The 54249-nt window shown below is 70.2% G+C and carries 58 protein-coding genes, 1 tRNA gene and 4 pseudogenes (2 of these 63 only partly in view); 28 read left to right on the top strand and 35 right to left on the bottom strand.

From position 1 onward, the window contains the following. From ACO0M4_RS31255 to ACO0M4_RS31225, 7 genes are all read left to right on the top strand, one after another. Positions 1 to 307, top strand: partial view of a serine hydrolase domain-containing protein gene (locus tag ACO0M4_RS31255; RefSeq protein ID WP_430374428.1) — the final stretch only. Its footprint begins 1118 nt before the window's first position; 307 of the gene's 1425 nt are visible here — the last part of the coding sequence; the start codon falls outside the window, past its left edge; it ends in the stop codon at positions 305 to 307. Between the two features lie 672 nt (positions 308 to 979). Further along, entirely contained in the window at positions 980 to 1714 is a 735-nt protein-coding gene (locus tag ACO0M4_RS31250) for a helix-turn-helix transcriptional regulator (protein ID WP_430374427.1), read from the top strand. 32 nt (positions 1715 to 1746) lie between these two features. Further along, complete coding sequence (locus tag ACO0M4_RS31245) at positions 1747 to 2301, top strand: DUF3291 domain-containing protein (RefSeq protein ID WP_430374426.1); 555 nt, start codon at positions 1747 to 1749, stop codon at positions 2299 to 2301. Between the two features lie 194 nt (positions 2302 to 2495). Further along, positions 2496 to 3074 (top strand): carboxymuconolactone decarboxylase family protein, encoded by a 579-nt coding sequence (locus ACO0M4_RS31240; RefSeq protein ID WP_430374425.1) that lies wholly within the window; start codon positions 2496 to 2498, stop codon positions 3072 to 3074. 59 nt (positions 3075 to 3133) lie between these two features. After that, positions 3134 to 4000, top strand: coding sequence for an RNA polymerase sigma-70 factor (locus ACO0M4_RS31235; RefSeq protein WP_430375331.1), 867 nt, complete (start codon positions 3134 to 3136; stop codon positions 3998 to 4000). 260 nt (positions 4001 to 4260) lie between these two features. Further along, complete coding sequence (locus ACO0M4_RS31230; protein ID WP_430374424.1) at positions 4261 to 6885, top strand: MDR family MFS transporter; 2625 nt, start codon at positions 4261 to 4263, stop codon at positions 6883 to 6885. A gap of 138 nt (positions 6886 to 7023) precedes the next feature. Next, on the top strand, positions 7024 to 8133 hold the full coding sequence (locus ACO0M4_RS31225) for a polyprenyl synthetase family protein (protein ID WP_430374423.1): 1110 nt from the start codon (positions 7024 to 7026) through the stop codon (positions 8131 to 8133). 214 nt (positions 8134 to 8347) lie between these two features. On the opposite strand, the gene ACO0M4_RS31220 is transcribed toward ACO0M4_RS31225, so the two are convergent. The 3 genes from ACO0M4_RS31220 to ACO0M4_RS31210 form a co-directional block, all read right to left on the bottom strand. Next, positions 8348 to 9550, bottom strand: a complete 1203-nt coding sequence (locus ACO0M4_RS31220; RefSeq protein WP_430374422.1) for an NAD(P)/FAD-dependent oxidoreductase — start codon at positions 9548 to 9550, stop codon at positions 8348 to 8350. Between the two features lie 403 nt (positions 9551 to 9953). Beyond that, a complete protein-coding gene (locus ACO0M4_RS31215; RefSeq protein ID WP_430375379.1) occupies positions 9954 to 10421 on the bottom strand; it encodes a hypothetical protein in 468 nt (155 codons plus the stop codon). Between the two features lie 2 nt (positions 10422 to 10423). Next, on the bottom strand, positions 10424 to 11017 hold the full coding sequence (locus ACO0M4_RS31210; protein WP_430374421.1) for a TetR/AcrR family transcriptional regulator: 594 nt from the start codon (positions 11015 to 11017) through the stop codon (positions 10424 to 10426). 96 nt (positions 11018 to 11113) lie between these two features. On the opposite strand from ACO0M4_RS31210, the gene ACO0M4_RS31205 reads away from it, so the two are divergent. Further along, positions 11114 to 12058 carry an alpha/beta fold hydrolase gene (locus tag ACO0M4_RS31205; RefSeq protein WP_430374420.1) on the top strand — a complete coding sequence of 315 codons (945 nt, stop codon included), beginning with the start codon at positions 11114 to 11116 and terminating at the stop codon, positions 12056 to 12058. Positions 12059 to 12305: 247 nt separating this feature from the next. On the opposite strand, the gene ACO0M4_RS31200 is transcribed toward ACO0M4_RS31205, so the two are convergent. The 4 genes from ACO0M4_RS31200 to ACO0M4_RS31185 form a co-directional block, all read right to left on the bottom strand. After that, complete coding sequence (locus ACO0M4_RS31200; protein ID WP_430374419.1) at positions 12306 to 13079, bottom strand: methyltransferase domain-containing protein; 774 nt, start codon at positions 13077 to 13079, stop codon at positions 12306 to 12308. 11 nt (positions 13080 to 13090) lie between these two features. Then, complete coding sequence (locus ACO0M4_RS31195) at positions 13091 to 13222, bottom strand: hypothetical protein (protein WP_430374418.1); 132 nt, start codon at positions 13220 to 13222, stop codon at positions 13091 to 13093. A gap of 286 nt (positions 13223 to 13508) precedes the next feature. Continuing rightward, positions 13509 to 13778, bottom strand: a complete 270-nt coding sequence (locus ACO0M4_RS31190; RefSeq protein ID WP_430374417.1) for a hypothetical protein — start codon at positions 13776 to 13778, stop codon at positions 13509 to 13511. Between the two features lie 205 nt (positions 13779 to 13983). Next, positions 13984 to 14057: transfer RNA gene (locus ACO0M4_RS31185), tRNA-Met, on the bottom strand. Between the two features lie 272 nt (positions 14058 to 14329). On the opposite strand from ACO0M4_RS31185, the gene ACO0M4_RS31180 reads away from it, so the two are divergent. Beyond that, positions 14330 to 14743, top strand: a complete 414-nt coding sequence (locus ACO0M4_RS31180) for a nuclear transport factor 2 family protein (RefSeq protein ID WP_430374416.1) — start codon at positions 14330 to 14332, stop codon at positions 14741 to 14743. Positions 14744 to 14920: 177 nt separating this feature from the next. Here ACO0M4_RS31180 and ACO0M4_RS31175 read toward each other — a convergent pair whose 3' ends face one another. After that, positions 14921 to 15283, bottom strand: a complete 363-nt coding sequence (locus tag ACO0M4_RS31175) for an ArsR/SmtB family transcription factor (RefSeq protein ID WP_430375330.1) — start codon at positions 15281 to 15283, stop codon at positions 14921 to 14923. 201 nt (positions 15284 to 15484) lie between these two features. On the opposite strand from ACO0M4_RS31175, the gene ACO0M4_RS31170 reads away from it, so the two are divergent. After that, positions 15485 to 16810, top strand: a complete 1326-nt coding sequence (locus ACO0M4_RS31170) for an MFS transporter (protein WP_430374415.1) — start codon at positions 15485 to 15487, stop codon at positions 16808 to 16810. Positions 16811 to 17054: 244 nt separating this feature from the next. Next, entirely contained in the window at positions 17055 to 17741 is a 687-nt protein-coding gene (locus tag ACO0M4_RS31165; RefSeq protein ID WP_430374414.1) for a class I SAM-dependent methyltransferase, read from the top strand. Positions 17742 to 17786: 45 nt separating this feature from the next. Here ACO0M4_RS31165 and ACO0M4_RS31160 read toward each other — a convergent pair whose 3' ends face one another. Continuing rightward, positions 17787 to 18668, bottom strand: coding sequence for an alpha/beta fold hydrolase (locus ACO0M4_RS31160; protein ID WP_430374413.1), 882 nt, complete (start codon positions 18666 to 18668; stop codon positions 17787 to 17789). A gap of 299 nt (positions 18669 to 18967) precedes the next feature. Here ACO0M4_RS31160 and ACO0M4_RS31155 point away from each other — a divergent pair, with 299 nt between their 5' ends. After that, positions 18968 to 20293, top strand: coding sequence for an acyltransferase family protein (locus tag ACO0M4_RS31155; protein ID WP_430374411.1), 1326 nt, complete (start codon positions 18968 to 18970; stop codon positions 20291 to 20293). A gap of 216 nt (positions 20294 to 20509) precedes the next feature. On the opposite strand, the gene ACO0M4_RS31150 is transcribed toward ACO0M4_RS31155, so the two are convergent. Beyond that, positions 20510 to 20743, bottom strand: coding sequence for an alpha/beta hydrolase (locus tag ACO0M4_RS31150; RefSeq protein ID WP_430374410.1), 234 nt, complete (start codon positions 20741 to 20743; stop codon positions 20510 to 20512). A 70-nt stretch (positions 20744 to 20813) separates the two neighbouring features. Then, positions 20814 to 21176: pseudogene (locus tag ACO0M4_RS31145) on the bottom strand (alpha/beta hydrolase fold domain-containing protein); the annotation flags it as partial. A 299-nt stretch (positions 21177 to 21475) separates the two neighbouring features. Between ACO0M4_RS31145 and ACO0M4_RS31140 the strand changes: the two are divergent. From ACO0M4_RS31140 to ACO0M4_RS31130, 3 genes are all read left to right on the top strand, one after another. Beyond that, positions 21476 to 21952 (top strand): MarR family winged helix-turn-helix transcriptional regulator, encoded by a 477-nt coding sequence (locus ACO0M4_RS31140; RefSeq protein ID WP_430374409.1) that lies wholly within the window; start codon positions 21476 to 21478, stop codon positions 21950 to 21952. Positions 21953 to 22202: 250 nt separating this feature from the next. After that, positions 22203 to 22742, top strand: coding sequence for a GNAT family N-acetyltransferase (locus ACO0M4_RS31135; protein ID WP_430374408.1), 540 nt, complete (start codon positions 22203 to 22205; stop codon positions 22740 to 22742). Between the two features lie 223 nt (positions 22743 to 22965). Continuing rightward, positions 22966 to 23847, top strand: a complete 882-nt coding sequence (locus tag ACO0M4_RS31130) for a GNAT family N-acetyltransferase (protein WP_430374407.1) — start codon at positions 22966 to 22968, stop codon at positions 23845 to 23847. A gap of 97 nt (positions 23848 to 23944) precedes the next feature. Here the strand turns inward: ACO0M4_RS31130 and ACO0M4_RS31125 are convergent, their stop codons facing one another. Next, positions 23945 to 24367: an RDD family protein gene (locus ACO0M4_RS31125; RefSeq protein WP_430374406.1), complete on the bottom strand. Its 423-nt coding sequence runs from the start codon at positions 24365 to 24367 to the stop codon at positions 23945 to 23947. 616 nt (positions 24368 to 24983) lie between these two features. Between ACO0M4_RS31125 and ACO0M4_RS31120 the strand changes: the two genes are divergently transcribed. Then, the gene (locus ACO0M4_RS31120; protein WP_430374405.1) at positions 24984 to 25514 is read left to right on the top strand and encodes a DUF4232 domain-containing protein; all 531 of its coding nucleotides are present in this window, start codon (positions 24984 to 24986) and stop codon (positions 25512 to 25514) included. 253 nt (positions 25515 to 25767) lie between these two features. On the opposite strand, the gene ACO0M4_RS31115 is transcribed toward ACO0M4_RS31120, so the two are convergent. Then, positions 25768 to 26091, bottom strand: coding sequence for an ArsR/SmtB family transcription factor (locus tag ACO0M4_RS31115; RefSeq protein ID WP_430374404.1), 324 nt, complete (start codon positions 26089 to 26091; stop codon positions 25768 to 25770). 88 nt (positions 26092 to 26179) lie between these two features. Between ACO0M4_RS31115 and ACO0M4_RS31110 the strand changes: the two genes are divergently transcribed. Then, positions 26180 to 26521 (top strand): putative quinol monooxygenase, encoded by a 342-nt coding sequence (locus ACO0M4_RS31110; protein WP_430374403.1) that lies wholly within the window; start codon positions 26180 to 26182, stop codon positions 26519 to 26521. Between the two features lie 159 nt (positions 26522 to 26680). Here the strand turns inward: ACO0M4_RS31110 and ACO0M4_RS31105 are convergent, their stop codons facing one another. The 4 genes from ACO0M4_RS31105 to ACO0M4_RS31090 form a co-directional block, all read right to left on the bottom strand. Continuing rightward, the gene (locus ACO0M4_RS31105; RefSeq protein WP_430374402.1) at positions 26681 to 27031 is read right to left on the bottom strand and encodes an ArsR/SmtB family transcription factor; all 351 of its coding nucleotides are present in this window, start codon (positions 27029 to 27031) and stop codon (positions 26681 to 26683) included. Between the two features lie 351 nt (positions 27032 to 27382). Further along, a complete protein-coding gene (locus ACO0M4_RS31100) occupies positions 27383 to 27799 on the bottom strand; it encodes an STAS domain-containing protein (protein ID WP_430374401.1) in 417 nt (138 codons plus the stop codon). 33 nt (positions 27800 to 27832) lie between these two features. Beyond that, positions 27833 to 28258 carry an ATP-binding protein gene (locus ACO0M4_RS31095; protein ID WP_430374400.1) on the bottom strand — a complete coding sequence of 142 codons (426 nt, stop codon included), beginning with the start codon at positions 28256 to 28258 and terminating at the stop codon, positions 27833 to 27835. A 187-nt stretch (positions 28259 to 28445) separates the two neighbouring features. Beyond that, a complete protein-coding gene (locus ACO0M4_RS31090; RefSeq protein WP_430374399.1) occupies positions 28446 to 28787 on the bottom strand; it encodes an ArsR/SmtB family transcription factor in 342 nt (113 codons plus the stop codon). Between the two features lie 532 nt (positions 28788 to 29319). Between ACO0M4_RS31090 and ACO0M4_RS31085 the strand changes: the two genes are divergently transcribed. After that, the gene (locus ACO0M4_RS31085) at positions 29320 to 29499 is read left to right on the top strand and encodes a DUF6126 family protein (protein WP_390015938.1); all 180 of its coding nucleotides are present in this window, start codon (positions 29320 to 29322) and stop codon (positions 29497 to 29499) included. Between the two features lie 129 nt (positions 29500 to 29628). Here ACO0M4_RS31085 and ACO0M4_RS31080 read toward each other — a convergent pair whose 3' ends face one another. Then, entirely contained in the window at positions 29629 to 30564 is a 936-nt protein-coding gene (locus tag ACO0M4_RS31080) for a LysR family transcriptional regulator (protein WP_430374398.1), read from the bottom strand. A 124-nt stretch (positions 30565 to 30688) separates the two neighbouring features. On the opposite strand from ACO0M4_RS31080, the gene ACO0M4_RS31075 reads away from it, so the two are divergent. Next, complete coding sequence (locus ACO0M4_RS31075) at positions 30689 to 31933, top strand: MFS transporter (protein WP_430374397.1); 1245 nt, start codon at positions 30689 to 30691, stop codon at positions 31931 to 31933. Positions 31934 to 32106: 173 nt separating this feature from the next. On the opposite strand, the gene ppk2 is transcribed toward ACO0M4_RS31075, so the two are convergent. After that, positions 32107 to 32934: a polyphosphate kinase 2 gene (gene ppk2, locus ACO0M4_RS31070; RefSeq protein WP_430374396.1), complete on the bottom strand. Its 828-nt coding sequence runs from the start codon at positions 32932 to 32934 to the stop codon at positions 32107 to 32109. A gap of 215 nt (positions 32935 to 33149) precedes the next feature. On the opposite strand from ppk2, the gene ACO0M4_RS31065 reads away from it, so the two are divergent. The 4 genes and pseudogenes from ACO0M4_RS31065 (at position 33150) to ACO0M4_RS31050 (ending at position 36039) form a co-directional block, all read left to right on the top strand. Then, positions 33150 to 33833 carry a CBS domain-containing protein gene (locus ACO0M4_RS31065; protein WP_430374395.1) on the top strand — a complete coding sequence of 228 codons (684 nt, stop codon included), beginning with the start codon at positions 33150 to 33152 and terminating at the stop codon, positions 33831 to 33833. Between the two features lie 328 nt (positions 33834 to 34161). Beyond that, complete coding sequence (locus ACO0M4_RS31060) at positions 34162 to 34833, top strand: CBS domain-containing protein (protein WP_430374394.1); 672 nt, start codon at positions 34162 to 34164, stop codon at positions 34831 to 34833. A 74-nt stretch (positions 34834 to 34907) separates the two neighbouring features. Further along, positions 34908 to 35273, top strand: a pseudogene (locus ACO0M4_RS31055) (GNAT family N-acetyltransferase); the annotation flags it as partial. 109 nt (positions 35274 to 35382) lie between these two features. Further along, positions 35383 to 36039 carry a CBS domain-containing protein gene (locus ACO0M4_RS31050; RefSeq protein WP_430374393.1) on the top strand — a complete coding sequence of 219 codons (657 nt, stop codon included), beginning with the start codon at positions 35383 to 35385 and terminating at the stop codon, positions 36037 to 36039. 43 nt (positions 36040 to 36082) lie between these two features. On the opposite strand, the gene ACO0M4_RS31045 is transcribed toward ACO0M4_RS31050, so the two are convergent. Then, positions 36083 to 36412 (bottom strand): hypothetical protein, encoded by a 330-nt coding sequence (locus ACO0M4_RS31045; protein WP_430374392.1) that lies wholly within the window; start codon positions 36410 to 36412, stop codon positions 36083 to 36085. A gap of 185 nt (positions 36413 to 36597) precedes the next feature. Between ACO0M4_RS31045 and ACO0M4_RS31040 the strand changes: the two genes are divergently transcribed. Beyond that, a complete protein-coding gene (locus ACO0M4_RS31040) occupies positions 36598 to 37296 on the top strand; it encodes a response regulator (protein ID WP_430374391.1) in 699 nt (232 codons plus the stop codon). Positions 37297 to 37429: 133 nt separating this feature from the next. Here the strand turns inward: ACO0M4_RS31040 and ACO0M4_RS31035 are convergent, their stop codons facing one another. The 8 genes and pseudogenes from ACO0M4_RS31035 to ACO0M4_RS31000 form a co-directional block, all read right to left on the bottom strand. Further along, on the bottom strand, positions 37430 to 37981 hold the full coding sequence (locus tag ACO0M4_RS31035) for a YciI family protein (RefSeq protein WP_430375329.1): 552 nt from the start codon (positions 37979 to 37981) through the stop codon (positions 37430 to 37432). A 226-nt stretch (positions 37982 to 38207) separates the two neighbouring features. Then, positions 38208 to 38702 (bottom strand): DUF3995 domain-containing protein, encoded by a 495-nt coding sequence (locus ACO0M4_RS31030; RefSeq protein WP_430374390.1) that lies wholly within the window; start codon positions 38700 to 38702, stop codon positions 38208 to 38210. Between the two features lie 247 nt (positions 38703 to 38949). Continuing rightward, positions 38950 to 39993, bottom strand: a complete 1044-nt coding sequence (locus tag ACO0M4_RS31025) for an aldo/keto reductase (protein WP_430374389.1) — start codon at positions 39991 to 39993, stop codon at positions 38950 to 38952. An 8-nt stretch (positions 39994 to 40001) separates the two neighbouring features. After that, on the bottom strand, positions 40002 to 40466 hold the full coding sequence (locus tag ACO0M4_RS31020; RefSeq protein WP_430374388.1) for a MerR family transcriptional regulator: 465 nt from the start codon (positions 40464 to 40466) through the stop codon (positions 40002 to 40004). Between the two features lie 68 nt (positions 40467 to 40534). After that, complete coding sequence (locus ACO0M4_RS31015; RefSeq protein WP_430374387.1) at positions 40535 to 42247, bottom strand: GAF domain-containing protein; 1713 nt, start codon at positions 42245 to 42247, stop codon at positions 40535 to 40537. 376 nt (positions 42248 to 42623) lie between these two features. Next, on the bottom strand, positions 42624 to 42824 hold the full coding sequence (locus ACO0M4_RS31010) for a hypothetical protein (RefSeq protein WP_430375328.1): 201 nt from the start codon (positions 42822 to 42824) through the stop codon (positions 42624 to 42626). 271 nt (positions 42825 to 43095) lie between these two features. Continuing rightward, complete coding sequence (locus ACO0M4_RS31005; protein ID WP_430374386.1) at positions 43096 to 43947, bottom strand: universal stress protein; 852 nt, start codon at positions 43945 to 43947, stop codon at positions 43096 to 43098. A gap of 22 nt (positions 43948 to 43969) precedes the next feature. Further along, a pseudogene (locus ACO0M4_RS31000) lies at positions 43970 to 44185 on the bottom strand (DUF1918 domain-containing protein); the annotation flags it as partial. 175 nt (positions 44186 to 44360) lie between these two features. Here ACO0M4_RS31000 and ACO0M4_RS30995 point away from each other — a divergent pair. Next, complete coding sequence (locus tag ACO0M4_RS30995; protein WP_430374385.1) at positions 44361 to 44822, top strand: cyclic nucleotide-binding domain-containing protein; 462 nt, start codon at positions 44361 to 44363, stop codon at positions 44820 to 44822. A 198-nt stretch (positions 44823 to 45020) separates the two neighbouring features. Here the strand turns inward: ACO0M4_RS30995 and ACO0M4_RS30990 are convergent, their stop codons facing one another. The 3 genes and pseudogenes from ACO0M4_RS30990 to ACO0M4_RS30980 all read right to left on the bottom strand — a co-directional run. Beyond that, positions 45021 to 45749 carry a helix-turn-helix domain-containing protein gene (locus ACO0M4_RS30990; RefSeq protein WP_430374384.1) on the bottom strand — a complete coding sequence of 243 codons (729 nt, stop codon included), beginning with the start codon at positions 45747 to 45749 and terminating at the stop codon, positions 45021 to 45023. Positions 45750 to 45799: 50 nt separating this feature from the next. Next, positions 45800 to 46663, bottom strand: coding sequence for a universal stress protein (locus ACO0M4_RS30985; protein WP_430374383.1), 864 nt, complete (start codon positions 46661 to 46663; stop codon positions 45800 to 45802). Positions 46664 to 46809: 146 nt separating this feature from the next. Continuing rightward, positions 46810 to 47466: pseudogene (locus tag ACO0M4_RS30980) on the bottom strand (CBS domain-containing protein); the annotation flags it as partial. A gap of 251 nt (positions 47467 to 47717) precedes the next feature. Between ACO0M4_RS30980 and ACO0M4_RS30975 the strand changes: the two are divergent. Further along, positions 47718 to 48710 carry an Acg family FMN-binding oxidoreductase gene (locus ACO0M4_RS30975; RefSeq protein ID WP_430374382.1) on the top strand — a complete coding sequence of 331 codons (993 nt, stop codon included), beginning with the start codon at positions 47718 to 47720 and terminating at the stop codon, positions 48708 to 48710. Between the two features lie 601 nt (positions 48711 to 49311). Here ACO0M4_RS30975 and ACO0M4_RS30970 read toward each other — a convergent pair. Further along, positions 49312 to 49842, bottom strand: coding sequence for a universal stress protein (locus ACO0M4_RS30970; RefSeq protein WP_430374381.1), 531 nt, complete (start codon positions 49840 to 49842; stop codon positions 49312 to 49314). A gap of 264 nt (positions 49843 to 50106) precedes the next feature. Here ACO0M4_RS30970 and ACO0M4_RS30965 point away from each other — a divergent pair, with 264 nt between their 5' ends. Next, positions 50107 to 50655, top strand: a complete 549-nt coding sequence (locus ACO0M4_RS30965; protein WP_430374380.1) for a GNAT family N-acetyltransferase — start codon at positions 50107 to 50109, stop codon at positions 50653 to 50655. Between the two features lie 262 nt (positions 50656 to 50917). On the opposite strand, the gene ACO0M4_RS30960 is transcribed toward ACO0M4_RS30965, so the two are convergent. The 3 genes from ACO0M4_RS30960 to ACO0M4_RS30950 form a co-directional block, all read right to left on the bottom strand. After that, positions 50918 to 52486 carry a Na+/H+ antiporter gene (locus ACO0M4_RS30960; protein ID WP_430374379.1) on the bottom strand — a complete coding sequence of 523 codons (1569 nt, stop codon included), beginning with the start codon at positions 52484 to 52486 and terminating at the stop codon, positions 50918 to 50920. Positions 52487 to 52774: 288 nt separating this feature from the next. Further along, the gene (locus tag ACO0M4_RS30955) at positions 52775 to 52927 is read right to left on the bottom strand and encodes a hypothetical protein (protein ID WP_430374378.1); all 153 of its coding nucleotides are present in this window, start codon (positions 52925 to 52927) and stop codon (positions 52775 to 52777) included. Between the two features lie 296 nt (positions 52928 to 53223). Continuing rightward, positions 53224 to 53808: a helix-turn-helix domain-containing protein gene (locus ACO0M4_RS30950; RefSeq protein WP_430374377.1), complete on the bottom strand. Its 585-nt coding sequence runs from the start codon at positions 53806 to 53808 to the stop codon at positions 53224 to 53226. Positions 53809 to 53972: 164 nt separating this feature from the next. On the opposite strand from ACO0M4_RS30950, the gene ACO0M4_RS30945 reads away from it, so the two are divergent. Beyond that, positions 53973 to 54249: the 5' end (the start) of an EamA family transporter gene (locus ACO0M4_RS30945; RefSeq protein WP_430374376.1), read on the top strand. 560 nt of this gene lie beyond the right edge of the window; only the first 277 of its 837 coding nucleotides appear in the window; it begins with the start codon at positions 53973 to 53975; its stop codon lies beyond the right edge, outside the window.

Here is a 54249-nt window from a genome sequence, read left to right as displayed (position 1 = left end):
CGACCAGCTGACGCCGGAACAGAAGATCGAGAAGGACCAGTTCCCCGAGCTTTTCGGGAACCACGGCGGTTTCGGCTTCGGAATGGGCGTACGCACCCGCCGACTGGGCTTCGCTGGTGTCGGCCAGTTCGGCTGGGACGGCGGATTGGGCGTGTCGGTGCAGATGGACCCGGCCGAGGACCTCACCTTGATCCTGCTGACCCAGACGGCGATGGACACCCCGGATTCACCGCACCTGGTGAACGACTTCCAGACATTGGCTTACCAGGCGATCAACGACTGCTCGGGCCAGAGCATTGGCGAATGAGCTCGTTCCATCCTGAATGCGCAGGTCATGGGGCTGGCGTGGGTCGCGACCGGGATGCTCGTACCAGCCGGAAGTGTGACCCTTTGCTGGTGATCGTCCGTCAACGTTGAACCTCGGTGTCGGTCAGCGCGAGCAGGGCGCGAAGGAGCCCGGCGGGACCAGGTCCCGCCGCGCCCCTCCGATTGGCGATTACGTAGGAGGACACTCAGAACGACGGCCCCACGCCGGGTTGAACAAATCAGCCCAGCACGGTTCCGTGCGGCTGTGGTGGCGGCTCACTGATGGCGCGGGGCCCGAGTTCGCGGAGCACGGACAGGCCAGCGGTAAGCCGCAGGGGCGCCCCCTCGGCATCGGCCTCGGCGGCGCGCACGTGGCGCTGGACCTGCCGTGTCACAGGTACGGGAGAGACGGCGTCGTGCTGCTGAGGCCGTGGCCAAGAGGCCGGCGGCGGGTGGTGCTCATGGCCTGATGCTACGGATCACGGCTGGCCCGCGGACAACCTGCCGCCCGCGGCGGCCGAGCGGTGCCCGAGCAGACGCGGTGACGGTGGTCGATGCGAGTCACCGGCGCGGCCTGGTGGTCGGTCTGCGCGGGGGCATTCCTCCGGCCGCACCGGTCGGGGGCGCGTCCCGCCCTTCTATCTCCAACCTGTGTTGTTCGTAGAATGACTGGGTGGAGAACATCGACGCGATCGCGGCGTTGCAGGATCCGGTGCGGCGCCGCTTGTACGAGTACGTGGCGGCACAGGGCCGCGAGGTCGGCCGCAACGAGGCCGCCGAGGCGGCCGGGGTGGCGCGCACGCTCGCTGCGCACCATCTGGACAGACTGGCCGAGGTCGGGCTGCTGGAAAGCGGTAGTCGCCGCCTGACGGGCCGTTCGGGACCGGGGGCGGGTCGTCCCGCCAAGGTGTACACGCGGGCGCGTGGCGAGCGGGCGGTGTCACTGCCTGCCCGTGACTACCGCACCGCCGCCGAGCTGCTCGCCGAGGCGGCCGAGCAGGCCGGGTTGGATGCCGGGCTCTGCGCGGCCGCGCGCCGCCGGGGTGAAGCCCTGCGCGGCTCGGCGGCGCCCTGCGGCGGTCTCGACGAGGCCATGGAGATGCTCGCCGCCCGCGGCTACGAACCGCACCTGGAAGGCGCCGCCGAGGCCGCAGGCGCAGCAGACGCCGAAAGTGCCGCAGATGCCGAAGGCGTCAAGGAGGCGTCCGGGGCGGCCGCGCGCGTCGTCCGTATGCGCAACTGCCCCTTCCATGCCGTCGCCGAACGCTTCCCGCCGCTGGTCTGCGGCATGAATCTCGCGCTGCTGGAGGGGTTGCTCGGCACGGAAGGTCCCGTTCGTGCCCGCATGGACGCCAGACCGGGAGAGTGCTGCGTGGTGGTCGAGGCTTCTAAAAACAGTCATCATTGACATAGAAAAGCGGGCCGTGCTGGGATGAGGCCATGACCGCATCCGCGCATGCCGCCCACCTCGCCCAGCTCAACGTCGCCACGCTCCATCACCCCCTCGATGACCCGCGCATGGCGCCGTTCGTCGAGCTGCTCAACCCGGTCAACGCCGCCGCCGACGGTGCGCCCGGCTTCGTGTGGCGGTTCGCGGAGGAGGGGGAGGCCGACGCCACCGGCCTGCGCCCGGCGGGCGAGAACGTCATCGTTACCCTGTCGGTGTGGGAGACCTCGGAGGCCCTGTGGGAATTCACCTACCGCAGCGGGCACTTGGAGGCGATGCAGCGGCGCCGTGAATGGTTTGCGCGGCACGTCGAGGCGCACCTGGTGCTCTGGTGGGTCCCCGCCGGTCACCTCCCGACCGTCGACGAGGGCCTGGAGCGGCTGGCGGACCTGCGGGCGCACGGGCCGTCCCCCCGCGCGTTCACCTTCGCCTCCTCCTACACCGTCGACGAGGCCGCCCAGCACCTTCAGGTCGCGCCGCCAGCGCAGGCTGAGCAGGCCGCCCGGAGCGGCCGGCCGTTGCCGGCCGGGGACGCGGCGGCGGTGTAGGCAGGGACGCCCGGTCCAGCAGGGCGGCGGCCTGGCCGTACCCGGCCCCCCTGCGTGCAGGGCGCCCGCGGATGTCCGACCGCACGCCGCACGTACGAGGCGCTGTTGCGGTAGCGGGTGTTGTCACATCCGCGGGCCCGGCGGTGTCTTCATGGCGGACAGGCAAACAGGCCGACGTGCAGGGAGAGAACATCATGGCGCTACGCGTTCCGAAGGCGGAGCTTCCCACCGGGCTCACGGAGAGCATGATCGAGCAGCTCGGTGCCGTGCCCGAACCCGTCGAGGTGACGTGGCACAACCCCGAAGTCGCGCAGAGCAACCTGGAGTTCGGGGCCAAGGTGAGCGAGTGGGCCGCGGTCGACGAGAGCCTCAAGTCGTTCGCGCACATGGCCGTCGCGGCGCAGGTCGGATGCAGTTGGTGCCTCGACACCGGCTACTTCCAGGCACAGAACCAGAAGCTGGACCTCGCCAAGGCGAGCCAGGTGCCGCGGTGGCGGGAGTCGGAGGTGTTCACGGTGCTGGAGCGGGAGGTGCTGGAGTACGCCGAGGCGATGACGAGCACGCCGCCGACGGTCACCGATGAGCTGTCGGCGCGCTTGCTCGACCGGCTCGGCCCGGCGGCGATGGTCGAACTCACCGCCTTCATCGCCTTCGTCAACCTGGCGACCAGGAACAACGTGGCGCTCGGGATCGAGTCGCAGGGCTTCTCCGCTGCCTGCGAGATTCCGCTGGCCGCGCGCCCTGAGAACTCCGGCGCGGCGTCGACGGCATGACCGAGGACCCGATTGGCAGGACCGAGGACCCGTGCGACGTCGTCAACGACCCGTTCGACATGGCCAAGGACCCGTTCATCGCCCATCGCAGTCTGCTGTTCACGGTCGCCTACGAGATGCTCGGGTCGGCGGCCGACGCGGAGGACGTGGTGCAGGAGTCGTGGCTGCGGTGGGCCGACGCCGACCGCTCGCAGGTGCGTGACCCGCGGGCGTATCTCGTCCGGGTCGTCACCCGGCAAGCGCTCAACCGGCTGCGAACGTTGTCGCGCAGCCGCGAGGAGTACGTGGGGGAGTGGCTGCCGGAACCGCTGCTGACCAGCCCTGATGTCGCCGACGACGTTGAACTCGCGGAGAGCGTCTCGATCGCGATGCTGACCGTGTTGGAAACGCTCGGGCCGGCGGAGCGGGCGGTGTTCGTGCTCCGCGAGGTGTTCGCGATGCCGTACGGCGAGATCGCCGAGGCCGTGGGAAAGTCCGCGGCGGTGGTGCGGCAGATCGCGCGGCGCTCGCGCGAGCATGTGGCGGCTCGACGGCCGCGTGCGCGGGTGAGCCGGTCGGAGCAGCAGGCCGTGGTGGGGCGGTTCCTGGTCGCGTTGCGCACCGGGCAGTTGCAGGAGCTGATGGAGGTCATGGCGCCGGACGTGGTCCTGATCACCGATGGTGGCGGGCTGGTGGCCGCCGCGTTGGCTCCGATCCACGGGGCCGAACAGGTGGCGCCGTTGCTGGCGCGGGCGAACCGGGTGGTGGCCGGGTTCGAGACGACGGCCGTCTGGCTCAACGGCGCGCCTGCGGGCCGGATCGAGATCGACGGCGAGCCGTCCGCGGTGAGCCTCGTGGTGGAGAACGGGCGGGTCACCCGGATCTATGTGGTGCGCAACCCGCGGAAGCTGACGCGGCTGGACGAATTGGCCGAACTCGCCAGGTAAGCCCGCTGTCGGCGTGGCGTCGTGGGTGTTCCGGACGGTGAGAACCGCCCGGAACACCCACGAGCGCCCGGCGGCAGCCCGTCCGTCGGACCGAAGCGACATCTGGAGCCGCAGAGCCGCGGGTTCGAAGAGTCGCGGGTTCGCGGGTTCGCGAAAGCGTGGGTTCGCAACATCGTGGGATCGCGGTATGTCTCGTGCTTTTCCAGCAAGGAAGTGTGGAAGCCGGTGCCGGGGCCCGGGCCGTGGATTATCTTTCCCCCGTGGACCAGTTGATCTCCTCAGACCCGACGCACATAGGACCGTACCGTCTGATCGCCCGTCTGGGGGCCGGCGGTATGGGCCTGGTCTACCTGGGTCGTTCCGAGGCCGGGCGGACCGTTGCGGTCAAGGTCGTCCAGGCCGAGCACGCACAGCATCCGGAGTTCCGTCGGCGCTTCGCCCGTGAGGTGGCGGCGGCCCGGAAGGTGGGCGGCTCCTGGACGGCGGCCGTGCTCGACGCCGACACCGAGGCCGCGGTGCCCTGGGTGGCGACCCAGTACATCCCGGGGCCCGACCTGACCACCGTGGTCGCACACGACTTCGGGCCGCTACCGGAGACCTCCGTGCGGGTGCTGGCCAACCGCCTGGCCCTCGCCCTCCAGGCGGTGCACGAGGCGGGCCTGATCCACCGGGACCTCAAGCCGTCCAACGTCCTGGTGACCGTCGACGGACCGCGCGTGATCGACTTCGGGATCGCCCGGGCCATGGACAGCCTCGCCGAGGACAGCCTGCACACCCGCACCGGCATGCTGATCGGCTCCCCCGGTTTCATGTCGCCCGAGCAGGTACGCGGCCTCGAACTCACCCCCGCCAGCGACGTGTTCTGCCTGGGCGCCGTCCTCGTCTACGCCGCCACCGGTCGCCTCCTCTTCGGCGCCACCGAAACCGGCCTGAACGCCCACCTCTTCCGGATCGCCGAGGAGGATCCGGACCTGACCGGCGTACCCGAATCGCTCCTCGCTCTCGTACGCCAGTGCCTCGACAAGGACCCGGCCGGGCGGCCCACCCTCCAACAGGTCGCGGCCCGCACGGCGGCGGACCCGGAAGCCGACACCGAGGGGGAGTGGTTGCCGGGCGCGGTACTGGCCCAACTCGGCCGTCACGCAGCCAAGTTGCTGGACTACGCCCCCGAAACCATCACCGGCACGCCCAGTGCCGCACCCGCCCCCGGCACGCCGGTACCCCCGCCGCCCGCGTACGCGCCCACGGCCCCGGCGGACCTCGTCCCCCCGCAGGGATTCGGACCACCCCCGGGCATGGCCCCCCACGCCTGGCCGACACCCCCTTCCCCGCCCCACCCGCAGGACTCTCCGCGCCCGCACCCCAAGCGTTGGTGGGGCCTGGCGGTGGTCGCCCTCGTGCAGCTGCTCGTCCTGCTCGATGCGACGTCCCTGCGCATGGCGCTGCCGTCCATCATGGTCAACCTGCACGTACCCGACGACGATCTGAGCTCGATATTCACCGGGTACGAACTGGCCTCCGTCGGGCTGCTGCTGCTCGGTGGGCACCTCGCGGACCTGGCGGGCCGCAAACGGATGTTGATCATCGGCCTGGCCGGCTTCGCGGTGGCCGCCGCGATCGGCGGGTTGGCCCCCACGTCCGGCGTCCTGGTCTGGGCCCGCGCCCTGCAAGGCGTCTTCGCCGCACTGCTGACGCCGGCCGCACTGGGCCTGGTTGCGGCCAACTTCACCGACCCGAAGGCACGCGGCAGGGCTTTCGGGGTTTACACCGCGATTGCCACCGGCGGCTCGACGGTGGGTCTGCTCACCGGCAGTTGGCTGCTCGACAACACGAGCTGGCGCATGTGCCTGTACGCCACCATCCCCCTCGCCCTGATCGCGCTGCTCGGTGCGGCCATCCTGGTGCACGACCGCCCGGTCCGCACCGGCCCCCGCCTGGACGCGCCGGGCCTACTGCTCGGCACCGGCGGGCTCCTCGCCCTCGTCTACGGTTTGCAGGAGACGAGCCCGCGCGGCTGGACCGACCTCCTGGTGCTGGCCCTGTTCGCGTTCGGCATCGTCCTGCTCCTGGCCTGCGCGTGGTGGCAGATCACCTCCACCACCGCACTCCTCCCGCCGTACGCCAGCAAGGACCGCAACCGCATCGGCTCCTTCCTCACCTTGTTCCTGGCCGGCGTGGGCACGCTCGCCCTCTTCCCGACCCTGATGGCGTACCTGGAGAACTTCCGCGGCTACTCCCCGCTCGGCACCGCCACGGCCGTCCTGCCCACGTTCGCCGCGATCGTCATCGGCGCCACCCAGGTTTCCGCCCGCCTGCTGCACCGCACATCGCCGCGCAACCTGATCGTGCCGGGCCTGCTGCTCACCGCGCTCGGCCTGCTGCTCCTGACCTTCCTCACACCCGACAGCGGGTACGCCACCCTGCTCCTGCCCGGCATGCTCCTCGCCGGCCTCGGCCTCGGCATGGCCCTGATGCCGCTCTACTCCCTCGCGACGGCCGGCCTCGCCGCGCCGGACTCCGGCGGGGGAGCGGCAGTGACGAGCGCGGCCAACCAGGTGGGTGGGGTCCTCGGCACGGTGCTGTTCAGCAGCGTCCTCTCCTCGGCCATCGCCGCCCAACTACAGGCGGTGCCCGGGCTCCCACCGAGCTTCGCCAGTGCGGCCCGGAGCGGCCGCATCCTCGGCGGGAGTGGCCTTCCGCCGCAGCTCGCGGAGGTGATCAACAAGGCAGCGCTCAGCGGCTACACCGTCGCCCTGTGGTGCTCGATCGGCATCACGCTGCTCGCGGGCCTGGTCGCGGCGCTGCTCGTCAGGTCCACCGCCCCGGCCACCCCCCAGCTCACCGGACCGCCCCTCCCGAGCTACGACCAGCAGACCACCCGCTGACCTCGCACCTCCCACCGGACAGGCCCCAGGCGTGCGGCCAGCTGCGGGGTCGTAGGACACAACCCGCTCGCCCTCCCGACGCGACCCAGCCGCCCCACACGTACATTTGGGCACGCACCCACCAGGAGGATGGCCTTCATGAACCCCTTGGCAGCCGCCGCCGAACAGCGCCTTGCCGCAAACCGGCACCGCTTCGACGCCGCCTTCGAGACCTACTTCACGCGCCTGGGGGAGACCTTCGACGCCCCACCGCAGGGCCGCTTCACCCCCCAATGCCTGGAACTGCTACGGGACTTGTCCCTGCGTGGCGGCAAGCGGCTACGTGTGGTCCTGCTGTACGAGGCGGCCCGCCTGGTGACGACCGAGGACGTACCCGGCCTTACGGAGGCCGCGCTCAGCATCGAACTGCTCCAGACACACGGGCTCATCCATGACGACGTCATCGACGACTCGCCCGTGCGCCGTGGCGGCCCCTCGACCTACTATGCCTACCGCAGCGCCTTCCCCGACCACGAGCGCACCGCCCTGGGCCTGACCGTGCTGGCCGGGGACCTCGCCGCGTTCCTGTCGCTGCGGGTGCTGCTGGAGGCGGACGTCCCCGCCCCGCTGCGACAGGCCATGCTCGACGTACAGGCCCGTGCGGCCACGGACGCGATCGCCGGCCAGATCCTCGACCTGGAGCGGGACTTCGAGGACCTCCCGGACGAAGAGCTCCTGCACGCCGTCACCGAGTACAAGTCCACCCGGTACTCCGTCCTGGCCCCGCTGCGCCTGGGACTCCTCGCCGCAGGCGAGGACCTCGAACCCCACGACGCACGCCTGCGCCGCTACGCCACCCTGGTCGGAATCTGCGGGCAACTGCGCGACGACTACCTCGACCTCTTCGGCGACGACGCGGCCCTGAGCAAGCCCCCGGGCGGCGACCTGCGCGCGGGCCGCCGCACCTACGCCCTCCGCGCGATTCTGGACCGGGCCGATGCGGCTGACCGGGCCGTCGTGGAAGCCGCTCTGGGCGACCCCAACTGCACCCCCGACAGCGTCGAACGCGTCCGGAACATCGCCCGCCGTCAGGGCACCGACGTCCGACTCCGCGCCGACCTGAGCCGCTATGCCGAGCGGGCCGCCGCCGAGGCGTCCGGCTGGGGCGAGTGGTGGCGAGAGGAGGCCGTCGGGCTGTTCACGCACCTGCCGCTGCGCATGGCCCGGGTGGCCACGGCCGGTGACGAGGACGCGAACTCCCGACGCTGAGCCGGGCGGGCCCGCCGTCACAACGTCAACCGCCGCGCGCCATCCCGGTGGCGCGCCTCATTCCCGGGCGGCTGCAGGGCCGCCCGGGGCTGGCTGGCAGAGACCACCTCGCGAGGGCGGCAGGCATCGACGTGCTGACGGGCGCGCCCGCCTTCGAGTCCCACCATCGACGGCCCAACATTCGACAGTCGACTGGATCGGCCACGATGCCTGGCTACGCTGCCCGTTCGGCGACGGCCGGCGCCTCGGCGCGCTTGGCCTGTAGCAGTTGCTGGCGCTTGGCATCCTTGGCCCACCAGGTGCGCGCACCGGGCTTGCGCGCCTCATACGCCAGCTGCCAGACGATGCTCTTGCAAATGACCTCCTTGAGCTTCGCGCCCGGGCGGCCGCCGAGGTGGAGCCGTTTCACGGTGTCGTCCTTGTGGGCGAACTGGAAGATGCCGAAGCGACGCCCCAGGCTGATGCACTGGCCGGCGAACCCCACGTCGATGGGCGCGGGCTGCTCACCCGCAATCCGGCTGAGCACCGTCTCGGCGGCCTGCGGCCCCAACTGAACCGCTGACTGGCAGCCCATCCGGAACGGCAGATCCGACGGTGCCGCCGAATCCCCGGCCGCGACGACACGCAGGTCGTCCACGCTCGTCAACGTCTCGTCCGTGCGCAGCCGACCCACGGCGTCGGTGCTCAACCCGCTGCGCGCGGCCAGGTCCGGCACCCCGAAGCCGACGGTCCAGATGGTCACCTCGCTCGGCAGCGTACGGCCGTCACCGAGCCGCACGGCATCGCGCGTCACAGCCGTCACCTTCGTGTCAGGGCCCTCGACCACGGTCACCCCGAGCTCCGCCAGCCGCCTGGCAACCGAACGGCGACCCCGGGGGTGCAGATACGGGCCAAGTACCCCGCCGCAGACCAGGGTTACGGTGCGGCCCTCCTCCGCCAGCTCGGCGGCGGTCTCGATACCGGTCGGACCGGCTCCGACGACCGTCACCGCGGCCGTTGCGGGCGCGGCCTCGACGGCTGCCCGCAGCCGCTCCGCCTCCTCCAGGTTGGCGGTCGGGTAGGCGAACTCGGCCGCTCCGGGCACGCTCGGGTCGGTGCTGCCACTGCCCACCGCGTAGATCACGTAGTCGTAGCCGACCGTGCCGCCGCTCGCCAAGGTCACGCTGCGCTCGGCCGTGTCGATCCGTGCCACGCTGTCGACCACCAGCCGGATGCCCTTGGCCAGGACCTTTCGGTAGTCGACGACCGCGTCGTCGGACCCGCCCACCAGTTGGTGCAGGCGGATCCGCTCGACGAAGTTCGGGCGCGGGTTGATCAACGTCACGGTCACATCGTCGCGCTGTGTCAGGCGATTGGCCGCCATCACGCCGGCGTATCCGCCGCCGATCACGACGACATCGGTGGTGTTCGCGGTCACGGTGTCTCCTTCGATTCCAGGGGTTCGCCCTCAAGACACCGCGTGACCGCTCATTGTGACAAGGTGTGGGCCACATCACTCCACGGGTGTGGGCCCGGCACCGGGAGTACTCAGGAGCACCAGACGTGCTCGCGACGGTCAGCATCCCTACCCTTTCGGCCGCGAGCACCTCGCCACCGTGATGGGTGAGGCAGAGGCGCGTCCGGCCGCGGGTCTTGGGCCCACAGTGCGGCCGTCAGCGCGGCCGTCAGCGCAAGGCCCTCAGCGTGGTCCGCATGCGCGGGAAGGAGGCCAGCGGGCGCGGGGTGAACCGGTCCCGCCCAGAGCTCTCGACGTAGGTCTCACGGAAGGCGGACAACTCCTCGGGCTCCGCCCGCCGTCGGCTCTTGCTCGTCTGCGCCGGTCAAAGGGGCCAGGACTGTTGGGGATCGTCCAGCCAGGCCCGTTGGCCGTCGGGGGCGACGGTGAGGCCCAACCGCTCGAACCCGGGAGATCCGTGCCTGGTCCACCAGTCGTAGGCCGCTTCCACCTCTTCCCAGAGCCGGCGCGGCCCGGACTGCCAGACGCGGGAACCGGCCTGGTCGTCGCCGAGCATCACCGCCGCCCACGACCGGTCGATGAGGCTGTAGAACCAGATGGGTCGGGCGTCACCGTGTTCGTCGGCAACCGCCTGGACGCAGCCGCGCACCCGGAGACCGAGCACGAACGGCAGGACGCCGCGGCGGCCGCCGGCGAACCGTTCGATTTCGGCGATGTTGAGCCATGACCCGTGTTTGGGCGTGTGATGGATCTTGAGGCGTTGAGCCAGGGCGAAGGCCCTTTCTGGTTCGCCAACCTCCCGGCCGGGCACACCGTAACTAAGCAGCGACACCCCTAGACCCGGGGAGCGCGCAATGCCTGCGAGAGCGCGCTCATGGTGATGTCGATGACCGTGTGGAGCTGCTTCCGACTCGCCCCAGCCCTGCTCATCACGGCCAGTGACTGGTTGACCGCCGCGATGTAAACGGCGAAGTTGTCGGCGTCGCTGTCAGACAACTTCGCGGCGATCAGGGCGGTCCGCAGCCGCGCACGCTGAAAGCCCAGAACTTCGATCGCGCGCGTGGCGATGTTGGGGCTCAGTGCCGGTATCGCCATCGCGGTTTGGGTGACCAGGCATCCGTCCGGCAGGTCGGGGTCGGCGATGCGCTTCAGTGTGACTTCGAAGAAGGCCCGCACTGCCCGCAGCGGCTCTTCGGACGCACCTGAAAGGGCCTGGTCGTACCTGTCTCCATACCGCTTGGCGTAGCGGTCCAGGCAACGCGAATAAAGCGATTCTTTGTCGCCGAGTGAGGAGTAGATGGAACTGCGGTTCAGTCCGGTCGCCCTGGAGAGGTCGTCGAGAGATGTGTCGGCGTATCCGGCTCGCCAGAACTGGACCATCGCCGCATCGAGCGCAATGTCCACATCGAACTGCTTCTTCCCGGCCATCGCGCACGCACCTCGTTCTTGAGCTTGAGCCAAGCCGTAGTGGCCCTGCTCATCATATCTTGAACTGGATAGTTCAAGATGCGTTAGGCTTGACGCATGACTGACGCTGCAACCGCTGTGAATCGCTCTTCGGGCCGGAACCCAATCTCCGCGTTGCCGCTGCACGACCTTGCGGGCTTCACTCACCGCTGGGTCGACGCGGAAGGCATCCGACTTCATGCCGTGGAAGGCGGTCAGCGGACCGGCCCTACCGTCGTCCTGCTCGCCGGATTCCCGCAGACCTGGTGGGCTTGGCGGAGAGTGGCGCCGGGCCTTGCCGAGCGATTCCATGTGATCGCAATCGACCTGCCAGGACAAGGCCACTCCGACCGCCCCCAAGGCGGCTACGACACGCACACAGTCGCTTCGCGTATCCAGGCTGCGGTGACTGCGTTCAACGTGCCGAAGTACTGGCTCGTCGCCCACGACATTGGGGCCTGGGTTGCCTTCTCGCTGGCCCTGAAGTACGAAGAGCGCCTGCACGGTGTCGCTCTGCTTGACGCTGGCATTCCCGGCATCAGCCTCCCGGACGCCATCCCAACGGATCCCGACCGGGCCTGGAAGACCTGGCACTTCGCGTTCCACCTAGTGCCAGATCTTCCCGAGACACTGCTCGCCGGTCGCGAGCGTGACTACGTTGACTGGTTCTTGAAGGCCAAAACACTGTCCCCGAACACATTCGACAGTGCCGAGATCGACCATTACGCCGCCGCTGTCGCTGCAGAGGGCGGTCTCCGAGCGTCTCTCTCCTACTACCGCGCCGCCGCGGAATCAGCGCGCAAGAATCATGACGCTCTTGGACGACAGCACTTGACCGTCCCGGTCCTGGGAATCTCCAGCTCCCACGGCTCAATCCCCGACATGGCCGCTTCCATCAGCCCCTGGGCAGACAACGTGACCGGTGTCGTCATCCCACATTCCGGACACTTCATTCCTGACGAGCAGCCCGCCGCAGTTGTGGACGCGTTGACTGCGTTCATCGCTCGCGAGCGTGTCGGGTAGTCCGAGCCTCACCATCATCAGATCCTCGGCCCCCCCACAGGCTGCCAACGAATCAACATCGAACTCTCCGCGCTGACCCGGCAATGTCTCGACCGCCGGATCGGCGACCTCGACATCCTCAACACCGAACTCTCGGCCTGGCAGAGCACCACCAACACCGACCAACGTCAGGTGGATTGGCAGTTCACCACCCACGACGCACGCATCCGACTGCGCCACCTCTATCCCACAAAATAGCCGCGACGGTCTAGTAGTCGCGTGGATCGACCGGGGCGCGGCGCTGGGCCCGGCTCTTCATGAATTCGACGCCCGCGGTGAAGTGCCCCGAAGCGGTGCCGTTGGTGACCCTGAGTCGGGCGATGGCATCGGCGCGGCTGTAGTGCGTTCCCCGGGGAGCGACGATCAGACTGCCGGGCCGGGTCTGCTCGATCAGCGCTCCGGGGGTCTGGTGCAGGCCGAAGGTGACGAAGATCCGGTGGTAAGGGGCCCGGGGTCGGTAGCCGGCCGCGCCGTCGCCTACCGCGATGGTGGGGTCAAGTCCCCTTGCCTGTAGGCGCTGCTTGGCGTGCCGGGAGATGGCCGGGTCGACTTCCACTGTGGTGACGTTGCCTTGGCCGCAGCGGTGGGTGAGGGCGCCTGCGGTCTCGCCCGTTCCGGTGCCCACGTCGAGCACGTTCATGCCCGCGTCGACGTCCAGCTCGTGGAGGAGGCGGTAGACGACGGACGGCAGGGATGACGAGCTGGTCGCGGTCTTCCCCGGGGCCGTCCCCGCGTGCCGGCCGTCGTCCCATTGCGTGACGATCGGCTGGTCGGAGTCCGTGGCGGCGTACCAGGCTTCCGGATTGAGGGTCTTGTCGATGGGGACGCTCGCCCGGCGAGTCATGCCCCACGGCCACATCACGTCGGGTAGGAACTGCGCGCGGTCGACGGCATCGAACGTCGTCTGCCAGTCCGGGGGCAGGATGCCGGCTATGGAGAGAGAGCGCCCCAGCCGCTCACAGCCGGGGCGGTCCGCAGACACGGGGAGGACGCTCACTCTTTGCGGTGGGTGCCGTCGCCGGGCGGCGTCGTCCCGTCGGGACTCGGCTCATCGGGCGTCCATGGAGTTCCGGGCAGGTCGTCAACCTCTTCGCCGCTGTTGCGGAGTGCGTACAGCAGGCGCATTGCGTCTCCCTCCAGCTGTCAGGTCGCCAGCCTGGTGCGCCCGGCAGCCGCTCCGCAAGGCGGCGGAGCGGTGCCGTCGACACAAGGGTCCACTCCCACGCGTGCGGGAACGGGTGGCTCGGGAGGGAGACCGCGGCGCTCACCGAAACGGTCGTGCTGACCGCGCGACTTCGAGTGCAATCCGCGAGCTGCAATCCGCGTTCCTCGACGGGACGAGCAGGCCCACGCGTGGTGGCGAGGGCGTCCTCAGGAAACAGGCACCCCGCCGTAGAGCCCGCCGGATGGGTCAGAGGCGGGTGCCGAGGATGCTCCAATCAACCGGAATGCCGTGGTCTGTGAAGAGGCCGCTCAGGGGCATCTTGATGTGGGACTGAACGGGAGTGGCGTCCTTCGGCACTGCCACGGCCTGTGCGGACACGGGGCCGAGAAACAGCGTCGCAAGCGCGAAACCGGCGAGTGTACGGCGTGTTTTTGTCATGGTTTGCCAACGATCCGACGGCGGTGACGTCACCACACGGCGTCCCATGATCTGCCCGAGGGCGTTGCGTTCCAGCACGGCCGGTAGGAGCACTATGGCGGCGACGAGTGAAGCGGGGCATCGCCCTGGGCGTGGCACAGTTCCGAGCCCAGCGGCGACCAGCCAGGCAGGTCCTACTTCTGGCCCTGGTCGCCCGAAGGGCGCGTTCGAGTGGCGCAGACACCCAGACACCCAGACGCAGTGAAGGGCCCGGTATCAACCGGGCCCTTCACCTTCGAGCGAGTAGCGGGGACAGGATTTGAACCTGCGACCTCTGGGTTATGAGCCCAGCGAGCTACCGAGCTGCTCCACCCCGCGTCGGTAGGTTGAACTGTACGGCACTGACCCGGCTAAACCGAATCGACGTTCGCCCGGGGCGACGGCGGCTTCCGTGAGCACCGTCGGCAGGCCACGCGCATGATCCGGTCTACCGGTGCCTGAGTCGGCGGGTCTGGCCGGTCCGGGCGGCGATTGATCGCGGTTGGTGAAGGGTGTGTTCGCGGAGTGCGTCTTGGTTGGTGCCGTGCCTGCGGCTTGACTGTGGTTGGGCGGAAGGACCGCCCGGTTCAGCGGAGTGACAGGAGTACCTCATGTCGAGCACGGAACCCAGGGACGTGGTGCAGCGCTACTTCGACGCGCTGGCGGTTGGCGATCAGGACGCGATCTGGGACTCCTGGGCCGAGGACGGCAGTTGTTGGTACGGCGGCGATCTGCCGATCTCCGGCACCTGGCAGGGGCGGGACCAGGTGATCAACGGTTTCCTGAGGACGGCGTTCGCTCATCTGGACCCGTACCAGGAGGTCGGTGTACGGGTTACCAACGTCTTCGGTGAGGGTGAGCAGGTGCTCGTCGAGTGGGACTCGTGGGCGACTGGCAAGACCGGCAGGCCGTACCGCCAGCGGAACATCGGTGTCTTCACCGTCCGCGAGGGAAAGATCGTCAACATGCGCGAGTATGCCGACACCCAGCACTGGGAGCGCGCCTTGGTCGCCGACCCGTCCTGAACCGCCGGGCCCGCGGCCTCTCGGGGGCATGGGAAGGGCCTCGGTGGCTTCTTCGGCAGGAGGGCGTCGACCGCGTCCGAACCCTGCCTTGCCCTGTCCGGCCCCGACGCCACGAACTCGCCAGCGGCGGTGCGAACTCGCCAACGGCGGTGCGGACGGACGCCGCCGACCCCGCCCTCACTCCCGCGAGTCGGCGACCACGGCCAGCAGGCCGGGGAAGCGGGCCTCCAGATCCTCGATCCGGACGTGGCTGCGCCGTTCCAGCCCGTATTGCCGCTGACGGATCAGCCCGGCCTCCCGCAGGGTCCGGAAGTGGTGGGTGAGTGAGGACTTGGGGCGGTCGAGGCCGAACCAGCCGCAGGCGTGGTCGAATTCGTCCGACTCCAGCAGCAAAGTGCGCACGATCCGCATCCGCAACGGATCGCTCAGCGCACCCATGACGACCTCCAGCCGCAGGGCGTCCCGCTCGGGCTCCGGCAGCGGCTCGGGGGCGTCGGCCGGTACGGGCCGCTGCGACGCGAAGGCGGCGGGCCGTGGCATACCGGCCTGGTGCGCCTGGCCGGACCGCAATCCGGTCCGCCCCGCTGTCGTGGGCGACGTCCCTGCGCTCATCCCTGCGCTCCTCCCTTTTGACGGCCTTATCCGTAGTACGACTTGCATCGTACTGCAGTTGCCTGTACGAATCTTCTCGTACTGCTTGTACGAGTGATCTCGTACTGGCTGGATGAGGAGGGGACACCCATGCCTGAAACCCGTACGGCACACCTGCCCGGAATCGATACGCCGCGCCCGACCTCGGCCCGTGCGGTGCCGGCACCCCGACCCGCACCCCGACCGGCACCCCAGTCCACGCCCGGACCGGTCGCGGCGGTCCGGGCTGCGGCGCCGCCGCCGACCAGGGAGATCTGGTTCGCCGCCTGGCCAGTGGTCGCCCTCTTCATCCTGTCGAACACCGCGATGCCGCTGTACGCGGTCTGGCAGCGCCAACTCGCCTTCAGTTCAGGCACATTGACGCTGATCTACGCGGCCTACATGGTCGGGCTGCTGGGCGCGCTGCTGGTGGCCGGGGTCGCCTCGGACCGCATCGGACGGAAGCCGGTCCTGGTGCCGGCGCTGCTCCTGGGCCTGGTCGCCTGCCTCGTCTACGCCACCGCGCCCTCGGTGGCCGCCCTGGTCGTCGCCCGCCTGTTGACCGGCGTGGCCACGGGTGCCGCAGTGTCGGCCGGTATGGCGGCGGTGACGGACATCGCCGCTGGCCGGAGCATCGGGCCGCTGCTGGCATCCACCGGGATGGTCCTGGGTGCCGGGATCGGCCCCATGCTGGCCGGGGTGCTGTCGGAGACCGTGCCGGGACCGACCGTGACCGTCTTCGTCGTGGAAGCCGTCCTGTTGATCACTGCGTTGGTGACGGTGGCCAGGATGCCGCTGCCCCGGCGGGACCGCGGGTCCGGCGCCGCCGCGTCCGGCTCCTGGGTGCGGCTGCCTGCCGTACCCAAGGCCAACCGGCTTCATCTCGTCCTCGGGCTGGCCGCGTTCGCTCCGGGCATCAGCGCCACCTCCTTCGTGCTGTCGCTCGGGCCGTCGCTGCTGACCGGCCTGCTGGGTACCACGAACCGGGTACTGGCGGGCGGGATGGCGCTGGCGATGTTCCTGTCCGCCACCGGTGTGCAGTTCGTGCTGCGGCGGATGACCGTCCGCACCGTCCTGCTGGTCTCCGGTGCGGCCACCGTCACCGCCACCCTGGCGCTGATCACCGCCGTCCGCACCGCCTCGCTCGTCCCCCTGATCGCCGCGGTGGTGCTGGCCGGCGTGGGCCAGGGTGCCGGCCAGTTGGGCGGGCTCACCCTCCTCAGCCGCGAGGTCCCGGTCGCCCGCCGCGCGGAGGCCAACGCGGCCTTGAACGCAGGGGGTTACCTCCTCGCCGGCGTCCTCCCCGTCGCCGACGGTTTCCTCAGCGACGCCATCGGCCTGCCGGCAGCCGCCACCGCCTTCGGCCTCGCGGTCGCCGCCCTGGCCGTGGCAGGCGCGGCGCTGGTCGCGGTACGAGGCGGGGAGCCGCGCGGCTAGGGTCGATCGTCGAACACCCGGCGAGACGCGTGCCCGGGGCACCTCCCAGCGTGAGTTGGGAGGCGTCGCCAGGCAGACGGGAGTTTGACGACACTGCTCGCCGCGTGAACGCTCCAGCCGGCAGCGATCGTCGCCCAGTCGCCCAGTCGCCCAGTCGCCCAGTCAGCCAGTCGCCCAGTCAGCCAGGCAGGCAACTGTTCCCCGTCGTGGTGATGGGGTCGGATCAGTCATAGGGTGCGGTGTCGTGAACAGTGAAACGGCCGGCGAGCGACTGCGTGTACGGGCCAGCACCGCCGGATACGGTGAGGCGGCCGAGGCCCTGGCCGAGCAGTACGAGAGCGTGACCTTCACCGAGGTGCACCGCGAGGTCCTGCATCTGTTCCCCTCTCGGCCGAGCTCGGTGCTGGACATCGGGGCGGGCAGCGGGCGGGACGCGGCGGCTCTGGCCCGCCAGGGGCACCGAGTCATGGCCGCCGAACCCACCGCCGAGCTCCGCTCGTTGGGTCAGCGCATCCATGCCGATCGGCAGATCGAATGGGTCGATGACGCGCTCCCCGAGCTGCCTGTCCTGAGCGCATGGCAGCGACGCTTCGACCTCATCCTGTTGACTGCGGTCTGGATGCACCTCGACGAACGGCAGCGCGACTCGGCCATGGCGTGCCTGGTCGGTCTGCTCGAACCCGGGGGGCGCGTGATTCTCTCCCTGCGCCATGGCTCGGTCCCGGCCGGCCGCCGCATGTTTCCGGTCTCCGCACAGGAGACCATCGACCGCGCCGTGAAGTGCGGGCTGGGCGTCGTTCATCTCGCCGAGCGCGAGGACCCGCACGGACGCCCGGGAGTGGCCTGGACCTATCTCGGTCTTCAGCTCGGTGCAGCCGACACCAACATGCCGGCGGCGCAGGCGACTTGGGCACAGGTCGCCGAACGGTGACATGGCCGTACTGGGAGCGGAGCGCCCCCTCGCCGCCGTAGATGCTCAGCTGGTGTGGGCCGCCACGGCATCGATGATCTCAGGCCAGAGCTCGCGCGGGCGGTCGTGTCCCATGTCGGGGATCAGCAGGAGTCTGGCTCCGGGCACCAGGTCCGCGGTGCGTTGCCCGCCGCTGGGGTCGATCAGCGTGTCATCCAGGCCGTGGATCACCAAGGTCGGCACCTGGAGCTCTTGGAGTGCGTCCGCGCGTGAGCCGCTGAGGACCATCGCTCCGAGCTGACGCCCGACCCCGGCGGGGTAGTAGGCACGGTCGTAGCTGTGAGCGGCCAGCTCGCGAAGGGCCGCCGGGTCGCGGTAGCGCTTGGAGGCCCACACCAGGTCCCGGTCCGCCGCCGCGATGTAGCCCGCGCGGTCTGCCGGCTTCGGGGCGAACAGCACCGCCTGGGCTTCCGGACTGGACTGGCCGTATGCGTTCTCGCCGGTCGAGGACATCATCGACGTCAGGGTCAGTACCCGATCCGGCTGGGTGATGGCCATCGTCTGGGCGATCATTCCGCCCATCGAGGCTCCGACCACGTGGGCTCGTTCGATACCGAGCGCGGTGAGCAGGCCCAGGCCGTCGGCGGCCATGTCCTGCAGCCTGTAAGGCACCATCGCGAGGGCGGAAGGAAGGTCTCCCGAGCTCACGGCGGTGACGAACCGGCCCACGTCGACGGGGTGGTCGTCGAACTTGGTGGACAGTCCACAGTCGCGGTTGTCGTACCGGATCACGTAGCGGCCACGATCTGCCAGCGCGCGGCAGAAGTCCTCGTGCCAGGAGAGCAACTGAGCGCCGAAACCCACCACGAGCAGAACAGCAGGGTCACCGGGATCGCCGACGCTCTCGTAAGCGAGGGTTACTCCGGGTGACACGTCAACGAGCGGCATGCGTGGAGCCTGTCATGCACGGCTGCCGGACCGCATCGGGATTACTCGTGTCGCCGCCCGCTCGCCCGCTCGCCCGCTCGCCCGCTCGCCCGCTCGCCCGCGGCGAAGCGGTGCCGGTGTCCGCTCCTCCTCGGCCCTCGTTGCCGCAGAACTGGTTCGCCCGGCGCCATGTCCCTCGCCATGGCGCTGATCTGGGGGCCCGGCCTGCCACCCCTCTATACGCTGGATGTATACATGCAGGTTATAGTCGGCGGGTCCGTTGCTCGGCGACCTCGCCACCCGGTCTGGAGAACCCCACCGTGCGCAAAGACAGTTCGACGCTTTCCGTCCGACAGAGACCCGGCCTCGACGAGGTTCCCGCAGACCGGAGAGGCGAGCGGAAGGGGAAGCCGAGCGGGCCGGCAGGGAGGACGCGGCTGGCAGCCATCGACGGACTGCGCCTCGTGGCCGCCGTCGCGGTGGCCGCCTTCCACTACGTGGGCACGACGACCCCCCGCTTCTGGGGCGACAACGACCCGAGGCAATTCGCTCCGGCGCTGCACGAGATCAGCCGCTACGGCTGGCTGGGTGTGGAGTTCTTCTTCATGATCAGTGGATTCGTCATCTGTATGAGCTGCTGGGGACGCACCCCCGTGCAGTTCGTCGTCTCCCGCGTCTCCCGACTGTTCCCGTCGTATTGGTGCGCGGTGCTGATGGTCGTCGGCCTGGTCCTGATCGCCCGGCTCGGCGGTCTTCAGGCAGCCACACCGATCGACCTGCGAACGGTCCTGGGGAACCTGACGATGGTCCCGGGGCCGCTGGGACTCCAGTTGATCGAGGGAGTCGCCTGGACGCTGTGGGTGGAGGCCCGCTTCTACCTGCTGATGGCGGTCATGTTGTTCTTCGGGCTCACCTATCGCCGCATGATCGCCTTCTGCGGGACCTGGCTCACACTCGCGGTCGTCGCCCGCGAACTCGACTCGGCCGTACTCGACGAGTTCTTCGTCAGCCAGTACGCGGGCCTCTTCGTCACAGGCATGGCGCTCTACTTGATGCACCGGTTCGGGCAGAACCTCGTGCTGTGGCTGCTGGCCGGATTCGCCTGGTGCTACGAACTCACGGTCCTCAACGACCGGGTGGCCGCCCACGCCGTGCGGCCCGCTGAAGGGGGCGCGCTCTCCTGGGCTGTCTGCGCCGCGGTGCTGACCTTCTTCCTCGCCGTCCTCGCGCTCGCAGGATTCGGTCCGCTCGCCCGACTGCGGTGGCGGTGGCTGGTGACCGCCGGCGCGCTCACCTACCCCTTCTACCTGGTGCACCAGAGCATCGGCATACCCGTGGCCAAGGGGTTGCTGCAGAAGGTCCCCGTGCTCGGTGTCCTCCCGTCGATGGCTGTGGCAGCCGCGTTCTCCCTGCTGCTTTCGACCGTCATCTACCACGTGGTCGATGGCCCCCTCGGTCGCGTGCTGCGACGCCAGCTCACCCGCGGAATGAGCCCTCAGCAACGATCGGCGGCCGGGACGGCGCGGAATCAGGGCGAACAGGCCGGCCTCTGGCGGCAGTTGCCCGCACCCGCGGGACAGACCTCGGGACAGACCACGGTACCGGCCACGGAACGGGACACAGGCAGTGTCCGGACCGACGCGTGAGCCAAGCGGTCAAGCGGTGCCGCCCCGTGACCGCGCGAGCGCCAAGCTGACTGGGGGCGACCTCGTGCGGCGGTGCCGCCCCGGCCTTCGGCGGCGCCGTCCCCGCCCGAGGCCCCAACCAACATGGTGGAGACCTCGGACCGCCTGGAAGAGGAACGATGAGCCGGAGCTCGGGAGGGGGGAGAGGTCGTAGCCGGGTGAGGCTGTTGGGCGGCTTTACTTGGCCGGCGTGTGCGTCGTGTTGCGGGTGCGGAGGTGCTGGCCGAGGAAGAGGGCCGCGCGATCCAGTGCCTGGTCGGCTTCGTCCAGGACGCCGGCGAACGACTGGAACACGTGCGGTACGTCGGCGGTGATGTCGAGGATGACGTCCACTCCGGCCGCCCTCGCGCGCGCGGCCATGCGCGTGGAATCGTCCAGGAGCACTTCGTTGGTGCCCGCCTGGAGGAGCATCGGGGGGGAATCCGGTCAGGTCGGCGAGGGCGGCGGGGCTGAGCATGGGGTGGTGCGGGTCCCGCCCCGCGAGGTACATGGCCCCGGTGTGTTCCAGGGTCTCGCGGGTGAAGAACGGATCGACGCCCGCCTTGGTGTCCATGCTCTCGCCCGTCCGGGTCATGTCGAGCCCGGGGGAGAACGCCACGATCGCGGCGGGCAGCGGCAGGCCCGCGTCGCGGGCGGCAAGGCAGGTGGTGATGGTCAGGCCGCCACCTGCGGAGTCCCCGGCGAACGCGATCGCCGACGGCTCTTCGCCGCTGTCGAGAAGTGCGCGGTAGGCGCTCAGCGCGTCGTCGATCGCGGCCGGGAACGGGTGCTCGGGGGCGAGCCGGTAGTCCAGGGAGAAAGCCCTGAACCCGGTCTTGGTCACCAGGTTCCCCGTCAGCGACATCGCCGTTGCGGGTGAACCGTACACGTAGCCGCCGCCGTGGAAGTACAGGATCGTCCCGGCTCTCGGGTCGTCGGCGGGCTCGACGAGCACTGCGGGTCGGTCGCCGAGCGCCGTACCGCGCGTACGGATCCCGGTCGGAACGATCATTTCGGCCATCATCGCGCTGAATCCGGCGCGGATTGCCTCCACCGATTGAGGGCCCTCGGGTCGGGGCTGCCGCACCATCGCGTCGATCTTCGCGCGCTGTTCCTTGCTCATTGTCGCCTCCACGTTAAGTGCATGCCGGTACACTATATGCCATGGCATTTAAATCAAGCGGTGGCCCGGTCGACCTCCCGGGTTTCTTCGCCGACCTCGTCCGGTGCGAGACGCGCCTCTACAACGCCCTGAACGACCGCCTTCGCGAGCGGCACGGGATCGTCACCTCGCAGTTCGAGTTCCTGCGCTTCCTGCGCGACCACCCCGGGTCCCGGGTGGCGGACCTCGCCACCGAGTTTGCCGTCGGAATCGGGGCGACCAGCAAAGGCGTCGACCGCCTGGAGAAGCAGGGATGGGTCATGCGGCAACCGAATCCATCGGACCGCCGATCGTCGCTGCTGGCCCTGACCGATGACGGCTTGCGGCTCGTCGATGCGGCGGAGGGCACCTTCACCGATGGGCTGGCCGAGCTGATCGGAGGCGCCCTCGGCAGTTCCTCAGGATCGGCCGCCGCACAGGCCCTCTCGGGACTGCGCGCCGCGCTCGAACGCGACCAGATCGGCCTGCCCACGGGGTGACTGGCACGCGTACCCGGACGGAAACACCGGCAACAGGCCACCGCGCACCGACCGAGGCGGACGTACGCGGACCGCAGCCGACGTTCGACTGCCCACCCGGAGGCCGGCCATCCGAGGTGACCCATTCAAGCGGTCCTGGGGGATGCTTCGGGTTGGGAGCGAGCCGCGTGCGTGTTCTTCCTGTGTGCCGGGGTCGCGGTCGCCGAGAAAGCGATTGCCCCAAGGTCGGAGGTCGCGTTGGCTGGGCAGCATGACTGAACTGCGTACCGATCGCCTCACCCTTCGTCGATGGCGTGACTCTGACCTTGCGCCGTGGGCGGCGATGAATGCCGATCCCGAGGTTCGAGAGCACCTGGGCGACCTGCTCACCCGTGAACAAAGCGACGCCTCCGTGGCGCGTTTCCAGGCCGAGTTCGACCAGCGAGGCTATGGGTGGTGGGCGGTTGAGGTGCAGGCCACGGGCGAGTTCATCGGCTTCGCGGGCTTGGATCAGGTGGATGACGACATGCCGTTCACGGGAGTGGAGATCGGCTGGCGGCTGGCCCGCTCGGCCTGGGGTCAGGGGTACGCCACCGAGGCCGCGCTGACAGTACTGGCCTACGGCTTCAACACCCTTGGGCTTTCCGAGATCCTCGCCGTGACAACGGCCACCAACCTCCGTTCACAGGCAGTGATGCGCCGAATCGGCATGACCCGGGACCCGGCCGACGACTTCGACGACCCCACCGCACCCGAAGGGCCGCTGCGTCCCAACGTGCTGTACCGCATCGCCCGAGGCGCGAGCAACTGACCGTCTTTGCAGGGCACTTGGTCAAGATGCGACTGCGAGGCGGAGCCTGTCCAGCCCCGATAACCCATTGCGAAGGGTTGGCGGAAGAGGAAGAGTTACGTTCTCGGGCGCCGCGTCGTTCCCGCGGGCGCCGTCAACAAGGAGGTGTAGAGCACATGCGCAGGACTGTCCAGCAACTGATCTCGACCACTGATCGCATTCACCTCCTCACGACGGAGACGCCTTGTCCCTGCGCATCACCCCACTGACCGACCCCGACAGCAGCCCGTACAGCCGGCGCCTCGCCTGGCTGGCGTCCGACGCCGCCGGCAGCCCCGTCGGGTCGGCGTTCCTGCGTCTGTTCACCGATGGTGGACAGGATCACCTCGCCGAACTGGCCCTCCACGTCCACCCGGTGGAGCGGCGGGGACGCATCGGCTCCCGACTCCTCGACGTCGCCGTGGCAGCCGCCCGGGACGACGCCCGACGCGCCGTCATCGCGCAGACCGAGGCCGGGTCACCCGGCGCCGGCTTCCTGTCGGCCCGGGGCTTTCGCAAAGCCCTCACCTTCAGGTACACCCGCCTGGCGTTGGCCGATGTGGACGTCGCCGCGCTCGCGAGGATCGTCGAGCGGGCGCGTCCCGGCTACCGGCTGGCGTCGTGGCGTGGCACCGTCCCCGACGAACTCGCCGAAACGTTCGCCGCCTCGCGCCGCGCCATGGACGACATGCCGATGGGCGACACCGACTGCGGCACCATGACCTGGGACGTGGACCGGGTTCGGGCCGTTTCCCGAACCGTCGAGGAGCGCGGAGACCACCTGCACACGGTCGTTGCCATCGACACGTCCGACGGTTCGATCGCCGGATTCACGGAACTGGTCGTGCCTGGCAAGGGCAAGGGCGACGGCCAGCACTACGGCACCGCCGTGCTGCCCGAGCACCGCGGTCACGGCCTCGGACTGTGGATGAAGGCCGAGTCGATCGGCCAGGCCCGGAACCGCTATCCGGACCTCGCCGGCCTCCTGACCGACACCGCCGACAACAACACGCACATGAGACACATCAACGACGGCCTCGGCTACACGCCGACGCACGAGGCGCTGCTGTACCAGCTCGACCTGTAAAGACGAAAGAGCGGGCCGGACTTGGTCCTCACCCAGGTCCGGCCCGCAGGTCGTGTTGTCGCCGCTGCACCACCAACGGCCGTGGCGGGCCGGCGTGTTACTGCCAGCGGCGTTTGACGACCGCGGTGTTGGCGGCCCTGTCGTGCATGCACTGCCGGAACGGCTCGTTCCAAATGCACGACAACACGCTGATGAGGCCCAGCACCGGCACCATGCCGATGCCCAGATAGGCCAGCCAGCGTCCCAGGGCGTGGCCGAAGCCGAGCTTGTTACCGGTTTCGACGTGGACGACGCGCAGGCCACAGATGGCTTTGCCGATGGTGCCGCCCATCGCCATCGTCAACGGTTCGAAGAACAGGCCGACCAGCAGCGTCCAGGCGAAGAGGCCGAGAACCACCGGCACTCCGCGGCTGTCGTCGGGCTTGAACGTGCTGTACATCCAGATATTCGTCGGCACCCAGGCGCCCGCGATCAGCACGCCCATGATCAGGTAGTCGATGAAGCGGGCGAGCAGGCGCATGCCGGGGACGGCGAGTGCCTGCGGGGGCGGGCCCTGGGGCCTGCCCATCTGCGGCTGCAGGGGCTGCGGCACCCCGTAAGGCGGCACTGGGGACTGCGGCGGATACGGCTGAGACTGCGGATACGGCTGAGGCGGTACGCCCTGCGGTTGACCGTAGTGCGGTTGCGCAGGGCCGAAGCCGGGGCCGGGCTGGTTGGGGGGCGGTGGCGACTGAAAGGTACTCACAGAAGGCGATCCAAGCCGATACCCCGGAACCGCGACAACCCGAGGTGTACGAACTGGGCCACGCTGACAACCGGCCCGGCCGGGGCGAGAGAAGTTGTGCCGGCCTTCGGGCGCCACCCGGCACACCAATGGCAGGGCGAACGTTGCCTGATGCGGCACCAGCCGCCCCGAACGCGACCACCACTCCGGCGGACCTTCCAGGCCGGAACACGAGTTGGCCGCCGTTCCTGAACTTGACCCTCGCAGTTGGCCACTTCGGCGTCGCTGCCGTGGGGAAGGGGCAGTTGGCGTAGTCGTGACGGTTTCAGGACATTTGTCGGTCCGACTGAAGGGGAGGAATGGGGTGACCAGAGTTTCGGCGGAACACCGTGGACCGCCAGGCAGGAAGGGAGTGTTCGCGTTGCGTACCACTCGGAAGATCATCGTCACCGTTGCCGCTGTCGTGTTGGTGGGTGCCGCGGGCGGGGGAGCGGCGCAGGCGTCGTCACCGACGGCCGTGACCACGGCGCCCGGCGATCAGGTTCCCTCCGCATGCCGTCCGGCGAACCACACCGCGAAGATCACTGCGGGTCCTGCCAGCGCGGGGCATCACCACTACCGGGTCACCCTGACCGCGGCGCCCGGGTACGAGCCGTGCGAGCTGGCCGGGTCACCGACCGACGTGCGGTTCTACCGCCACGGTTCGTCGAACGGGGTCACCGCCGGCCGGTACGGCTCGCAGCGCACGGTGGTGAACTTCGGTCCGGGCCATCCGGTGCACTTCGACATCCAGGTGCCCCACGGTGCCGGCGGCGCTCCCGCCGACGAGGCGACCTTCACGCTCAAGGCTCCCGGTGGCGTGATCCCCGGTGAGTCCACCGCCTACGGTCCCCTCACCGTCGGCGCCGGCACCGTCATCGGTCCGGTCCGGCCCGGCGCCTGACTGCCCTCCCTGCGCGCTTCGGCGGCATCCCGCAGAGCACCGATCCGACTGACCGCCCGGACATGCAACGGGCCCCGGGGTTGCGCCATGACATCCCCGGGGCCTGGACCGCGCGCCGCCCCTGGGGGCGCGTGCTTCCACGACGACGTGGTCTCGACGAGCGTCTCGGGCACAGGCCCGGTTGGCCAGACGGATCGTCACCCGCTCCGCGCAGGGCGTGACGAGGAGAGGCGGGCGGGTGGGGTGCATGCGGTCATGCGTCCTTGGTGGCCTCGGCCGTCAGTAGTGCCAGCAGGCCGGGGAACCGCTGCTCGATATCGGCCCGGCGGAGGGTTGCCATCCGGCTGTTGCCTCGGTTGACCTGGCGGATCAGGCCCGCCTCGCGGAGCGTGCGGAAGTGGTGGGTGACCGTCGCCTTGCTGACCGGCAGCGCGAAGGAACTGCAGGTGCGTTCCTCGCCGTCGGGCCCGGCTGCCAGTTCCCGCACGACGCGCCGCCGCAGCGGGTCGGCCAGCGCGGACAGCACGTTGCCGAGCTCGATCTCCGCAAGTTCGGGGTGCCCCTCGTCGTCAGGCATCACCACCACCTCCAAGGTACGGCTTGCATCATACCTTGGTGTGCCGTTAGCGTCCCATAGGTACGACTCAAGTCATACCTATGTATCCATGGAAGGGACGTCACTCATGCACCAGCCGTTCACCCTCGTCGGCACCGCCCGACCCAAGCCAGAGCGCGCGGAGGACCTGCGGCAGCTCCTGCTCTCGTTCGTCGGACCGACGCGACAGGAACCCGGCTGTCTCGAATACCACTTCCATGAGGACCGTGACGAGCCAGGCGTGTTCGTCTTCTACGAGGCGTGGCGGAGCCAGCGCGACCTGGATGCTCACCTGGCCCTCCCTCACCTCCGCGACTTCTGGGAGCGGCGCATGGAGTACCTGGAGCGCGAGCTGGAGATCCGGTACCTCACGATGCACAGCCCCTACGAGCGAACGGCAGGCCGCGGGTAAGCCTGCGGGGCCTCGGCGGCGCCGCCGAAGACGCCGCCGCCGAGGCCGCTGACGAGGCCATGGCCGCTGACGACGCCGTGGCCCGAGGCGAGCGCCCGCCTCCCGCTGGCGAATTCACTGCCCTGCCTCCAGGAGGCTGCCGCCGTTCGAACCCGCCTGCTACGACGGCGATTTCCCCTCCTCCTGCGCAGCCTGGAGGTCTGCGAGGAGTTCGGCCTGCCCGGCCAGAACTCCCGACAGGATGGTGCGGGCCACCCTCAGCAGTTCGGCGACGTGCGGGCTGGTCAGCGAGTAGTACACGGCCGAGCCCTGCTTGCGGGTCGTGACCAGGTTCATCCTGCGGAGCACGGCCAACTGCTGGGAGAGGTTCGCGGGTTCGACGCCCATCTCCGGCAGCATTTCGGCCACCGCGTGCTCGCGCTCGCTCAGCAGCTCCAGGACACGGATGCGTACGGGGTGGCCGAGCGTTTTGAAGAACTCGGCCTTCAGCCGGTACAGCGGCGTACTCATCGTGCCGTCGCCTCCCCGATACGGCAGCTCAGCCCCACCGGCCGGATCCCGGCGCATCGCATCCACCCACTCGTCAAGAACATGCGGCCCATCCTCGCCTGCGGAACCAGGTCGAACCGAATCCGCACCGGAGAACCGCGCTCCCGTATCCAGCATCGACGACCTCGGTAACGGCGAATGTGGGCAATGGCTGACCGTGTGCGGGGGAAGGGAGGCGGATCGGGCAGGCGTCACCTTGCGGTGCGGTAGCGGTGCCGCCTGGTTCGCACGTTGCGTACGCCCCTCATGTGCCGCTCCGCGGCCGTCGTCCGGGACGGCCGGGACCGTTGCCTTTCGCTGCCCGACCTGCTGCTATGCGCGCTGATCCGTCCCGGCTGGCCATCCGCTGGTGCGCCACTCGTGGCGTTCCGTCCCGTGCCCGTTGGGCTGTGGCGCACCGTGGCTGGCGAGTGCGGTGGTCAGGTCGGCGTGGACCGGAATGGGCGGGCAGCCGCCGGCCGGGACGAGGGAGCCTTCGGCGGGGATCGCCGCCAGTTCCAGACTGCGGCCCGCCTCGGTGAGACGGCGGGCGGCGTCGGTGATGGCCAGCTGTCCCTCGCCGGACCAACCGCGCAGTTCGCTCAGGTCGACGATGACCGGGCCGGTGCCCCGGGCCAGTACCCAGCCGACCGCGCCGGTGAATCGACGGGCTGCTTCCGGGCCCAGATGTCCGGCGACCGACAGGATGCCGAGGTCTTCCTCGACGGTGTAACGCCATTCGATGGTCACGGTGAACTCCTTTGTGCGGCCGGTCTGTCGGGGTCAGATCGGGAGGGTGATCCAAATACCCTTCCCACCGACCGGGGAATCCGCACGTACGACTGCCGTGCCGCCCAGGCCGAGTACGAGTTCCATGACCGTGGCGAGCCCGCCGCCACCGGTACCGGCGAAGGGCCCGTACAGCGAGGGCTGGTGGGGATGGGAGTCGTGGACGGCGAATACCAGACAGTCCCGGCTGGCCGCGTAGATCACGGTGACCTGCGGGGAGAGCTCGGCGGCGTGCCGGATGCTGTTGGTGACCAGTTCGCTCAGGATCAGCAGTGCCGGGTCCACCGTGGGGTGGCGCAGCGAAATGCCCCATCCGGTCAGTGCCAGCTCGGCGGTCTCGCGCGCTATCCGGACGGCGGACGGTTCGCTGGGCAGCGTGAGCACGTGCCGGTAGGGCAACTTTTCCAACGGTGCGAGCATCACGCCTCCGTACCGGTGAGACGCGAGCCGGCCACCGCGGGCGCCGGCCCGGCCGCCGTACTCAGCCCGGAGCAGAGTCCGAAGCCGGGGGCGGGCGGATTCCGACGGGGAGCGCGCCCCACGTCCACCAAGTCGGGGCGCCCGGGCAACGGTGCCGCGAACCGGAATCGGCCGATCTGAGAGACCGTCATCGTGCGGCGCCCCCGGCATCCCGCAACTCGGCCAGCAGTTCGTTCCGCCCGGCCAGCATCTCGGTCAGGATCCGACGCGCGGCCTTCAGCAGCTCGGCGACGTCCCCGCCGGCCAGCTCGTAGACGACCGTGGAACCCTCCCGCGTCGAGGTGACGATCCCGGAGCGGCGCAACACGGCCAGCTGCTGGGACAGGCCCGAGGGCTCCACCTCGATCTCCGCGAGCAGGCCCCGTACCGGCTTCGGTCCGTCCTGGAGCAGTTCCAGCACCCGTATCCGCACGGGGTGCCCGAGCATCCGGAAGAACTCGGCCTTGGCCTGGTACAGCGGAACAGACATGACCCCTCAGACTTCCCCGACCGCAGCCCGCTCGGGGCGCGCGCAAGGGTGTGCCCGCAGCCGTGTACGGGCACAGCCGAACGGAAACAGCATCTAGGCAATTGCGAAATTTTGCAATTCACCATCCGGATGACGCCCGGCCGCCCTCCAGGTGGGGCGCCGGACGATCAGACCTTCTTGGCCACGCTGGACTTGAGGTGCATGACCCCGAAACCGTCGATCTCCCGCGCACCGTCCGGCGCCTCGTAGACTTGCAAAGTTCTTTAATTCACTAGTTGCCGCAATAGTCAATGGTTCGTGCGTGCATGCGCGCGTGGAGGTCCGATGGGCGGGTGGGAGGAAGTGGGCAGCGACGTGGCCGAGTTCCCGCGCAGACGGTGCCGCCCGGGCGCAGCCCATGAGGGCGGCCGGCCGACGGAGCTGCGAGAGGCATGCACGGTGCGCGTCGGACCGGGCGCCGTGCCACCCCTACCCCGCACATCAGACCATCGAGCCCAGATACCGGACACCAGAAGCTCCCAGGAGTGCAGTCGTGCCTGACGCCCCGGCCAACAACCAGTCACCGTCCACGCCGTCCTTCGGGGGCGGGATGTCCGAAGAGCGGAAGGAGCGGGGCGCGTCCTGGCGGGTGTTCATCTACATCGCCGGCAGCCACCTTCTGCTGGGCTTCTTGGCGCTGCTGTTCTACGTCGGCAGCCACGCCGGCAAGTAGCCGGCCGGCGAGCGGAGGGGACGTGCGGCGCGCCAGGCACGAGACACGGACGGGGCGGCGTCGCCAGTGGCCGGACGTGTGCGCGGCTCACGATGTTGTTGGTGCCGGGCAACGCGGTGGTCCTGACCGCTATGCCCAGGCCGGTGTCCAGGTTTCGGTGTCGGAGCGGTCGCACTGCTCGGAGCGCAGGTGGTCGCGGAGCGCGGCGAGTGCCGGGTGCGGGTTGTCGCGGTGCCATACCAGTGAATGCGGGTAGACCGGTGCCGGGTCGCGCACAGCGATGCGTCGCAGGCCGTGGTCGGCGGGCCAGACGAGGCGTGTCTCCTCGCCGACGAAGGTCGCCAGTGACCGGGAGTCGGCGATGGTGTCCAGTAGGGGCTCGGTGCCGAAGTCGGGGCCGGTGATCTCGATGGTGAGCGCGAACGCGGCGGCGAGGTCACCGTAGTAGGCACCCCATTCGGTTCCGGGGACGAGGCCGGGCATCCAGATCCGGTGCCCGACGAGTTCGGCGGGCGTGACCGCGCGGGCGGCAGCGAGCTCGTGGGCCGGTCCGGTGAGGAGTTGGATGGGCTCGTCGAAGACCCGGGCGGCCCTGATGCCGTCCGGGAGCTGCCGGCCGGGCATGGTGACGGCGCGGAAGGACGCGTCGATCGTGCCGGACCGGATGGCGTTGATGGCCGCGTCGGCATCGAAGAGGGTCACGACATCGAGCTCGACCTCGGGGTGCGCGCGATGGAAGCCGCGCATCAGGGTGGCCGGAGCCAGTCGCCGGCCGATCACGTCGACGCGTAGCGCGCGGCGGCCGGGGGACACGGAGGCGACTGCCCGCGCTTCGGCCTGTAGGAGGTCGCGGGCGTGCGGCAGGAACGCCTGCCCGTCGATGGTGAGCTGCGCGCCACGCGGGGCGCGGGTGAACAGCCGCACGCCGAGGATCTTCTCCAGCGTGGCGATGCGTTTGGAGACGGCCTGCTGGGTGATCGACAGTTCGGCGGCAGCGTCCTGGAACCGCCCCGCGTCCGCGACAGCCACGAAGGTGCGCACAGCATCAAGATCCACGCCGACCATGGTAACGACACAACGAAAGGTTGTGCTTTCCTGGCCGATCGGTTGTTTGAGCTCGCCATCCCTACCCGCTTGGATGCCGGGGGTCAGCGAGTGGTTGTTCGGATCGGCGTGAGGTGTGTGGGGTATGACACGTAGGCGGGGGTTGGGCAGGCCGTTCCGGTGGCTGTGGTCGGCGTATGCGGTCAGCTCGTACGGCACATGGCTCGGGTTTGGTGCGTTTCCCCTGATCGCGATCCTCGTGCTGCACTCCGGGCCGGCCCAGGTGGCGGCACTGTCTGCCGCGGGGCGGGCGGTAGGGGCCGTGGTGGCGGTGCCGCTCGGACCGTGGGTGGAGTTCCGCCGTAAGCGGCCGGTCATGGTGGCGATGGATCTGGCCCGGTTCGCGGCGTTGCTGAGCGTCCCGGCCGCGTTCGCGCTCGGCTGGCTCAGCTTCGCCCAGCTCCTCGTCGTCTCGGTCGTCGTCGCCGCGGCCAACATCGCCTTCAACGCGGCCAGCGGCGCGTATCTGAAGGCGCTCGTGCCGCCAGAGGATCTGCTCGTCGCGAACGGCCGGTTCGAGTCCACGATGTGGACCTCGACAGTGGTCGGACCGCCGCTCGGCGGGGCCGCGATCGGGATGTTCGGCCCGATGACGACCGTGGTGGCCGATGCGGTCAGCTACCTGCTCTCGGCGCTGGGCATCCGTGCCATCGGCGGGACGGAACCGCACCCCGTACGGACCGGTGCGCCGCGGCTGCGGGCAGGCGATCTGTTCGAAGGATGGCGCTCCATCCTCACCCACCCCGGGCTGCGCCCGCTGTTCTTCAACGCGATCGTGGGCAACGGCCTGATCATGGCCTCCGAGCCGCTGCTCGCCGTACTCATGCTGGGCCGCCTCGGGTTCACACCTTGGCAGTACGGTCTCGCGTTCGCGACGCCGTGCGTCGGCGGTCTCATCGGCTCACGCCTGGCGCGCCCGCTCGTGACGCGGTTCGGGCGGCACAAGGTGATCGTCACCGCCGGTGCGCTGCGCGCGTGCTGGCCCGTGGGACTGGCCTTCGTCCGGCCCGGTGTTCCCGGGATCGTGCTCGTCATCGCCGTCCAATTCGGCCTGGTGACCTGTTGTGGCGTGTTCAACCCGGTGCTGGCCACCTACCGGCTCGACCAGACACCGGCGGACCGGGTCGCCCGCACGCTGTCCGCGTGGTCGGTCAGCAGCAGCGCCACCATCGCGGCCCTGACCGCCGTGTGGGGTCTGCTGGCCACCCTCACCAGCCCCCGCACGGCGATCGCCGCCGCCGGAGTCCTCCTCCTGGCCACCCCGCTATTGCTCCCGCGCCGCGAGAACGCGCCCCAGCAGGCACGGGAACAGGCCACGAGCCTCACCTGACACACCGCAGCTCGACACCGTCCCCCGGAGCCGGCCCCGGACTCCCGTCCCGGGCCTGTCCGCAGACCATCGACCGGACTTGCGCGTAGCCCTCGCGGATGCGGCGGCCGGTGGTGCGGTCGGCCCGGGGCGGGAATCCGGCCACTGCGCTACGGCGTTCCCTTGCCCCCGCTTCACGTCTCCAGATCGGCGGAATGGTCGGGAACGTAGGTCTGCAGGTCGCGTGGTGGCCGCTGGTAGCCGGTGCCCGGTGGGCGGGGCGGTAGTTCGAGAACGGGTGGGGTGACGTCGTGGTACGGCACCGTCGACAGCAGGTGGGCGATCATGTTCAGGCGGGCTCGGCGTTTGTCGTCGCTCTCGACGACGTACCACGGTGTCTCGGGGAGGTCGGTGTGGACGAACATGTCGTCCTTGGCCCGTGAGTAGTCTTCCCAACGGGTCAGCGATTCGAGGTCGATCGGGGAGAGTTTCCAGCGGCGGGTGGGGTCGTCCAGGCGCTGTCGGAAGCGCTGTTCCTGCACGTCGTCGCTGACCGAGAACCAGTATTTGCGCAGCAGGATGCCGTCCTCGACCAGCATGCCCTCGACGACCGGGCACTGGTGGAGGAAGCGTTGGTACTCGGTGGGTGTGCAGAAGCCCATGACCCGCTCGACGCCGGCCCGGTTGTACCAGCTGCGGTCGAAGAGGACGATCTCGCCCGCCGCGGGCAGTTGCTCCACGTAGCGTTGGAAGTACCACTGGGTGCGTTCGCGTTCGGTGGGCCGGGGGAGTGCGACGACGCGCGCCACCCTGGGGTTGAGGGGGGCGGTGACGCGCTTGATGGTGCTGCCCTTGCCGGCCGCGTCGCGCCCTTCGAAGACCACGACGAGCCGGGCGCCCTCGGCGCGGACCCACTCCTGGAGCTTCACCAGCTCCGTCTGCAGGCGGTACAGCTCGCGCTCGTACCGTGCCTTCGACAGTCTCCCGGGTACCCGACTCCTGCCTTCGTGATGGTCCGCCATGCGTCGACGGTACGGAGTCCTGGGCCGGTGCGGGCGGGCGTGCGGGCCGAACGGGGGTGCCGGCGGGATGGTGGCCTCATCGGATGTGGGGCCGGACGGCCCTTTCCGGGCGGGCGTGCCGGGACGCAGGCTGGGGAGTGACGCCAGACCGGGCGCGCCGTTCGGCCACCCGACGACCGTGCGGTGCGGAGCTGCTCCCGAGGAGGCCCGCCACCATGCCGAACACCCCGCACCGCGTCAGCGACGTCATGACGCAGCCCGTGGCGGCCGTCGACCGGGCGGCCGGCTTCAAGAAGATCGTCGAGACCCTACGGCGGTGGCATGTGAGCGCCCTGCCGGTGGTCTCGGCCGAGCGGCGGGTGGTCGGCGTGGTGTCCGAGGCCGATCTGCTGCCCAAGGAGGGGTTCCGGGAGGCGGACGCGGACGTACTGGAGCGTTTGCGGTTGGTCGATGACGTGCGCCGGGCGGAGGCCGTGACCGCCGGTGAGCTGATGACCACCCCTGCGGTGACGGTGCACGGCGACGCCACGTTGGCCCAGGCAGCGCGCACGATGGCACAGGCATCGGTCAAACGGCTGCCGGTCGTGGATGGCGGCGGGCTGCTGGTGGGCATCGTCAGCCGTGCAGATCTGCTGAAGGTGTTCCTGCGGTCCGATGACGACCTCGCGCAAGAGGTGCGGGGGGTGCTCGCGAAGTTTTTCGCCGTGCCGACGAGGGACCTGCACGTCGTGGTCGCGGACGGGGTGGTCACGCTGAGCGGGCACTTGCGTGACCGGTCGTTGGTGCCTGTGGTGGCGCGTCTGGTGCGCAGCATCGAGGGGGTGGTCGATGTGGAGTACGACGTGACGGGCGTTGCGTCGGTGCCTGTCGTTCCGCCTGTGCCGGGGGCGATTCCGTGACCTTCGTGATCTCCGTGATCTCCGTGACTGTGTTCGTTCTGTGGCCCGTGCGACTTCTGCGACTCCTGTGACTTCTATGAATTGCTGTGGCTTTCTTCGACTTCTTTGACTTCTTTGACTTCTGTGGCTGCGTTCGCGGCGCGCGGGTCGGGGAGAGGCCGCTGGGTCCGTAGGCGGTTCGGTCGGCACGGCGGGCCGGAGCCGCGGTGGGCGCCCCGGCCGATCGGCGGGAGGTAGGGCCGGACGGCCCCTGCCGGGGGCGGGTGGGCGACCGCACGCTGAAGGTGCCACGGCCCTGGGACACCCGCAGCCGTGGGGAGGAGGCGTCATGACGCACAACCCGCACACCGTCAGCGAGGTGATGACCCGGACGGTGGTCGCCGTCGGTCAAGGGGCCGGCTTCAAGGAGATCGTCGCAACCATGGAGCAGTGGAAGGTCAGTGCCCTGCCGGTGCTCGCGGGGGAGGGGCGGGTGATCGGCGTGGTCTCCGAGGCCGATCTGCTGCCCAAGGAGGAGTTCCGGGACGCGGTACCGGAGCGGGTGGAGCAGCGGCGGCTGGACGATCTGCGCAAGGCCGGCGGACTGACCGCGGGTGACGTGATGAGCGCCCCGGCGCTGACCGTGCACGCCGACGACACCCTCGCCCAGGCGGCGCGGACGATGGTGCGCAAATCCGTCAAGCGACTGCCTGTGGTCGACAGTCGCGGCATATTGGAGGGCATCGTCAGCCGCGCGGACCTGCTGAAGGTCTTCCTGCGGTCCGACGAGGAACTGGCGGCGGAGGTGCGGACGGAGATCGTCGACTGGCTGTTCACCGGTACGCCCGGCAGAGTCGAAGTGCGCGTCGTGGACGGCGTGGTGGCACTGCACGGACCGATCCGGGACAGCGCGCTGCTGCCCGTCGCGGCCCGTCTGGTGCGGGCGGTGGAGGGCGTGGTGGACGTGACGTTCGACGTTCACATCGTTCCGGCGGGGGAGCAGCGCACGGTGGCGGGCTGAGGCGGCGGCACCGGTTGCGCGGAACGCGGGCGTGTGGCGCACCGCGTGGGACCGGCCCGTCGCGAGGTGCGGCGATGCCTGAGGAAGGACGAGGTGCGATGACGGAAACGGCCTCCGCAGTCCGCACGGTGCGCGCGCTGCTCGCCGACGGGAGCACGGTCCGGTTGCGTCCGGCAGGTCCGGCGGACCGCGAACAGGTGCTGCGGCTCTTCGGTGAGATGTCCGTCGACCGCCTGCGGAACCGGTTCTTCATGGTGAGTCGGCGCTCCGGCGAACGGGCCGCCGACCGGCTCCGCACGCCCGGCGGACCCGGGCACCGCACCTTGGCCGCCCTGCACGGCGACCGGCTGATCGGCGTCGCCGAGTACGAGACCGGCGACGACCCGGCCGCCGCGGAGATCGCCCGGGCCGTCGCCGCCGACTTCCACCACCGCGGTGTGGGCACCCTGCTGTTGGAGCACCTCGTGCACCTCGTGCACCTCGCACGCGAGCATGGCGTCACCGTGAAACCGGCAAGGGTCGGCACACCGTGGGGAGAAGGGAACCGAGATGAAGCGACGACGGGTCGGGGCGGTCATGACCGGCGACGTGGTCCGCGCGTCCGGGGGGACGCCGGTGGCCGAACTGGTGCGGTGGATGGGCGAGTTCGGGATCAACGGCGTGCCGGTGGTCGACGCCGACGACAAGGTGATCGGGGTCGTCTCCGCGACGGACCTGGAACGGGCGCGGCGTACCGGTGACAGTTCCCCGGACCGCTGTGCGCGGGCCCTGATGTCCGCCCCGGCCCGTACCGTCCGCGCCGACGACTCGGTCATCAGGGCCGCCCGCCTGATGACCTCGTACGGCATCGAGCGGCTCCCGGTCGTGGACGAGGAGGCCCGTCTCGTCGGCATGCTCACCCGGCGCGATGTGCTCCGGCTCTTCGCCCGCTCCGACGACGAGATCCGGGACGAGGTCATCGACGAGATCGTGGTGCGGATGATGTGGCTGGGGCCACGGACCATCGACGTCGCCGTCCGCGACGGCGTGGTGACGCTCGCAGGATGCCTGGACAGCAGCGGCCAGGTGGCTGTTCTGGTGCGGATGACACGGCAGATCGACGGAGTCACCGCCGTCGTCAGCCGACTCACCCACCGCTACGAGGGCGCTTACGGGGGACCAAGGGGACTCGGGGGGACTGCGGGCCGCGGCGACCCGCTGCCCTGACTGCGGCGGGCCTCCGCGCGGTCACTGGCGGTCCTCCGCAAGGTCACTGACGGTGGTGCCGCCGTTCCGCGTCCAGTGCCGCCCACTCCTGCTCCCATTGGGCCGAGCGCCGGCGATCCAGCAGGTAGCCGCCGGCCCTGTCCGCACCGAAGACCAACAGACTGGCGCCGCACGCGGCCACGGTGCCGGCTGCCACGCTCATGGCCATGGTGTCTGCCGGGGTGCTGGGGTCCCGTACCAGCGCTCCGTGCCGGTCCAACCACACCGGCTCCGCCAGCAGCCCGGCGATCAGCGTCATCCAGGACTGCGCCACGTCCGTGCCCCGCCGCATGGAGTCGCGCCGCCACGGCGGGTGAGGCTTCAGCACAGGCATCGCACCCCTTTCCGCTGCTGCCCCGAGCGTGCCATCCCGGGCCGCGGTGGGAGAGGGCCGAACGGTCCCGGAGCGGGGGCCGGTATGCGCTCGGCGGAACCGGGCCGGAACCGTTCGGCCCTGGCACACCGCCTCGGGTGGCGCCACGATGGAGCAGGGGCCCGGTTTCACGGACGGAGGGCCTCATGAGCGAGACGGGTACCTTCTCACCGCGGCGGCCGATCCGGGTGTTCCTGGTCGACGACCACGAGGTCGTCCGACGCGGCGTACAGGACCTGCTCGACGCGGAGCCCGACATCGAGGTGGTGGGCGATGCCGGGACGGCCGACCACGCGCTGGCCCGGGGACCCGCGCTGCGGCCCGACGTGGCAGTGCTCGACGTTCGCCTTCCGGACGGCGACGGGGTCTCCGTCTGCCGTGAGCTGCGCTCGCGGCTGCCGGGGGTGGCCTGCCTGATCCTCACCTCGTTCGATGACGACGACGCATTGCTCGACGCGATCATGTCCGGCGCCTCCGGATACGTCCTCAAGGAGATCAAGGGGGCGGACCTGGTCGCCGCGGTGCGCACCGTCGCGACGGGGCGTTCGATGCTCGACCCGGCGACCACGGCGCGGCTGATGCGCCGGCTGCGGGGCGAGGAGGACGACACCCGGCCCGAGGAGGACGCGCTGTCCGGGCTGTCGGCGCGGGAGCGGGAGATCCTCGAACTGATCGGGGAAGGGCTGACGAACCGTCAGATCGGCGCGCGACTCTATCTGTCCGAGAAAACCGTCAAGAACCACATCTCCCGCCTCCTGGCGAAACTCGGCGTCGAGCGCCGCATCCAGGCAGCGGTGCTGGCCACGCAGCGCGGTGTGCGGACCGGCACACAACGGGCCGGCTAGAGCCGCTCTCCCGGATCCGACGACGACGGTTCGGGCGACGGCGGCTCGGGCGACTACGGCTCGGGCCAGGCGGTGGCACGCGGGCGACTACGACGGCTCAGGCAAGGGGGTGGCACGCGGGCGACGCCTCGCTTCATGACGGTCGCCCGCCGAACTGCCAGTTGTGGACCTCGATGTCGGCGTACCGGTCCGGCGTCAGGACGGCCCGGGCCGCGTCCGGGTCCGGCGCCCGGACCAGGGCCGCGGTACCCAGCCAGGTGGCGCCGTCGTCGGACAACAGCGGCCCGTACGCGATCAGTTCGTCCCGGTCGGGCGGCACGGCGAGGTCGGCGGCCGGTCCCGTGCCGAGGCCGAGCACCAGGTAACGGCTGCCGCCGGTCCGGCCACCGGGGAAGTCCCACATGGTGCGCCCCAGCGTGTTGTGCCACCGGCGCAGCAGCACGTCCCGGTACGCGCCGGCCTGGTAGCCGGGCTCGTCGAAGGCGAACGCGCGGGCGGTGGCGGGATCGGGCAGGTCGAGGATGTGCACACTGCCGGTGGGGGTGTCGTGATCGCCGGCGAGGGTCGGGCCGCGGGCGATCATCTCCGCTCCGTACCGGTCCATGTAGGACCAGTGCTCTTCCAACAGTTCCTGGCGCAGCGCCAAGGAGCCTGGCCGATCGCGGTGGTAGCAGAAGAACTCCATGACCACAGTCTTCACCAGCACTTGCCGACCTGCCCAGACGTTCGCGGTGTGCCACACGGTGATGTCCAGCTCGGCGGCTCCACGCCAACTGCTCCAGCAGGGCCTTGGCATGAAGTGTCCGTCGATGACAGCTTTCGAACGACGCGGGGTAGCTGTGGTTGTCCCAGGCGGATGGCCGCGAGCCCGACGTCGTCGTCAGGGCCGGCCCGTAGCACCTCGCGTACGGTCAGGCGGCACCTTCACTCAGGCGCTCCGCTCTGCCGAACTTCCGGGCGGCCAGGCCGAAGGCGAGGCCGCCAACCAGGAACCAGGGGTTCCACAACACCAGCGTCCAGAACCGCTGATCCGGGCTCACGTTCATCCGTTGGCCCGCTGCATCGGTCAGCAGCAGCGCCTCGATGGCGAGACCACGCACCAGTAGCACGGTGCAGGCACACCAGCCCAGTGCCTTGACCGCCCGTCCGGCCACGCCAGGCCATCGCGGCCCGGTGAGGAGCCATCCCAGCACACCACCGGCAAGGCACAGCGTTCCCACACCCCACAGGCCCACCGCGACGAACCACCCGGGGCGTTCCTCGGCCAGCGGACCCGCCGAGACGCTCAGGCCCCAACTACCGCCCAGCGCCCAGTAGAAGTGCAGCATGCCGAAGGCGACCGCCCAGGCACCCGCGATTCGCCCCCACAACCCTGGTGTTGACTCTTTCGGGAGATCCTCATCCATGGGGGGAAGCATGCCACGGTAGCGGTACGCAGCCGCCAGTCCGGACGAGGAACCGACATGCCCACCGTCCAGTCGGCCATCACATACGACGGAACACCTCGGAGGTGACGGCGCGTTCCGCGAGCGGGCGGCCCCGACCGTCGAGGGTGCCTTGCGCTGCACCGCACCAGGCGCCGCGACCTGTCAGACCTTGATCCCCGATCCGCCTGACAGGCCGTAGCACCCGGCCGCATTCCGCCGCCCGAGATCACTCCGACGACGGGCCCTGGGCCTCCCGGCCTACGGAGGTGAGTGACATGTCCGAGTAGCGGTCGCCCGCCACCTGACCGGCGATCGGCTCCAGCAGCGCCAACTCCTCGGTGGTCAGCGTGATCCGGGTGGCCGCGGCGTTCTCCTGCAGGCGGCTGCGCTTGCGGGTCCCGGGGATCGGTACGACGGTCAGGCCGTGCACCTGGGCCCGCTGCTGCACCCAGGCCAGGGCGATCTGCGCCGTGCTCGCGCCGTGGTCGGCCGCGATCTTGTGCAGGGGCGCCAGAAGCGCGGCGTTCGCCTTGGCGTTGTCGCCGGTGAAGCGCGGCAGGAGCTGCCGGAAATCGCTGCCGGAGAGCTCCTTGCCCGCGTCGGTGAAGGTGCCGGTCAGCAAGCCCCGGCCGAGCGGCGAGTACGGCACGAAGGCGACCCCGAGCTCGGCCGCCGCGCCCACCGCGCTGCGCTCGACGTCCCGGCTGAAGACCGACCACTCCGACTGCAGGGCGGTGATCGGGTGGATGGCGTGCGCCTCGCGCAGTTCGGCACCGGTGACCTCGCTCAGGCCGAGGTGCTTGACCTTGCCTTCCCGCACCAGTTCGGCCATGGTGCCGACGGACTCGGACAGCGGCACGGAGGGGTCCCGGCGGTGCATGTAGTAGAGGTCGATGACCTCGACGTTCAGGCGGCGCAGGCTCCCCTCGACGGCCTGCCTGAGGTACGCGGGATCGTTGCGAATGGCCCGGTAGCTCGGGTCGTCGACGCGGTACTCGAAGGCGAACTTGGTGGCCAGCGTGATCTCGTCGCGGTGCGCGGCGACGAACGGCGCGAGGAACTCCTCATTGGCGCCCATGCCGTACATGTCGGCGGTGTCGATGAGGGTGACGCCCGCCTCGACGGTGGCCTCCAGGGTGTCGCGGGCCGCCGCGTCGTCCGTCGCTCCGTAGGCGGCGCTGATCCCCATGGCGCCGAAGCCCTGGATGCCGACGAGGGGGCCACCGGTGCCCAGCTCGACCTTGTTGATCGGTTGGATGGCGTTGCTCATGATGGCGCTCAGGCCCCTTCCGGCGCCCGGCGGGCGCCCGTGTAAAAGTCGATCTTGGCGTCGAGGACGGTGAGGGTGTCCTGGAGTTCCGCGATGTGCGCGGCGACCTTGTGCCGGGTCTGTACCAGAATTTCCCGCCGCTCGCCGAAGCTGGCCTCGCCCTGGTGGACCAGCTCCGCGAAGCGGACCATGTCGGCGACCGGCATCCCGGTCAGCCGCAACTTGCCCACGAAGGCGAGCCAGTCCAGGTCCCTGTTGTCGAAGAGACGCTGGCCGTTGTGCGACCGCTCGACGTGCGGCATCAGACCGATCTGCTCGTACCAGCGCAGGGTGTGGGCCCTGAGCCCGGTGAACGCCGCGACCTCGCTGATCGTGTAGCGGTCCTGGCCGTCGGGTCGCGGATGGGCCTGCCCCGCGGACACACAGACGTCCACGGGGGGCGGCTTCATGGTCGAGCTGTCGATCACCGTCATGCGGGACACGCTAGAACCTTCAAGTGCACTTGAAGCAAGTGCCCTCCGCACAGCGCCCGCGTGCGGTGTCAGGCGGGCAGCGTCGCCGACCACACCAGGCGGGTGCCGCCGCCCGCCGGAGCCTCGACGGTCATCCCGCCGCCGGCACCCTCGGCCCGTTTGGCGAGGTTGAGCAGACCGCTGCGGTGGCCGTCCTCGGGGATCCCGACGCCGTTGTCGGCCACGGTCAGGGTGAACCGACCGGCCCGGGCGATCAGGGACACGTCCGCCGCGCTCGCCCGGGCATGTCGGGCGACATTGCTCAGGGCTTCCCCGAGCGCCGCCAGGACGTGTTCGGCGAGCCCCTCCGGTACGTCGGTGTCCAGCAGGCCCTCCATATGGAGCGACGGCGTGAACCCCAGCGTGCGGGTGGCTTCTTCCAACGTGGCGACCGTCCGGGCCCGGAGCCCCGGCCGTCCGCGGGTCACGTCGCGGGAGCGCAGCCCGAAGATGGTGGACCGGATGATCTTGATGGTCTCGTCCAGGTCGTCCACCGCGCGCAGTAGCCGCTCGCTCGCCTCCGGGTGATCGACGAAGCGCACCGCGCTCTGCAACGTCATCCCGATCGCGAAGAGCCGCTGAATGGCCAGATCATGCAGGTCGCGGGCGATGCGGTCGCGGTCCCTGAGCAGCCTCACCTGCTCCGCGGCCGCTCGTTGCTCGGACAGTTCCATGGCGAGCGCGGCTTGTCCGGCGAACGTCAGCAACGGTGCGGTCTCGGGTTCGGTGAACGGGGCGCGCCCGCGGAGTCGCGCCAGGAGCAGCACGCCACGGACCTTCTCGCCGGTCGCCATGGGAACCGCCACGGCCGGCCCCAGCCCCCACCACCGGGGCGGACCGGTGGTGATCCTCGGGTCGTGTTCGACGTCCGCGCTGATCAGCGGACGTCTGGCGTCCAGCGCGGTCCCCGCGAACGACCCGCGGCGGGGAAGAACCAGGCCGCGGTGCGCTTCGGAGTCGACGCCGGAAGCCAGTTCCATGCGCAAGCGGTCGCCCTCCACCGGCAGGGCCAGGACTCCGAGGTCGGCGGAGAGGATCCGCACGGCGTGGTCGACGATCGTGGACAGTACGTCCTGCTCCTCCGCGCCAGGCAGCAATCCAGCCACGATCTCGTGGTTGGCCTCCAACCATTCCTGGCGGTAGCGGGCCCCTTCGAAGAGCCGCGCGTGCTCGATGGACACCCCGGCGGCCACCGCCAGCGTCGACAGCAGCGTCTCGTCGTCGTCGGTGAACGGCTCGCCACCGCGTTTCTCGGTCAGGTACAGATTTCCGAACACCTCGTCCCGGACCCTGACCGGTACCCCCAGGAACGAGTGCATCGCCGGGTGGTTCGGCGGGAATCCGTAGGACGCGGGATGGTCGCCCAGTTCGCTCAGCCGTAGCGGTGCGGGGTGGCGGATCAACTCCCCGAGGATCCCCTGGCCGGCCGGCAAGGGGCCGATCGCCTTGAACTGCTCCTCGGTCAGCCCGACGGGCAGGAACTGCGTGAGCCGGCCATCCGCGCCGATCACACCGAGCGCGCCGTACTTCGCGTCCGCAACCACGACGGCGGCCTCGACGATGTGGCGCAGCACCTGCGGCAGCTCCAGCCCTGCGCCCACCGTCAGCACCGCTTCGAGCAGCAGGTGCTGCGACCGGCTGCTCACCTTCTCCACCGCGCGCAGCCGCTCCGCGAGCTCGTCCGGCAATCCGTGCAGGAGCGGGCGCAGCCCCTCCTCCGTACGGCAGTAGTCCTCGCCCACGGCAAGCCTCCACCGCGGCCGGTGTCCGCGACCCGGCCACACCTTCCACGGTAGTGCGAGGAGCCGAAGGACACCTTGTGAGCAGCGACCCCCGCGGGCCGACGCCGGGCGTGCCACCACTGCACCACGGCGCTACGGCTACTGGCCGACGGGGCGACCGCGGCGGTAGCCATTCGCGGGGGCAACGGCCCCGGCGAGGCCGGTTGCGGTTTCCTTCCCGAACTCACATGGGGGCTAGGGACGTTGCTCACCGGGCCGCATCAGAACGGCGTGTCCACGCGTATATGTACGTCGATGCGCAAGTCCATGTGCAAGTCCATCTCCATCCCCATCTCCATCTCCACATCCATGGACATGCGCTGGACGGACTGGCACATCACCGTGAACGGGGCTGGTCCTGACGTCGGCCGATGTAGCCGTCGGGGCGGATGAGGAGGGAAGTGCCGTCCGAGGCGTCGTATTCGGTTCCTTCCCGGTGTCGTTGGAGAAGTTGGGAGCTGACGTCGAGGACCTTGGCGGCTGCCGCGCGTCGTTCGGGTTCGTAGCTGTCGAGCAGGTCGGGTGCGCCGTCGGCCAGTTTCCAGCCGAGGTTGTAGGCGTCCTGTACACCGGTGTTGAGGCAGCAGGGCGTGCGGCGGGCTCCTTCTCCAACCACTTCGCCGGCAAGGAAGCCCTCCTCGAAGCCCTCATGGCCGACATGTCGGCCGAGGAGGAAGTGACCGAGATCCTGACCCGCTTCGTCTATCGCGGCCTCAACGGGTGTGACTACTGACGCTGGCGGTGGTGACCACTGACACCACCGGTGGTGACGACTGAGGCTGGCGCCGCCTGGGGCCCGTGTTGCGTGCTCACTCCCGAGGAACGACCGCCACCGGGCAGCGGGAGTGGTGCAGGACGGCGAGCACGGCCGGCCCGAGGGGCATCGGTGTGCGTCGCGCCCGGCGCCCGATGACCAGCAGCCCGGCCCGCGAGCAGGCACTGAGCAATACGGGTACGGGCCTGCCGTGGGCCACCTGCTCGATCACCCGGACGTCGGGGAACTCCTTCCGCCACGGGGCGAGACGTGCGGAGAGCAACTCCCGTTCGTCCGTCACGCGCTCCACGTCGTCCAGTGGAGGGGCGGTGTCGTCGCCGAGGACGGTCGCGGACCTCCAAGCGCGTACTGCGCGTAGCTCTGTGTGGTGCGCCGCGGCCGTCGTGAACGCGTAAGCGAGCACGGTGTCGCCTTCGATGCCCGCCTCCTGGACGCCGACGACGATCTCGGGGCCGGGGCCGACGGATGACTCCTCCTCGCGGACAGTGACCACGGGGCACTCTGCGCGCCCCAGGACGCGCAGGCTCACCGAGCCCATCAGGAAGCCGGCGATGCTGTCGTGCCCGCGCGATCCGAGCACCAGCAGTGTGGACTCGCCGCTGCGTTCCGCCAGCGCGTCAGCGGCTTCCTGGGCGACCTGCTCGGCCTTCACCGGAATCCCGGGGTGCAGTTGCTCGGCCATGGCCTCGGCCCGGTCGAGGACGTCGGAGCCGTACCTGCGCCGGTCGGTCCCCTCCCCATCGGAGGCGGCCGGCCAAGGCGGGGAGACCCAGGAGTGCAGGAGGTGCAGTGGGAGGTTGCGGACGGCCGCCTCCTCGGCGCCCCAGCGCACCGCCGGCACACTGTTGCCGGTGCCGTCCAGCCCGACGAGGACCGGGCCGCCCATGTCACACCTCCGCCGAAGTGGTGGTGCGCGGCGGTGCAGCCTGTGAAGGGCAGTTGGTGTGTCGGATGCGGGTGTCGGGGCCGGGGAAGAAGAGCCAGATCTGGTCGGTGTCCGACCATCGGACGTCGTAGGGCGGGGTGCCGTCCTCGTAGTGCAGGCCGACGACTTCCCCGTCCCGCCGGGTGGTCCCCGTGGTCGGGCATGCGACCACGAGCTGATCGCCTACGTGTGCCTTCACCGACCTCACCTCGTTCGTGCACGGGTGCCCAGTGCCGAACCTGCCACCGGCGGCGCCGGCGGGACATGGGGCGAGTTGCCTGGTTGAAGGGTCTTTCGGCCCATCGGGTCGGGGCCGACCGGGACTCGTCCGCGGCGTCGCCACGCGCTTCACTGACGGTGATGAGGAGGCCGTCATGGCCACCACGCCCCTGCTCCAGCGACTCCCGCTCAACGGACGGGAACGCCTGCTGGCATTCGCCCACGAGGTGACCTTCCAGGCAGGCACCCACATCTTCGAGGAGGGGGGAGCCGCCGACCAGTTCTGGATCCTCCGCACCGGATCGGTGAACCTCGACGTCCACGTGGCCGGCCGGCGGCCGGCGGTCGTCGATCTGCTCGGCCCGGGGGACCTGCTGGGCTGGTCGTGGCTGGTGCCGCCGTACCGCTGGCGGATGGGCGCGGAGGCGTTCACCCTCGTCCGGGCCCATGAGTTCGACGCGACCGCGGTGCGTGCGCTGTGCGAAGCGGACCCGGCTCTGGGGCTGGCGGTGACCCGCCAAGTCCTCGACGTCGTCGCCCGCCGACTGCTGGCCACCCGGCACCGGCTGATCGATCCGGGCGGCGCGGGCGCGAGCGTCCGGCCCGCACCGCCCTGAACGGCCCGGCGGTGGTCAGCGGCCCGGCGGCGGTTGCCTGAACGACCCTGCGGTGCTCGCCTGAGGGGTGCCGGTGGTGCTCGCCTGAGGGGTGCCGGTGGTGGTGGCCTGAGTGGTGCCGGTGGTGGTCGCCTGAGTGGTGCCGGTGGTGCCCGCACCGGCGACCTCCGGCGGTACCGCGCGGCGTGGCCGGGCCGTTCACGCGCCCGCGTCGCGGTCGGTGCTGCCGGTCGGCGGCGTCGGCGCCCCGGGGACGCGGATCAGTCGCCCGCTGAGTCGGGTCGGTCGGATGGCGATCCACTGGTACCGGCTACTACCTACCCAAGGGGCCGAATACGCCCGCTCCTCGAACGTGCGGGACTCGTAGAACCCGGTGACGACCTCGGCGGGTCCCACGGCCAGCACACTCCATCCCTGGCTGAACGCCTCGTCGATGTGGTCCACCTCCAGCGCGACCTCGTGGCCGTCCGCCGCGGCCGGGCCGGAGCCCGCCTGGGTGCGGTAGGCGATCACGTCGTCGACGACGGTGTAGTTGACGGGGAAGACGGCGGGGGCGTCGTTGAGGGTGACGGCCACCCTGCCGACGCCGTGTGTGGAGAGCAGTTCCCGGCATTCTTCGGGGCCGAGCGCCAGCACCTCGGGGTGCGCGCCGGCCTTGCCGAAGCCCGCCGGGAGGTCGGCGGTACGGCCTGTCAGCTCGGCGACCGAGGTGTTGAGCGCACCGGCGAGACGCAGCAGGAACCCGATGCTCGGTTCGGCCCCGTGCTCCTCGACGTACTGGAGGTAGCCGGGCGAGGCGGCGACCCGGGCCGCGACCTCCTCGCGGGTCAGCCCCAACTGCTGCCGGCGTAGTGCGGTCCGTCGGCCCAGGTCGCTGCGGGGCCGTGTCGGCTCGGCCCCGGATCCGTTTGCTCGGTCGGTCGTCATCGCGTACACGTCCTTTCTGCCGGCGGGTCCGGCTCGTCCGTGCGGAGCGGTCACTCGTGCGGCACGATCGCCACGGGGCAGGGCGCGTGGTGGACGGCCGCGTGGACGACATGGCCGATACGCGGGACCGCCTGGCCGAGGTGCCGACGGCCGACGATCAGCAGCTGCGCCCCCGCCACGCCGTGCAGGAGGGCGGGTGCCGGGCTCTCCATCACCACCTGCTCCTCCACCCGCACGTCCCGGAACTTCTCCCGCCACGGACGCAGCGCCTTGGACAGCTCCTCGCGTGCGATCCGGGCCGCTTCTTCCGCCGCGGCCCGCTCCGCGTCGCCGCCACGGTCGTAGGCGAACGGGGGCAGGTTCCTGCCGTGCACGGCACAGAGCGGGACGGCTCGCCGGGCGGCGGTCTCGAAGGCGAAGGCCAACAGCCCCTCACAGGAGGCGTGCAGGCTGACACCGACCGCGACGCTGCTGCTGCTCTCGACCGCGGGGCTGTCCTGCCGGGCCCGCACCAGGACGACCGGAACCGCGACCCGTGGTACCAGGTCCAGGCCGGTTTCGCCCAGCGCGAAACGCGCCGCCGGGCCCAGCCCCCGCGACCCCAGGGCCAGCAGATCCGCCTGCTCGGCGGCCTCGACCAGGGCTTCCAGCGGCTGCTCGCGCACCAGAGCCACGTCAACGGGCACCCCCGGCTCCGTCGACTCGACCGCCGACCTGGCCTCCTCGATGATCCGGTCCGGCCAGTGCGGCGGCTCCGCCGACCACGGTGCGCCGCGCGGCCGTGCTGTGAGGGGCTGCCAGGCGGTCAGTAGCCGCAACCGGGACTGCCGCAGCCGCGCCTCGTGCGCCGCCCACCGTGCTGCCGCCAGGGCCTGGGACGTACCGTCCACACCGACGGTGACGACGTTCTTCATGACGGCGACCAGCTTCCCCCTGACCGTCCTTCGTCCGCCCCATCCGCCCCGTCCGCCCCGTCCGCCCCGTCCGCCCGGCCGCCGGTGGCCGGCACAGCCATCAGGCCATCGGATTCCCGCACGCCACCGGACGCCCGTATGCCATCGGATGCTCGCACGTCTTCGGAGACCCACACGTCTTCGGACACCGACACCACGCCGTCGACGCTCGCGCACATCCGCACCAGCACGGGGACGAGCAGCGGGTCCATCACCCTGCCGTGCAGGGTCACTTGTCCCCGTTCGACGTCAGCGGTCACGTCCCCCGCACCGAGGCGTGCCGTGCGCCCGAGGACTTCCCGGGTGATCTCCTCCCGGATCGCCTCGTCCTTGCGCAGGAAGACACGGAGCAGGTCGCTGCGGCTGACGATGCCCAGCAGGGCGTCCGTCTCGTCGACCACGGGGAGCCGTTTGAGCTGCTGCACCTCCATCAGGCGCGCCGCCTCCACCACCGTCCATTCCGGATGGGCGCACACCACCGGAGCGGACATCAGCTCTCCGGCGGTGCGGCCCTCCGCCCGGGCCTTCTCCCACGCCTCCACGTGCGGCAGCGGTGTGCGCCCGGACAGATCGGACCGGTCGGCCGCCTTCCGCAGTAGATCGGCCTCCGAAACGATGCCGGCCGGCCTGCCGAGGCTGTCGAGCACCGGCACGGCGCTCACCGCGTGGTCGGCGAGCGTCTGCGCGATCTCCTTGAAGGGGGTGTCGAGCTGCACGCTCACGACCTTCCGGGTCATCAGCTCACCTATCGTGCGGTGCTCCATCTCCGGCTCCTTCCAGCACGGCGGCCGGCGGTGCGGTCACACCTCAAGCGTGGCCGGGCCGGTGAACGAACCGCTATGAGCCACTCGGCCCCGTCACATGGCCCGGCCGTCCCCGGCAGGCCGACCGGTCCCCAGCCGGGGCCCTATGACCCCTGATGCCGCCGACGGAACCCCGCGACGCTAGAGGAACCCGCTGATTCCACCGTCCGCGTCCGGATCGGACGCGGTCCGATCCGCCCGGGAGGCCCCCGGTGCTCACCCACCCCACCCTCGACGACACCGCCGTCAAGTCCCTGATCGCCGACGCCACCACCGCGCCCTCGATGCACAACGCCCAACCGTGGCACTTCGACTACTCCCGGGCGTCGCGCACCATGCTGCTCTCCGCCGACCTGGACCGCGCGATGCCGCTGGCCGACCCCACCACGCGGGGACTCCACCTCGGCTGCGGGGCGGCCCTACTGAACCTCCGTGCCGCTGCCGCGCACGCCGGCCACCGCACCGTGACCACTCTGCTGCCGGCTCCGCACACCCCCACGCTCCTGGCTTCCGTGCGGCTCGACGTGCCGCACGAGCCGTTGGACGTGGCCCTCTCCGGCCTCCACTCGGCCCTCGCCGTCCGGCACACCAGCCGCTACCCCTTCACCGAGCGGCGCATCCCGGACAGCCTCCGCGCCGCCCTCGTCGAGGCCGCCGCCAGAGAGGGAGCCCGGCTGGCATTCCTCACCACTCCACACCGCGAGGCGGTACTGGACCTGATCCTGCACGCCGAGGGCTACGACCGCATGGACGACGGCCGCGAAGCCGAACAGCGCAGATGGACCCACGACGGATCCGCCGAAGCCCCCGCCGAGGGCATCCCGGAGTACGCCTTCGGCCCGGCGAAACGCGGCGGCGCGGCCCCGATGCGCGACTTCGCCGGCCGTCGCGCGATCCCCGGACGCGCCTACGCCGACTTCGAGAAACGGCCGCAACTGGCTTCCCTCAGCACCGCCCACGACGGTCCGGCAGACTGGCTCCGCGCGGGCCAGGCACTGGAACGCGTCCTGCTCCTCGCCACCCGCCAGGGGCTCGCCAGCTCCTTCGCCACCCAGGCCCTGGAATGGCCCGACCTGCGCTGGCTGCTGCGCGACCCCCTGTCCGGCACCGGCTGCGTCCAGATGATCCTCCGCCTGGGCTACGGCCCCAACGGGCCGCGCACACCTCGCCGACCGGTGGACGAGGTCCTGACGATCACACCGTGAGCACCGAAGTACGCACCAGTACAGCCAACCGGTCAATTCGCCCAACCAACCGGTCGATACGGCCAAACCCAATGCGGCCAATGCGGCCAATACGGCCAACCCGACCAGTCAATTCGGCCAGCCGCTCAGCGCGACAAACCAGTCGCCGGTCAGGGCGACCAACCAGTCGCCAGTCAACAGTCAACAGCCAATGCGGCCAACCGGCTCCACATCAGCACGGTGTGCAGCCGTCCTCCAGTGGCGGACGGTCCATCCCCCGGGCGGCCCGGCCCACACGGTCGAGCTGTCGCCGGGCGGCGCCGCAACACCTCGCCGCCAGAGAAGCCGGAGCGGCCGTCCTGGGGGCGCCCGCTCCGGCAGCGGAGGACCATTCCGCGTACATGCCATGGTCGCGGCAACGGACACTCCGGGCCAAGGTCCGGACGGGGTAGCGAGGGGAGGGCCATCCGGTCCCTCGCGGCGCATGTCCCGGTGAGGGACGTGGGACGCACGGTGCGGTTACCCGCACCCGTTGAAAACCCGGCGCGAGGCTCGTTCCCTACTGCCACCGTCACCCGGCAGACAGCATGCATCGTGGTCCGCCGGCGCGTGCGATCCAGTGTCAGCGCCTCCCGGTCAACTCCGCGACATTCAGGGGGAGTTGCCAGGTATTCCGGCGGCGCACGGCATGGAAGGTGCGGTGGAGGGGAGAGGGCGGTACGGCCAGCACCGGGCAGCAGGCGCGTGCCAGGCAGTACCGGGATACGGAGGGCCACATAGCCCGGCGCAGCGGGCCGCGGGCTCCGGCCCCGACCACCAGCAGGTCCTCGGGCTGATCGGCGACCTCCAGCAGGACCGTGCCCGGTTTGCCGTATACGACGAGCCGCTCCAGCGGTACCCCCGGCCCGGCGCTCCCGAAAGCGGCATCGAGAGCTTCGGTGAGACGGTCGGCGGCCATGCTGCGCCAGGCGGTCCTGGGCGCCGGGCAGACCCCGCCGCGATGGGGGATGTCGCCGCCCGGCGGTTCCCAGGCCAGCACGGCCCACAGTGCGGCGCCGGTGACGCGTGCCACCGAAGCGGCCCGATGCAGAGCGGTCAGACTGCCCAGCGAACCACTCACTCCCGCCACGACGCGGTTGCCAGGTCTGTTCATGGGGTCAACTCCTCGCCCTGTGCCGTGTCACTCGCTCCATCGAAGCGCCTCCGACGAAGCGATCGCGAGGCATTGGCACTTCCCTTGCGCAGGGAGGGGGGACCCTGACGATTCCATGACACCGACCGGCCGACCGGCCGACCGCCGACGCGGGACAGCCTGTCGCGGCAGCCGACACGCCTCCTGAGCCGTCGGCCGCGCCAGGTGCCGATCGCCTGCTCAGAGGAGGTGGATTGAGATACTCCGGCCATGGATGCTGAGACGATGAGTAGCGGAACGCGACCGGACGGGGCGTTGCCTGGGCGGGCCACGTCGGCGCACGCCGCAGGTTGGGTGTTGCGTTCCGCAGTGATAGCGGACATCGAGCCGATCGCGGAGTTGCGGGCCGCAGTCATGCGCGCGGACTTGGAACGCCTTGGGCGCTACGACGAGCACCGGGTACGGCAGCGGCTGCGGGACTCCTTCTCCCGGCGGTACACGTCGATCATCATGGTCGACCGCGAACTCGCCGGGTGCGTCACGATCCGGCCCGCCGACGGCAGGCAGTGGCTGGAGCACTTCTACCTTGCTCCGCACCGACAAGGCCAAGGACTGGGATCCGCCGTCTTGCGCACGGTGCTGGAGCGGACCGACGCGCAGGGCATGACCGTGGGCTTGAACGTCTTGCAGGGCAGCGCCGCCCGTCGGCTCTACGAGCGCCACGGGTTCGTTGTGGAAGCCCAGGACCCGGTCGATGTCTTCATGATGCGTCCACCGGGGACGCTGGCGAGCACCCCCGCGAACGCCCTGACGCCAGGTCAGCTGCGCACCTAGCGAACGCGTTCGGCTACGCCACCAGCCCCACTGCCCACCAGCCTCACTGCCCACCAGCCCCACTGCCCAACTGCCAGGCCAGAGCGCACCCCCCGATCTCCCTCGCGGGCCGCGCCGATACCCCGTAGAGCCGGCCGGCAAGAGGCACCTCATCGGACACGCCACCACGGTGGAGCACGCGATCGGCTCTCGCGAGGGCCGATGGGGCGGGGAGACCACGAGCCGCGGTCTCGATGTGTGTCGATGCCCCCGACGGAACGGATCACTCCTCGCCGAGCCCGGCCTCCTCCAGGTCCAGACTGCGTTGCAGACGGCGCCGGGTGGTGTCGCTGATGTGGTTCTCGGCGTACAGCCGCTGCAACTGGGCGGATTCGGCGGCTATCACGGTGCGGCGCAGGGCCCGGTAGGTGGTCGCCGACGCCCAGGGGGAGGAGGCGGTGTCGTCGTCCTGGTCGGCGTCGGCCTGGTCCAGTCGGGCCAGCAGTCCGCGGCGCAGTTGGTCGATGAGCGGGGTGGGTGCGGCCTCGGCCGCCGCGAGTTCGTCCAGGCAGGCCAGGCCCGCGGTGGCGAGACCGGCGCGGGCACGGGCCTCTTCGCGGGCGGTGTGCTCCGGTTCCAGGGCGATTTTCGACCAGCGGACGACCGGGGCGAGAGTGAAGCCCTGGAGGACGAGGGTGAAGACGACCACGCCGGTGGTGAGGACGAGGATCAGTGAACGGTGCGGCAGCGGACTGCCGTCGTGCGTGGCCAGGGGGATGGACAGCGCGGCGGCCAGCGGCATCACTCCGCGGGTACCGGCCCATGAGACCACCGTGGGGATGCGCCAGGTGACCGCCCCGTTGCCGCGGCGGCGCTGCATGACGGCGGAGAGCGGAAGGACCCCGAGGAGCCGGACGGCGATCACGGTGCCGGCCACCGCCAGCACGCCGAACGGCCAGGTGTACTCATCAACGGTCAACTGGCTGACGAGTGCGGGGAGTTCCAGGCCGATGAGGGCGAAGACGACGCTCTCCAGGAGGAAGACCACCGTGCCGTAGACGGCATGCACCTGGAGGCGGATGGTGGCGTTGGTGAGCTTGTGCCCAGTGCTGCCCAGTACCACCCCCGCGACCACCACCGCGGTGACGCCCGAGGTGTGCAGATCCTCGGCGAGGACGTACGACGCGTACGGGGTGACCAGGGCGATCACCGTTTCCAGGATCGGGTCCTCGGTCCGTCGCCGGATCAGCGCCACCACGGCCGCGACGCCGCCGCCGACCAGCGCCCCGCCGCCGCCCAGAAGCAGGAACTGACTGCCGGCCGCGGGCAGACTGACCGCATGGGCGGCTATGGCGGTGCCCACCGCGACCTTGAACAGCACCAGGCTGGTGGCGTCGTTGAAGAGGCTCTCGGACTGGACCAGCACCTGGATGCGCGGCGGCAGCGCGATCTTGCGGCCGAGGGCGGTCACCGCGACCGGGTCGGTACTGGCCAGCACCGCACCCAGGACGAACGCCATGGTGGGGGAGAGCGGAGTCACCGCGGCGGCCACGGCACCCACGGCGGCCGCGGTGGCCAGTACCAGGCCGAACGCGAGGACCGTCACCGGCCGCCACACCACCCGCAGTTCGCGCCACGGGATCTCCTCGGCCGAGGCGTACAGCAGCGGCGGCAACACGAGCACACTGATCGTTTCGGGCGCGATCCGGACGGCCGGTAATCCGGGCAGTACGCCGATGAGGAGGCCGCCGACGACGAGCAACGAGGGGGCGGGGATACGCCAGTGGCGAGCGCCGGTGGCCACCAACGTGGCGAACACGACGAGAAGGAGGAGGGCAGTAAGGTCGGTCACGGACTTGTCTCCGGTGGCTTCGGTGTTGCAGAACCGCCGCCGACCAGACTTCCCGGCACTCCACCGGGAAACCTACCGTGTGTTGTCGCGTCACTGCCACGGTCTTAACGCACCGCGCTGCATTCGGCCCGGAGACATGGCGCACGGCGGCCGTTCGGTGGCCCGATACGGCGACGGGCAGCCGCGAGGCGGGCTCGCGTGGCACATGCGAGCCCGCCTCGGTCCGGGCATCAGGTCTTGAACGTGAAAGACCTGTTCAGAAAGATCTGTCAGCGGATCAGGTCCTCATCAGAAGATGATGACGACGCGGTCGCCACGGCGCCGCCAGCGGTAGCCGTCGTCCCCGCATCCGCGTCCGTAGTCACCCCAGTCTCCGCAGTCGCGGCCGTGACGGTCCCGATCGGTCCTACGGTGGCGGGGGAAGAATGCCTTGAAGGTCATCTTCGCCTCCTGTGCGTCGAACTTCGTCGCGGCTACCCCGGATCGATGACGATTCGGCGCGCCCGCCGAGGCGGCCCCTTGAGGTTCGTTCCGGCTGAACGCTCCGGCCGCGACGCTATAGACATTACGGCGGGCTCATGACACTAACAATGACTTTATGTGAAATTTCAGGCAAAAACGGCTAATGGTGATGTGGTGCGGTGCGGTCCGGGTACTGGGGCTGGTGCCCGCTGATGCTGCCGCCGGACGAGCCGGCGGCGGGCGTGGCAGGTGATGGCAGGCGATTGCCGCGCGGGTCAGCTTGCGGAAGCGGGGTTGGGTGGCAGGTGGACCGTCATGATCAGGTTGCAGGTTTCGGTGCCTGAGCCGCGGTAGGCGTGCGGGGCGTCGCTTTCGAACGTGGCGGTCTGGCCGGCTTCGACGGTGTGCTCGACGCCGTCGACGATCAAGGTCATCCGGCCGGAGGTCACGCTGACGGTTTCCACGACTCCGGCCTGGTGGGGGTGACTGGGGTATTCCTCATCCGGCTCCAGTTGCCAGCGCCAGACCTCGACGGGGGCCGGGCCCGAGGTCGTCAGCATGAGTCGGGCCTCGCTGCCCCGCGCTCCGGTCCACAGTGGTGCCACGGCGTCGGCGGCTGTGACGCGGACGCGCCCTTCGGGCGGCCCCTGCATCAGGGTGGATACCGAAATGCCGAGGGTGTCGGCCAGCCGCACCAGGGTGGCCAGGTTGGGATTGCCCTGGGCTTTCTCCAGTCCCACCAGTGCGCCCTTGCTGACTTGGGCGCGCCGGCCGAGCTCGTCCAGGGACAGGCCCGCGCGGAGGCGGGCCGCCTTGACGTTGTGCGCGACCGCCCGCAGGGCTGCGGCTGTCTCGGCCACCTGATCACCATCCTCGCAGCTGAACGATCTGAACTGAGCGATTCGAACTCTCGGAACGAACTGACTCCGAGCTATTTGAATGCACCGCTCGGTCGTTTGGTTGACACCGCCCGGTCGGTCCATTGTACGGTTCGGTCGTTCCAATGGAAAGTAAGGGATGTGTCGTGATCGCTCTGCTGCTCGCCCTCGGCAGCTCACTCGCTTACGGGTGCGCCGACTTCCTCGGCGGCCTTGGCGCCCGTAAGGCTCATGTGCTGCGTACCGTGATGATCGCGGCGCCGGCCAGTCTCGCGGTCGAGCTGCTGCTGTGGCCGGTGCTCGGCGCGTCGTTCAGCCCCGGGGCCCTCGGTTGGGGCGCCGCCTCGGGGGTCGCCTCGGCCGCCGCGTTCGCCCTGCTCTACCGCACCCTGGCGATCGGTCCGATGAACGTGCTGTCGCCTG

Origin of the sequence: Streptomyces sp. RGM 3693 (assembly GCF_050471125.1) — a bacterium.
GTDB lineage: Bacteria > Actinomycetota > Actinomycetes > Streptomycetales > Streptomycetaceae > Streptomyces.
The sequence above is the reverse complement of the archived record's forward strand: the minus strand, read 5'-3'. Positions and strand labels throughout refer to the sequence as shown.

What these genes read in the sequence shown, in the direction of transcription:
- ACO0M4_RS31170 (WP_430374415.1), top strand. Translation starts at nt 15,485, where the DNA reads ATGCCTGAAACCCGTACGGCACACCTGCCCGGAATCGATACGCCGCGC.
- ACO0M4_RS30970 (WP_430374381.1), bottom strand. Translation starts at nt 49,842, where the DNA reads ATGAACAGACCTGGCAACCGCGTCGTGGCGGGAGTGAGTGGTTCGCTG.
- ACO0M4_RS31080 (WP_430374398.1), bottom strand. Translation starts at nt 30,564, where the DNA reads ATGGTCGGCGTGGATCTTGATGCTGTGCGCACCTTCGTGGCTGTCGCG.
- ACO0M4_RS31030 (WP_430374390.1), bottom strand. Translation starts at nt 38,702, where the DNA reads ATGGATGAGGATCTCCCGAAAGAGTCAACACCAGGGTTGTGGGGGCGA.
- ACO0M4_RS31105 (WP_430374402.1), bottom strand. Translation starts at nt 27,031, where the DNA reads ATGAGTACGCCGCTGTACCGGCTGAAGGCCGAGTTCTTCAAAACGCTC.
- ACO0M4_RS31115 (WP_430374404.1), bottom strand. Translation starts at nt 26,091, where the DNA reads ATGCCTGACGACGAGGGGCACCCCGAACTTGCGGAGATCGAGCTCGGC.
- ACO0M4_RS31090 (WP_430374399.1), bottom strand. Translation starts at nt 28,787, where the DNA reads ATGTCTGTTCCGCTGTACCAGGCCAAGGCCGAGTTCTTCCGGATGCTC.
- ACO0M4_RS31240 (WP_430374425.1), top strand. Translation starts at nt 2,496, where the DNA reads ATGGCGCTACGCGTTCCGAAGGCGGAGCTTCCCACCGGGCTCACGGAG.
- ACO0M4_RS31045 (WP_430374392.1), bottom strand. Translation starts at nt 36,412, where the DNA reads ATGCCTGTGCTGAAGCCTCACCCGCCGTGGCGGCGCGACTCCATGCGG.
- ACO0M4_RS31210 (WP_430374421.1), bottom strand. Translation starts at nt 11,017, where the DNA reads ATGGCCGGGAAGAAGCAGTTCGATGTGGACATTGCGCTCGATGCGGCG.
- ACO0M4_RS31235 (WP_430375331.1), top strand. Translation starts at nt 3,134, where the DNA reads ATGGCCAAGGACCCGTTCATCGCCCATCGCAGTCTGCTGTTCACGGTC.
- ACO0M4_RS30955 (WP_430374378.1), bottom strand. Translation starts at nt 52,927, where the DNA reads ATGACCTTCAAGGCATTCTTCCCCCGCCACCGTAGGACCGATCGGGAC.
- ACO0M4_RS31050 (WP_430374393.1), top strand. Translation starts at nt 35,383, where the DNA reads ATGAAGCGACGACGGGTCGGGGCGGTCATGACCGGCGACGTGGTCCGC.
- ACO0M4_RS31065 (WP_430374395.1), top strand. Translation starts at nt 33,150, where the DNA reads ATGCCGAACACCCCGCACCGCGTCAGCGACGTCATGACGCAGCCCGTG.
- ppk2 (WP_430374396.1), bottom strand. Translation starts at nt 32,934, where the DNA reads ATGGCGGACCATCACGAAGGCAGGAGTCGGGTACCCGGGAGACTGTCG.
- ACO0M4_RS31075 (WP_430374397.1), top strand. Translation starts at nt 30,689, where the DNA reads ATGACACGTAGGCGGGGGTTGGGCAGGCCGTTCCGGTGGCTGTGGTCG.
- ACO0M4_RS31140 (WP_430374409.1), top strand. Translation starts at nt 21,476, where the DNA reads ATGGCATTTAAATCAAGCGGTGGCCCGGTCGACCTCCCGGGTTTCTTC.
- ACO0M4_RS31040 (WP_430374391.1), top strand. Translation starts at nt 36,598, where the DNA reads ATGAGCGAGACGGGTACCTTCTCACCGCGGCGGCCGATCCGGGTGTTC.
- ACO0M4_RS30990 (WP_430374384.1), bottom strand. Translation starts at nt 45,749, where the DNA reads ATGACGACCGACCGAGCAAACGGATCCGGGGCCGAGCCGACACGGCCC.
- ACO0M4_RS31175 (WP_430375330.1), bottom strand. Translation starts at nt 15,283, where the DNA reads ATGCCACGGCCCGCCGCCTTCGCGTCGCAGCGGCCCGTACCGGCCGAC.
- ACO0M4_RS30965 (WP_430374380.1), top strand. Translation starts at nt 50,107, where the DNA reads ATGAGTAGCGGAACGCGACCGGACGGGGCGTTGCCTGGGCGGGCCACG.
- ACO0M4_RS31110 (WP_430374403.1), top strand. Translation starts at nt 26,180, where the DNA reads ATGGAAGGGACGTCACTCATGCACCAGCCGTTCACCCTCGTCGGCACC.
- ACO0M4_RS31125 (WP_430374406.1), bottom strand. Translation starts at nt 24,367, where the DNA reads ATGCGCCTGCTCGCCCGCTTCATCGACTACCTGATCATGGGCGTGCTG.
- ACO0M4_RS30985 (WP_430374383.1), bottom strand. Translation starts at nt 46,663, where the DNA reads ATGAAGAACGTCGTCACCGTCGGTGTGGACGGTACGTCCCAGGCCCTG.
- ACO0M4_RS31025 (WP_430374389.1), bottom strand. Translation starts at nt 39,993, where the DNA reads ATGAGCAACGCCATCCAACCGATCAACAAGGTCGAGCTGGGCACCGGT.
- ACO0M4_RS31180 (WP_430374416.1), top strand. Translation starts at nt 14,330, where the DNA reads ATGTCGAGCACGGAACCCAGGGACGTGGTGCAGCGCTACTTCGACGCG.
- ACO0M4_RS31020 (WP_430374388.1), bottom strand. Translation starts at nt 40,466, where the DNA reads ATGACGGTGATCGACAGCTCGACCATGAAGCCGCCCCCCGTGGACGTC.
- ACO0M4_RS31245 (WP_430374426.1), top strand. Translation starts at nt 1,747, where the DNA reads ATGACCGCATCCGCGCATGCCGCCCACCTCGCCCAGCTCAACGTCGCC.
- ACO0M4_RS31035 (WP_430375329.1), bottom strand. Translation starts at nt 37,981, where the DNA reads ATGGAGTTCTTCTGCTACCACCGCGATCGGCCAGGCTCCTTGGCGCTG.
- ACO0M4_RS31060 (WP_430374394.1), top strand. Translation starts at nt 34,162, where the DNA reads ATGACGCACAACCCGCACACCGTCAGCGAGGTGATGACCCGGACGGTG.
- ACO0M4_RS31150 (WP_430374410.1), bottom strand. Translation starts at nt 20,743, where the DNA reads ATGCTCCTCCAGGCGGGCACCAACGAAGTGCTCCTGGACGATTCCACG.
- ACO0M4_RS31005 (WP_430374386.1), bottom strand. Translation starts at nt 43,947, where the DNA reads ATGGGCGGCCCGGTCCTCGTCGGGCTGGACGGCACCGGCAACAGTGTG.
- ACO0M4_RS30995 (WP_430374385.1), top strand. Translation starts at nt 44,361, where the DNA reads ATGGCCACCACGCCCCTGCTCCAGCGACTCCCGCTCAACGGACGGGAA.
- ACO0M4_RS31135 (WP_430374408.1), top strand. Translation starts at nt 22,203, where the DNA reads ATGACTGAACTGCGTACCGATCGCCTCACCCTTCGTCGATGGCGTGAC.
- ACO0M4_RS31205 (WP_430374420.1), top strand. Translation starts at nt 11,114, where the DNA reads ATGACTGACGCTGCAACCGCTGTGAATCGCTCTTCGGGCCGGAACCCA.
- ACO0M4_RS31160 (WP_430374413.1), bottom strand. Translation starts at nt 18,668, where the DNA reads ATGCCGCTCGTTGACGTGTCACCCGGAGTAACCCTCGCTTACGAGAGC.
- ACO0M4_RS31195 (WP_430374418.1), bottom strand. Translation starts at nt 13,222, where the DNA reads ATGCGCCTGCTGTACGCACTCCGCAACAGCGGCGAAGAGGTTGACGAC.
- ACO0M4_RS31095 (WP_430374400.1), bottom strand. Translation starts at nt 28,258, where the DNA reads ATGCTCGCACCGTTGGAAAAGTTGCCCTACCGGCACGTGCTCACGCTG.
- ACO0M4_RS31225 (WP_430374423.1), top strand. Translation starts at nt 7,024, where the DNA reads ATGAACCCCTTGGCAGCCGCCGCCGAACAGCGCCTTGCCGCAAACCGG.